The following is a 57671-nucleotide window of genomic DNA, read 5'->3' on the forward strand; positions in this document are numbered from 1 at the left end:
AAGGAGCCGCTGGTCGTCACCAACCGCTCCAACGGCGCCCACACCTTCGCCGGCGAATATTTCGCTGAGGAGGTTCGTCGCGACATCTTCGAGCGCTATGGCGAGAAGAAGCTCTACGAGGGCGGCCTCTCGGTGCGCACGACGCTCGATCCGAAGATCCAGGTCATGGCCCGTAAGACCATGGTCACGGGCCTCGTGAACTATGACGAGCAGCAGGGCTATCGCGGCGCGATCAGCAAGCTCGACATTTCCGGCGACTGGGGCGTCAAGCTTGCTGACATCAAGTCGCTGTCCGACATCTCGCCCTGGCGCATGGCGGTGGTGCTGGAGACCAGCGACCAGTCGGCGCGTCTTGGCTTCCAGCCCGCGCGCGAGCTCGGCGGTGCCGTCAGCAAGCAGCGCGAGACCGGCATCGTCACGCTCGACGGCGTGAGATGGGCGCGAGCGGCCTCGGGCGCCGCAAGGGGCAAGACGCCGACCGCGGTATCCCAGGTGCTCCAGCCGGGCGACGTGATCTATGCCGATCCGCTCTACACCAAGGAGGGGCAACCCGTCGAAGGCCAGTACCGGCTCCGCCAGATCCCCGAAGTGTCGGGCGCGATGGTGGTGATGGACCCCTGGACCGGCCGCGTGCTCGCGATGGTCGGCGGCTTCTCGTTCGACCAGAGCCAGTTCAACCGCGCTACGCAGGCCTATCGGCAGCCGGGCTCGTCCTTCAAACCGATCGTCTATTCGGCAGCGCTGGACAACGGCTATACGCCGTCGACCGTCGTGGTCGACGCGCCGATCGAAATCGATCAGGGGCAGGGCGGCGGCGTCTGGCGGCCGGAAAACTTCTCCAACGGCAAGTACCAGGGACCGGTGACACTGCGTAACGCGTTGCGGCAGTCGCTCAACACGGTGACGGTGCGGCTTGCGCAGGACATCGGCATGCCGCTGATCGGCGAATATGCGCGCCGCTTCGGCGTCTATGACGAACTGCCGAACTATCTCTCCTTTGCGCTCGGTGCCGGCGAGACGACGGCGATGCGCATGGTCACGGCCTATTCGATGATCGCCAATGGCGGCCGCCGCGTGAAACCGACCCTGATTGACCGCATCCAGGACCGCTACGGCCACACCATTTTCAAGCACGACCAGCGTGAATGCCGCGGCTGCGACGCGCCGGGCGGCTGGAAGAACCAGACCGAGCCGCAGCTCGTCGACCGCCGCGAGCAGGTGCTCGACGCCATGACGGCCTACCAGATCACCGAGTTGATGGAAGGCGTCGTCCAGGCCGGTACCGCGACAGTCGTCAAGGAAGTCGGCAAGCCGATCGCCGGCAAGACCGGCACGACCAACGAGGCCAAGGACGCCTGGTTCGTCGGCTACTCGCCGGACATCGCAGTCGGCATCTATATGGGCTACGACAAGCCGCGCCCGCTCGGTAAGGGCAACGCTGCGACAGGCGGCCATTTGGCGGCGCCGATCGCGCGTGATTTTCTCAAGCTCGCGCTGGCCGACAAGCCGGCAGTTCCGTTCAAGGTTCCGGCCGGTATCAAGCTGATCCGCGTCGTCGCCAAGACCGGCATGCGCGCAGGGCCGGGCGAGACCGGCGGCACGATCCTGGAAGCCTTCAAGCCTGGCACGGCGCCGCCGGATAACTACTCCGTTATCGGCGTTGCCGACGCCGACGGCCGCGGCACGCAGCAGGCGCCGCCCGATTCCGGCTTCTTCATGCGGCCGGGCACCGGCGGGTTGTACTAGGGTCCAGAGGGCTCAGGATAAAGCTGGCGATCCAAAGCTCCGGCGGTTGCGCTTTGCGGCCGCCGCCGCTACATCCCCTCCGCGATGAGATTGTCATCGCGCTTCAGGTTTTTGTTTGCGCATGATCTTTTCGGGAAACCGCTGCACACTTTCCCGGATCATACGCTAGACCAGAGAACGACATGCGCGCCGAAATCGAACGGTTGGTAGAAGAGATCAAGCAGTCAGTCGGGCTGCTGAGGAGGCATCTTTGACGTCGAGAAATCGACGGCGCGCCTCGCTGAGCTGAACAAGCTCGCTGAAGATCCCAATCTCTGGAACGATCCGCAGAAGGCCCAGAAGCTGATGCAGGAGCGCACCTCGCTGGAAGATGCGCTGTCCGGTATTGGCAAGGTCGAGCAGCAGCTCGAAGACGACATTGGCATGATCGAGCTCGGCGAGGCCGAGGGCGATGAGGGCGTGGTCGCGGAAGCCGAAGCGGCGCTGAAAGCCCTCAAGAAGGAAGTCGCACGGCGCGAACTCGAGGCGCTGCTCTCGGGCGAGGCCGATCGCTTCGATTCCTATCTCGAAGTCCATGCCGGTGCCGGCGGCACCGAGAGCCAGGACTGGGCGCAGATGTTGCTGCGCATGTACACGCGCTGGGCCGAGACCCACGGTTTCAAGGTCGAGTACCTCGAAGAGTCCGAGGGCGAAGAGGCCGGCATCAAGTCCGCGACCATCCAGATCTCCGGCCACAACGCCTATGGCTGGCTCAAGACCGAAGCCGGCGTGCATCGTCTGGTGCGGATCTCGCCGTTCGATTCCAATGCGCGGCGGCACACCTCGTTCTCGAGCGTGCAGGTATTTCCGGTCATCGACGACAGCATCAAGATCGACATCAAGGAATCCGACGTCCGCACAGACACCATGCGTTCGGGCGGCGCTGGCGGTCAGCACGTCAACAAGACCGAATCCGCGGTGCGGCTGACGCATATCCCGACAGGCGTCGCAGTGGTCTGCCAGGCCGGCCGCTCTCAGCACAAGAACCGCGCCCAGGCCTGGGACATGCTGCGCGCGCGCCTTTATGAGATCGAGCTGAAGAAGCGCGAGGAGAAGGCCGCGGCAGACCAGGCCGCCAAGACCGATATCGGCTGGGGCCACCAGATTCGCTCCTACGTGCTCCAGCCCTACCAGATGGTGAAGGATCTGCGCACGGGCGTGCAGACCTCGGACACGTCGGGCGTGCTCGGCGGCGATCTCGACGAGTTCATGGCCGCAACGCTCGCCCAGCGCGCCTTCGGCACCACGAGCGGCGAGATCGAGGACGTCGACTGATCATGCCCCGCGTCGCCTTCATCGGGATTGGGCGGATGGGCCACGGCATGGCCGGCCGCTACCTCGATGCCGGCTTCACCGTGTCGCTCTGGAATCGCAGCAAGGCCAAGGCGGAAGACCTGATTGCGCGCGGCGCGCGCTGGGCGACCTCGCCCGAAGACGCTGCGATCGATGCGGACGCCGTGGTGACCATGGTCGCCGACGATGAGGCTTCGCGCAGCGTGTGGCTTGGTCCCAACGGTGCCGCGAAGACGGCAAAGGCCGGCACGATCGCGATCGAGTGCTCCACGGTCTCCTATGATCACGCACGCGAGATGGCGCGCGAATTGAACGGGCGCGGGCTCATCTATATCGATTGCCCCGTGACCGGCCTGCCCGACGCGGCAGCGGCTGGAAAGCTGACGCTGCTGGTCGGCGCCGACAGCGCCGATCTCGAACGCGCCCGGCCGTTCCTCGAGCCGATCGGCTCGACCATCCGCCATTTTGGCGCGGTGGGATCGGGCACGGTCTACAAGCTCATCAACAACCTCATGGGTGCGATCCAGATTGCGGGCCTTGCCGAAGGTCTTGCGATCGCCGAACAGGCCGGGCTCGACATGAAGCTCGTGCTGGAGTCGATCCAGGCCGGTGTCGCTGCAAGCCCGCAGGTGCTGCGGCACTCCAAGCGCATGGTCGCGCGCGATTTCAGCGGCGCGACGTTCACATCGGCGCTGCGGCACAAGGATGCGGACTACGCGGTCAAGCTCGCCGAAAGCCTGCTCGCCGACAAGCCGCTGGTTGGCCGCGCGGCTGTGGACGCCTATGCGCGCGCAAAGGCCGTGATGCCCGACGATGACGAGGGCAGGATGATCGAGATCGTGTCGCGGCCGAAATAGGGCGCACGTCCCAATCGGAAATCGGGTGGCAATGGCTGTGGTTTCGCAGTAGGCGGTCCGTTCGATCGCCAAAGCGGGACACCATGATTGCCAAGGACAACCGGATCGACGCGCGAGACTGGTCGCTGCTCTCTGTGCTCTCGATCCTCTGGGGCGGCTCGTTCTTCTTCAATGGCGCGGCGTTGCGGGAACTGCCGCCTTTGACGCTCGTGTTCCTGCGGGTCGCGCTCGGCGCGGCCATTCTGATGCCGTTGCTGCGCGTCCAGAAGATCGGTTTTCCCAAGGGTGTTGCAGGCTGGCGGACGTTCTTCGCGATCGGACTGCTCAACAACGTCGTGCCGTTCTCGCTGATTGTGATCGGCCAGACCTTCATTCCAAGCGGACTGGCGTCGATCCTGAATGCCACCACGCCGCTGTTCACGGTGATCGTGATGGCGGTTGCGGGCGAAGAGATGTTGCAGACGCGGCGCGTGGCCGGCGTTGCCTTGGGGCTCGTCGGCGTCGTCATCCTGAGAGGCTGGAACGTCGAGTCGCAGACGGCGCATGGGGTTGGCATTCTGCTCTGCCTTGGTGGCGCCTTCAGCTATGGCCTTGCGGCGCTTGCAGCGAGACGATTGCTGAAGGATTCGCCGCCGCTCGGGACGGCGACCTTTCAACTGATGGCTTCGACCGTGATGATGGCGATCGTCGCCGGCGTGATCGAACAGCCGTGGCGACTTCCGATGCCGGATGTAGCGACCTGGCTCGCGGTGCTCGGCCTCGCGGCTCTGTCGACGGCTCTTGCCTATATCGTCTTCTTCCAGATCCTGCGACGTTCGGGCGCGACCAATGTCATGCTGGTGACGTTGCTCATTCCCGTGACTGCCATTCTTCTTGGCTGGCTCGCATTGGATGAGCCGGTCTCGATGCGCGAGATCGCGGGTGCGCTTGTCATCGGCAGTGCGCTGCTCGTGATCGACGGACGCGTGTCGGCGGTATGGCGGCGCCGATTCAGCGGCGTTCGTCCCTGAGCGTCATGCCGCCGGTCATCCCAACGCCGAGCACGTAGATCCAGCCTGCGTGAAAATCGAACAAATGCGAGTTCAGGAACGAGCTCGTCATGTTCTGCACGACGACGACGAGCCCGATCCAGGCTGCGAGGCCGCTGCCTGTGAATAGCGAGAGATGCACCAGCCACATCGCATAGAGCAGGACGACCCCGAGCAATCCCCATTGCATGGCGACGTTGAGGATCTGGTTGTGCGGATTGTTGACCACCTCGGCCTCGAGGCCGGTCTGCCCCACGGCGGCGCGCTCGAATTGCCGTTTGATCGAGCCGGTGCCGTGACCGAGGAGGGGCGCCTCTGCAAAGGCGGCGATCGCCTTGCGCCAATAGGTCAGCCGCTGTGCGGTGGAGGCGTGGCTGATGTCCTCGTGTCCGTGCTGGTATTCAACGGCAACATCGGCGATCCGCTGACGCAGATACGGCGACGTCGTCCAGGCGAGGAGGCTCGCCGCGACGGTGGCTGCCAGCAGCAGCATCGCTGCGCGCCGGCCCAGATGCCGCCAGGCGAACAAGGCGAGCAGCACGGGCATACAGAGCAGCGCAGTGCGGGCGGAAGCGACGAACAGCATGTTGGTGACGAACAGCAGGATCAGCGCCAGGCAGCCAGACGCGGCGGCCAGCCGCCGCTCGCGCCAGAACGTCAGCGCCGGCAACGCGAGCGCAAAGGCGCACAGCGTGAACTCCTGACTCTGGTCGATGTAATTCTTGACCGGTACTCCGGCTGATGCCGTCGCGGCGAGCTTCCACGCGGGGTGAAACAGCACGATCCAGGAGAAGACCGCGAGCACGGCGCACGAGGCAAGGAAGGCCATGAAGACCCACGCGCCACGCTCCGAGCGCTGGACGTGATAGAGCAGCGGCGGGATGATGATGAGCTTCGCGACCGGCTTGATCGCGTGCAGCCGGTCTGCCCAGGCAGCGTCCGACCAGAGCAGGCCGAGGAGCGCGAGGCCCAGAAATGCGAAGGGCAAGGCGAAGGCCGGTTGCCTCAGGCACCGCGCATAGTCCCGCCAATCGATGGTCGGCGTGAGGAAGAGCAGCCACAGCCCGACGAAGATCGCCGGCAGCGAGGTCGACCATGGTAGCGAGGCCGCGATCATCGCGGCGAGCAAGTCGGCACTGCACATCAGCCTTGCCGTGCTGCGCGAAGGCGCAAGCACGTCGCGCGCGTCGGTGGCTTCAACGGTCATGACGGTGGCCTACTGCGCGGCCATCAAGCTTTCGGCGGGCCGATACTGGCCGAGGAAATCGCGGGCCTGGGTCTCGTACCCGAAGCGCTCGGCAAGCGCACCGCGGTGGTCCCTGATGTCGCGGCGGCATTCCTCCTGTCGTGCGATGACGCGCGTGACGGAGGCGCGGATCGACTCGGCTGAGAACGGATCGAAATAATCGGCGAGTTCGCCTGCAACCTCACGGAACACCGCGATGTCGGAGCAAAGCACGGGCGTGTTCGCCGCGAGCGCCTCGATGATCGGCACGCCGAACCCTTCGGCGAAGCTCGGCATGATCAGGCCGTGGGCCTCGGCGATCAGGGTCGCCTTCTCATGCTCGTCGACATAGCCGGCGAAGCGGATGTTGGGCGGCAGGTTGCGCATCTGCGAGGCATGGCCGGCATAGCCGATCACGACGAGGTCGGCCTGCGGCATGTCGCGGAAGGCGCGGATCACGGTGGCGACGTTCTTGCGCGGCTCGTTGGAAACGATGACCACGAAGCTCGGCCGCCCCGGACGCCCCGTCGGGGCTGGCAGTTGCAGGACATCCGGGGCGTCGAACTGCGTGCGGGGGTAGACGACCCTCGCAGGCAGATGGGCGAATTGCGGCAACAGCTCCCTGAACCGCATCATGCTGTAGTTGGAGACGAAGGCGAGCTCGTCGGCCTGGCGCAAGCTCGTCAGCAGGCGCGACAGGAACAGGCGCGTTGCCACGTCGCTGAGCTTGAGATCGGTGAGCGGCAAGAGGTCGTGAACGACGCAGATCACCTTGGCGCCGGGCTTTCGCTTGATCGCCACGCGGGTCGGCGTGTCCACGAGGATGACGTCGTAGTCGCGGGCGTCGATCCGCGGCGGTGGCAGCAGGAAGAGCGCCGAGGAGTCCTGATAGCTGTAGAAGCCGGCTTCGAGCTGGAAGTCGCGGAACAGCTCGAGATGACGCAGATCCGGCGGAATATATTCGAGCGCCGCGGTCTTGTTCTCGATCAGCCGCGTGCTCATCCCGCGCAGGCCGATCGCCCGCAGAAAACAGAGGGCATATTCCCACGACGTCGCCATGTCGATCCGGTGCCGGATCCAACCGAGCAGACGACGGAGGCCACCGTGGCTGCGCATCATCGGCTCGCTCATGTTGACGGAGTCGAGGTAGCGGTACAGCGCCAGAAGCTCGATGTTGCGCGATTGCCGCGGAAACAGCCCGGTGCGCCGCTCGCGCCCGCGCAGCTTGCGATAGCGGCGCGTGGTCTCGACGAGGAGGGTCAGCTCGTGGCCATCGGCTTCGAGCGAGCGGATCAATTCGCGGCTGAAGTGGAAGATGCCGCGTTTGTGGTTGGGCTCGCCGAGCGCCTCGGAGACGACCAGAATGCTCTTCTTCATGCGCGTATCTCGCGGAGCTCGAATGGATGTGCGGCGGTCGGCTCGACGGCGATCGTCGAGGCAACGCGTCCGTGATCGAGGTTGATGATGGTGGAGCAGGTGCGACGCAGCAGCGGCTGGTCATGGGAGGCGATGATCACGATCGCGGCCTGGGATACCAGCTTGAGCAGCCGGGCCTGCGCCTTGGCCGAGAAATTCTCGTCGACGACGCTGAGCCATTCGTCGAGCAGCAGGATGTCGGCCGGGAATGCGGTCGCGGTCGCAAACAGCACGCGCATCAGCATGCCCGAGGAGAACATCCGCAGCGGCAGCCGCTGCATCCGCTCCTCGAGCTCGGTGAAGGCCCAGATCTCGTCGATGATGGCGCGGGTCGGCTTGCGGCCGGAGATCCGGAGCAGAAGCGCGATATTGTCCTCCGCCACGAAATCAAGATTGACGCCGGCATTGAGGCCGAGCAGCGGCACGATGTTGCCCTTGATCGCGACGGTGCCGCTGCTGGGTGGATAGACCCCGGCAATGAGGCGGAGCAGCGTCGATTTCCCCGAGCCGTTCGGTCCGGCAAGACCGATGCGCGCGCCAGCCTCGGCCTCGATCGTGATGTTGTCGACGGCGCGGATGATCCGCATCCCGCCTTCCTCGCGGATGAGATGGCCGAGCAGGCGGCGCTTGAGCGAGTGGTCGTAGGCGCCGTACAGGGGATAATCGAGACTGACGCTACGCAAGCTGATCGAGGCCATGACGCTAGATCCAGAAGGCCGCTTTGCGCAGGTGGACGAGGGTCAGCCAGCTCGCGACGGTGAGCCCGGCAAGGCACGCCAGCACATAGACGATGCTCAGAGTGTCGACATGCCCACCCACCAGAGGCTCGCGCCACACCGCGAACAGGTGGGTCAGCGGATTGAGCCGCATGATGGTCGAGCGATGATTGATCATCTCCGACGACCAGATCACGGGTGAGGACAGGAAGCCGAGCATCAGCGAGGATTCGATGATCGGCTTGAGGTCGCGATACCGTGTCGCCATGGCGCCGAGCACCAGGCTCAGTGCGAAGGTGCAGGCGATGAAGAGCAGAAGCCCCGGCAGGGCGGCGAGCGCGTGGGAGAGATCGCGCGGGGTCAGCACCAGCCACAGGATCAGCGGCACGCAGGCATTGTGGAGCGCGAACAGCGCCTGGCGGAAGGTGCATTGCAGGAGGAAGATCACCGGCGGCAATGCGCGGTCGCGGATCAGGCTCGCCGAGCCCTGTAGCGCCGTGGTGGCATCGAGCACGACGCTGTTGAGGAAGGTCCAGGCCGTCATCGACAGCGCGAGCATGGGCAGCCGCGCCAGCACCCCGGCGTTGGACATCTGGCCGATCACCGAGCCCAGCACCGCGACCACGATCGCCATCTGGAGCGACATCCAGAACGGTCCGAGCAGCGAGCGCACGTAGCGATGGCGCATGTCGGACCACGCCAGCGCGCCTGCGATCCGGATCACCTCGAGCCAGGCCGGAGTGGCGGACGAGGCGGCAGCGGAGCGGCTTATGCTCGCGGCCGACGCCTGAGCCAATGCCGTGCTGTACACCGTCTCCATGCCACTATTGAAGGCCATCGCGGAGTAGCGCGTCGCCGCGCGCGTCCGCGCGGCAAGGCCCATGCGGCGGCGGCGTTCGGGATCGCGAATCAGGGTGTCGATGGCTTCGCCAAGCGCTGCGGCGTCGCCGGGCGTCACGGTGATCGCCTCGATGCCGTCACGCGCCACATGCGGCACGGCCGTATCCAGCGCCGTGTTGACGACGGGCCGGCCTGCCGCCATCGCCTCGAGCTGGACGAGACCGAAGGTCTCGGCGTTGGTCACCGACGGCATCACGAACACGTCGGCGATGCACATCAGCTTGACGCGCTCGCAATCGGGCACGGAGCCGAGCAGGCGGACGCGTTCGCGAACGCCGAGCTCGTCGATCAGTTGCTCGAGCCGCGCGCGCTCGGCGCCTTCGCCGATGATCCAGACCTCGAAGTTGTGGTTTGCCGCAGCGCGGATCAGGACGTCGAAGCCCTTGTAGGGAACGAGCCGCCCGCAGCCGAGCACCAGCCGTCCGCGATCGTTGACGTGCTCCGGCTCGAGCCTTGGCCAGTCATATTTCGCGGTGTCGATGCCAAACGGCACGACGTGACACTTGGCAGCGAATTCCCGCAGCAGCGGCGTGGTGTCGACCAGCACGCGGTCGGAGACGATGATGGCGGCGGCCTGACGCAGGGTCCGGCGCATCAACGGTTCGATGAACCAGCGCAGACCGGCATGGGTGACGATGTCGGCATGCCAATGCACGACCAGCGGCCGCTTGCGAGCGAAGCCGAGCGCGAAGACGAGGTCGGCAAGCGGGAAGGGGGCGTGCAGTGCCAGCAGGTCGTGCTGCGCGATCTTGCGCCAGAGGCGCCACGGATAAGTCGGCGCGGCTGGCAGCGAGAGCACGTCGCCGAATGACTGCACGCGCTCCACGGCGACGTCGTTGACGACGATATTGCGGCGTTCTTCGGCGGACTTCGAGCAGACCAGCACGGCGGAGGTGAAGGCATCCTTCAGGCTCGCGCAGATGTCACGGATCACCGTGAGCGTGCCACCGAACAGGTCGGGATAGTAGACCTTGAAGATGTGAAGAACCGACGGGCGGGTGGGTTCGCTGACATGGGTCATGTTGCCGTCGTGCTCCGCTCAGCCGGCCAGGAGGGCGGCGACGAAGGGCACCGCGAGTGTCGAGATGAAGATCACGCCGCGCACGAGCGCAGGCAGCATCGGCTCGACCGCGCCAGGGCGGTGTCGGCCGAAAGGTGCGGAAATCTTGCTGGAATTGCAGACCGGGCGGTCAGGCATTGGGTCAACTTTCCCTTTCGCGTCGTGCCCTCAGTTGCGTCCGGTATATGTGGGAAAATTTACCACGTCAACAAGGCGCGCGAAAAAAGTGGGATTGTGTCCCACGCGGGGCGCCGTTACAATTCAGCCATGAATGCCAAGCCCGGGTCCAAGGCGGCGGATAGACCGGCTGCACCACAGCCGAACGCCGCGGCAAAGCTGCACGCGCCCCTGGCGCGGCTGCTGCGCCCATTGGTGCGCCTGTGCATCCGCAGCGGCATGACCTTTCCGGCGCTGGCGCAATTGCTCCGCGAGCTGTTCGTCAACGTGGCCGAGCACGATTTCGCGCTCGAAGGCAAAGAGCAGACCGACAGTCGCGTCAGCCTGCTCACCGGAATCCATCGCAAGGAGGTCGCGCGGCTGCGCGGCGCCGGCGCGCCCGTGCATGAGGCGCCGGCGGCGGTGTCGCTGACCAGCGCCGTGATCGCGCGCTGGCTGGCGGCGCCCGAATTCACCGATGCGAAGGGCGAGCCGCTGCCGCTGCCGCGCACGGCCGAAGGCGAGGCTCCCTCGTTTGAGCAGCTCGTCGCTTCCGTGACGAAAGACGTGCGGCCGCGCGCGGTGCTCGACGAATGGCTCGATCGCGGGCTCGTTACCATCAACGGCGATGACGCGATCGAGTTGGTCGAGGCTGCCTTCGTTCCCCGCGGTGAGGACGACAGCAAATGGCACTATCTCGGCCGCAACCTGCACGACCATATCGCCGCGGCGGCTGAAAACGTCTCAGGGCCTGCGCCGCGCTTCCTTGAACGCGCGGTGCATTACAACGGCCTATCGCCAAGACTTGCAAAACGGCTCGAGGCGCGCTCGCGCGAACTCGCGATGGAGGCGCTCAAGACCGCCAACCGCGAGGCAAATCGCTCGCTCGCCAAGGACAAGGGCGGCGATGCCCGCTGGAATTTCGGCATCTACATCTATTGCGAGGATGTCGAGGCGGAGAGCGACGGCACCGGCGAGGGCGGTCGCTCATGACCACGCCGCCGCGCATATCCCGCCGCCTGTTGCTGACGGGATTCTGGCTCGCCGGAACGGCTGCCGCCTGGGCACAAACCAAGCGCGGCAGCGACCAGGGAATTGGCGGCACTGGCATCAGGCGCGGTGATGATCAGGGCATCGGCGGCACCGGCATCGTCGGTGTGATCCAGCGCTTCGGCAGCATCTACGTCAATGGCGAGCGCGTCACTTACGCGGCCGACGTGCCGGTGCGGATCGACGGCGAGCCCGCGACGACCAAGAGCTTGCGCATCGGACAGCTCGCGCGCGTGGTTGCCGTCCGGCAGGCCGGTGGCACGCTGGCAACGCGCAGCATCATCATCGCCAGCGAGGTTGCGGGCCCGATTGAAGCAGTGAAGGGCAACGAGATCACCGTGCTCGGCCAGAAAGTGGTGGCGAGCGGCCAGGAGAGCTGGCGCCGCGTCGGCACCCATGTGGCGGTGTTCGGGCTGCGTCGCACCGACGGCACGATCGTCGCGAGCCTCGTCGAGCAGCGTCGCAACGCCACTGCAAGGGTTTCCGGCCTGCTCGAGCGAGGTCCCGACGGGCTGCATATCGGCGGCCTGCGGCTGAACGGTGCTGATGTCGCCCTGGTCGGCCAGCGCGTTCAGGTCGAGGGCAGCGCGAGCCAGGGCATGCTCCAGGTCGCGCACGCCAGGATCGACGATTTCTCGGATCTTGCCGGTGCGAGCCGGCTATCGATCGAGGCCTATGTGCAGCGGGCCGGCGCCAATCTGCAGCTTGGCTCTGGTCTCGTCGCCCACGACGGCTCGCGTTTTGCGCCGAGCGCAGGCGAGGCACGGGTGGTGCTGAACGGCGTGTTCGATCGCGGCCGCGGCTTGCAGGTCGAATCGGTGCAGGCCGTCACGCAGTTCCCGGGATCGTCGCTGCAGGGACCGGGCAGCCCGCCCGGCTCAGGCACCCATTCGCCGGGCGGCTCGATCCTGCATCCGGGAAGCGGCACGCCCGGTTCTCCGAGTGGCCAGCCTGGCGCGCCTGGCGGTGGACCCGCGCCTGGTTCGGGCCCGGGGCCGGCTCCCGGCTCCGGCCCATCGGGCCCGAACGGTCCGTCCGGTCCTGGCGGCCTTGGCTCACCTGGCGGTCCCGTGGGGCCCGGCGGTGGCGGCTTCGGTGGTCCGGGTGGCGGGATGGGTGGCGGCCGGCGCTAAACAAAAAAAGCGACGAGCATGTGCTCGTCGCTGAGAGACCGGTGTGTCTTCGCACCTAGCCCGCGCTGAGGCGCACGCCGGCGCGCAGGAATTTCTGCGGGTCGACCGCTTCGCCGTCGATGCGGGTTTCGTAGTGCAAATGCGGGCCGGTGGAGCGGCCGGTCGATCCGACCAATCCGACGACCTGGCCGATCTTCACGATCTCGCCGACTTTGACGTTGATCTCGGAGAGATGGCCGTAGCGGGTCGAGAGCCCGTTGCCGTGGTCGACCTCGATCATTCGGCCATAGCCACCCGACCATCCCGCCGACACCACCTTGCCGTTGGCGGTAACGCGGACGGGATCGCCGGTCGCGGCGCGGAAGTCGAGGCCGGTGTGCATCGCCGGCCGGCCAAGGAATGGATCGCTGCGCACGCCGAAGCCGGAGGTGAACTCGACCTCGCCGATGACGGGCTTGCGGTAGGGCACCAGCGCCAGCGTGCGGTTGAGCCGATCCACCTCGGCGCGCGTGACGTTGATACGATTAAGTTGCTTCTCGAACGGACCGGCATTCGCGGTCAATTTGACCGGTACAAAAGGGCCACCCATCGCGGTCCGCGGCACGGCGGCTTCGAGATCGGCGAGGTTCAGGCCGAGATCACTGACCACGCCGCGCATCCGGCGTGCGCGCGATTCCATGCCGTCCTCGACGGCGCTGAGCGCGGCGATCTGGCGTCTCTCGACCTGATCAAGCGATGTCTGCAAGCGCACCAGGACATTGTCAAAACCCTGAACCTTGGCGAACTGGCTCGGCTGTGGGTTGGCGATCACGGGTGTTCGCGATTCAAGCCGCGCCTCGCGATCCGGTGGCGCCACGAAAATCACGGTGTCGCTGATCGGCGAGGGCTTTGGCGTGCCCTGTGACGGGCTGGCCTCGCCGCGTTGCGGTGTCGCGCGCGGGATCGATCCGGTCACGTCGGGCATGGCGCCGAGCGCCGTTGCGCGGGACTCGAGCGCGGTCTGCCGCTTCATGATCTGGTCGAGCTTCTGGTCGAACTGCTCCTGGTCGAGCAGCTGCCGGCTCGTGGTGCGATCTACCTTGGCCCTGAGCTCGGCGATGCGGTCCTCATAGGCATATTGCATCTCGGCCTGGCGGGCGATCAGCCGCGTCAGCACGTCGTCGCGGAAGGCGAAATAGGTGGCGGTCGCCGCCGACCACAGCCCGAGCAGCACGATGGTCCCGACCACGATCCAGAACACCACGGGCCCGAGGCGGACCTGCTTGCCGTGATGCACGATGGTGTAGGCGTCGTCGGCGGCGGGAAGGGGGATCGCGGCCGCGGTGCTCACAGGACGGCGGTTGAAGGGCCGCCCGCGGTCGTGAGGGTGATGCTGGGAGTAGTGCGAGTATTGGGCAGAACTGTTCGACATCGGCACTCCCGCGCCGGTCGGAGAGGTTCCGGACGGCTCAATTGCCGCAGCAATCTGGGCCGTTCATGGTTAATTTTCCGGAAACGGGAATGCTCGAATTCGCGCAACTGGTTAAAGGGATGTTGCGGCCGCCAGCACATCCTCGGCGTGGCCGTCGACCCGGACGTTGCGCCAGATTCGCGCCACCTTGCCGTCGGCGCCGACCAGCACCGTGGTGCGAAGAATCCCCAGGAAGGTCCTGCCGTACATCGATTTTTCGCCCCAGGCGCCGTAGGCCTCCAGCATCTCATGCTGCTCATCCGAGATCAGGGGGACGGCTAGCTTGTGCTTGTCGCGGAACTTCTCCTGGGCCTTCGGTGGGTCGGCCGAGATGCCGAGCACGCTCGTGCCGGTCGCAGCGAAGGCATCCTTGAGCCGGGTGAAATCGATCGCCTCCCGGGTGCAACCCGGCGTGTCGGCGCGAGGATAGAAGAACAGGACCAGCTTGTTGCCGGCATAGTCGGCCAGCCTCACCGTGCCGCCGCCGTCGCGCGGCAGGCTGAAGGCAGGTGCCTTCTGGCCTTCGGACAGGGCACCCTTGGTGGGGGCGGCTGCCGATTCGGAAGATTTTAACCGTTTCGACGTGGCCTTGTGCGATGCTGCCACGATAGAGGTTTTGGTTGATTTGCGTGTTGCGGCCCGCTGCGTCGTCGCGGGCTTTGTTGTCGCCGTAGTCCGCGTTTGAGTCCGTTTTTTCCTTGGGGTTGGGCTGTCGGAGGCCGTCTTGGACGATTTCTTTCGCGTTTTCTTGGACATACGCCTTCCTTTCGACGCTTTCGGCGGGTCAACCAAAGCGGTATTGCAGATCTCGTCCGGCGCGCCGGAATCGCGCCCTCGGCTGGGCAAGTCTGTCGACGCCGGAGGATGGTTACAAGGAATTCCAAACACCACCCCACTGCTCGTTGAACGCGCGTTCGGGGCGACATGACGAACAGCAGGAACATCAAGGGAATGGCGGCAATGCCGGCGCAGGGACGTTTGGTCCCCGTGGACGGCTGCGGCCCCGGCGGCGGTCAACCTAGGGATGGCCGCCTGTATCGAGAGGCAATGGCAAGAAATTCGTCGCCCCAGGACCACAGCGGGGAGCTCTATCAGCGCGCCGGAGAGCAAGACCCTCTTGCATGGGACGAGGTCGATTGGGATCCGGACCAGGAAGCGGCGGCAGGCCACCGGGCGCGCCGGCTGTTGTCCCGTTCCAACTCCCGCTTTCATCGCGTAGGTGACGGCTTCGGCACGTTCGGGCGCTGGCTTGCGGCTGACCGCTGGGTCAAACGGCTTGCCCTCGTCACGGGCACTCTCGTCATCATTTTCGTCTGTTGCTTCGCCACGCTGTGGTGGCGGCTCGGCGCGGGGCCCATCAATCTCGACATGGCGACGCCATGGCTTGCGGCTGCGATCGAGGACAATATCGGTCACGGCAACACCGTCGAGGTCGGCGGCACCCAGATCGAACGCGCAGGGCGGATCCGCATCGCGGTGCGCATTCGCGACATCATCGTCCGGGACCGCGATCACGCCATCGTCGCAAGCGCGCCGAAGGCCGAAGTGCGGCTGTCGGGCATGGCGCTGCTGATGGGCCGGCTGCGCGCCGAGAGCCTCAATCTCGTCGATGCCGAGCTCGCGATCCGGATCGCACCCGACGGGACCGTCACGGTGTCGGCCGGCGACACCGCAAAGCCGCTCGCCACCGGCGTCGCGTCGAAAAAGGAGGCGGGCCTGCCGCCGACCTTCCCGCGTCCGGGATCTGCACCGCCTGCCGCGACGACCTCTCCCGTCGCGCCCTCCGGTCCGGATGCGGCCGCAGCGTCATCGGCCGGCGGCAGCACGCAGAGCGGATTGCTTGCCGGGCTCGACTGGCTCGACAGCCTGAGCATGACCGGACTTGACGGCCAGAACCTCAACGAGATCGGCCTGAAGAACGGCAATCTGATCGTCGACGACCAGCAGCGCGGCAGCAAGTGGAGTTTCGAGAACATCAGTCTCAGCCTGCGTCGACCGCACGGTGGCGGCGTTGCGCTCAGCTTCGGCGAAGAGGGCGCGCGGCCATGGTCGCTCCGCGCCACGATCGGCCCTGCCGAGAACGGCGTGCGCTCGGTCGATGTCCGGGCCGACAAGGTCTCGACCTCGAACATCCTGCTGGCGCTGCGGCTAAAGGACCTGACCTACAACGCTGACCTGCCGCTGACCGGCGAGCTCAAGGGCGAGCTCGGCCGCGACGGCCTGCCGACCTATTTCCGCGGCAAGGTTGTCGTCGGCGCGGGCAACATCATCGACACCGATACGCCGGATTATCCGATGGCGATCGATTCGGCCGAGCTCAACCTAGAATGGGACGCCGGACGCCGGGTGCTGGTGGCGCCGTTCAAGATCATCTCCGGCGCCAACCGGATTACGCTGCTCGCGCATCTCGAGCCGCCGAATGGCACCACCAATGACTGGCAGCTCGGGTTCAGCGGCGGATCGATCCTGCTGGGCGGCATCGACAACGAACCGCCGTTGGTCTTCAACCGCATTGCCATCGGCTTCCGTTTCGACACCGACCACAAGCGCGTCGTGCTGGCGCAGGCCGACATCAGCAATGGCGAGATCGGCGTCGCCGGAACCGGCGCGATCGACTATTCCGGCGAGCCGCGTTTGATGCTCGGCTTTGCGGGCACGCCGATGTCGGCGACCGCCCTCAAGCGGATGTGGCCGACGCTCATTGTTCCGGAGCTACGTGAGTGGGTGATCGAGCGGATCGAGCGCGGCACGCTCCAGCGCATCGAGGTCGGTGTCAATTCGCCGACGCGCAATCTCCCGCGCAAGGGCCCGCCGATCCCCGAGGACGGCCTGTCGGTCAACATCGTTGCCAACGGCGTCGCGGTTCACCCCGTGGACGGCATGCCTTCAGTACACGACGCCGACCTCAAGGCGCACATCACCGGACGCACCGCGACGGTGACGATCGGGCAGGGCGTTGCCGATACACCCGCGGGACGCAAGATCACCTTTTCGGACTTCACCTTCGAGGTGCCGGACATGGCGATAAAGCCGTCGCCTTCGCGCAGCAGATTCCGCGTCGACGGACCGGTGCCCGCGGCTGCCGAAATTCTCGCCAATGATCGTCTGAGCGATCTGTCAGCAACCTTCGTCGATCCCAACACCAGCAAGGGTAATTTCTCGGCCAACATCACGCTCGCCTTGCCGGTGAAGGGCGAGCTGACCAAGGCGGATACGAGCTTCACCGTCGCCGCCGACCTCAACGGCTTCGCCGCCGACAAGCTGGTGATGAATCAGAAGCTCGAGGCGAACAGCCTCAAGATCGTCGCGAGCAATCAGGGCTACCAGGTCAAGGGCGACGTCAAGATCAACGGCCAGGCGGCCTCGCTCGATTACCGCAAGCCGGCCGAGGGCGATGCCGACGTCAAATTGCAGACCACGCTCGACGATGCGAGCCGCGCCCGTCTCGGGTTCGACTTGAGCCCCGCCGTCAGTGGTTCGCTGCCGATCAAGGTCTCCGGCAAGATTGCCAGCGGTCCCGAGCAGACCACGCGCCTTGGCATCGAGGCCGATCTGACCTCGCTCAAGCTCGACAACATCCTGCCGGGCTGGGTGAAGCTGCCAGGCAAGTCGGGCAAGGCCAGCTTCAAGGTGGTGCCGACCGCGCAATCGACGCGGCTCGAGGATATCGTCGTCGAAGGTGCGGGAGTGTCGATCAAGGGCTCGCTCGAGGTCGACCAGAACGGCGACCTCATGAATGCGAACTTCCCGACCTATTCGCCGTCCGACGGCGACAAGGCCTCGCTCAAGGTGGAGCGCGGTCCCGACGGCGTGGTGAGAGGCACCATGCGCGGCGACGTCTTCGACGGTCGCGGCTTCCTGAAGTCGGCGATCTCAGGCAATTCCGGCAAGGACGACAAGAACAAGCTGAAGAACGTCGACTTCGACATCGACGTCAAGCTCGGCGCGGTCGCTGGCTTCAACGGCGAGGCGATGCGCAGCGTCGATGCCAAGATGTCGCGGCGGAGCGGTGCCGTCAAAGCCTTCACACTGAACGGCAAGGTCGGCAAGGACACGCCGGTGACGGCAGACTTGCGCGGCGGGCGCGCGCAGGGCGGTCGCGAGGTGATCTACCTCCAGACCAACGACGCCGGCGCTTTCCTGCGCTTCTCCGACACCACCAACAAGGTGTTCGGCGGCCAGATGGTGGTTGCGATGGAGCCGCCGACATCGGAGCCGACGGCACGGGAAGGCCTCATCAACGTGCGTGACTTCACGGTCAAGGGGATGGAGCAGCTCGATCGCATTGCGGCGGGCGGTTCCAACGGCGCGCAGAGCGGCGTATCCTTCACGGCGTTGCGCGCGGAATTCACTCGGCAGAACGGTGCGCTCACGATCCGCGACGGTGTCGTCAAGGGACCGATGATCGGCGCCACCATCGAGGGCGCGATCGATTATGCCGGCAATCAGGTCTGCATGAGCGGCACCTTCGTGCCGGTGTATGGGGTGAACAATATCTTTGGCCAGTTGCCCGTTATCGGCCTTCTCCTGGGCAACGGCAACAATGAGGGACTGATCGGCGTGACCTATGAGGTCGTCGGGGCGCCCGATAAGCCGGTCATGCGAGTCAATCCGATCTCGGCGATGATGCCCGGCGTGTTCCGCAAGATCTTCGAGTTCAACACCGGCAAGCAGAACATGTTCGACGAGCTGCCGACGCAATCGGGCGAGAGCTCGGCGGGATCATCGCGGCCGCTGGGCTGCACTCTGGCGCGACGATAGCATGAGGCGGCGAGGCGCTAGGCACCTTGCTTGCGTCCGTTCAGATTAGGGATGATTGGCCCTAAGGCTATCGGCGTCGGAGTCCGCCTGGGCAAGCCCGCAATGAACCGCTTCGTTCACCGCATCATCATGGCCGTGCTGCTGGCCGCGGCACTGGCCGTCATCTGGAACGTGCTCGGCGGGCGATGAACCGGCACCGGCGAGTTCGCCGGTGCTATTCGCGTTCAGGAGATCTCAGCGCCGCGCGAAGGCGCCGCTCGGCTCATCGCCTTCCTTGCGCAGCAGCGCGTCGACGCTGATCGGGCCGCCGCCGGCCGCGGAGATGTACAGACAGGCGAAGCAGAACAGGATCGCTGCGGTGCCGCCGTTGAGCAGCGGCAGGAACACCGGCGAGCCGCTCTTGAACATGTGGCCGAGGAAATAGGCGAAGGCCATTTCACCCGACAAGACGAACGCCGAGATCCGCGTGAACAGGCCGATCATCAGGGCCGCACCGAGCACGAGCTCAAGCGCACCGGCTGCGTAGATCAGCGGCGGGATGTCGGCGAAGTAGGGGACCGCGGGAAACTTGAAGATCTTGGCGATGCCGTACTGAAACAGCAGCAGGCCGGTGATGAAGCGAAACAGGCTCAGCAGAGCCGGTTGAAAGCGAGACAGTGAATTCATGATTTGCGCCCTTCCATCCAAATTCCATGCGACTTGAATCGCATCCGGTTCCACCCTGCAAGAAGGGACCATCAATTTGCGCTGACATTTTCGTCATGACAGACAAAACACCGCAAGCGTGGCTTTGAGCCTGAGGATTTGCACATTTTGTTGCCGGAACACATGCATTCGCCGTCCGTAGTTCTCCGGTGACAACGGGGAGTGCAGGTTACCTCCGGTACACCTAGCGCCGCAAGGCGGGTACAACCAGAAAGGGAATCATCCCGAGCATCACGCTCGCAAGTGCGAAGGCGAGCAGCGGATTGTAACTCTGGGTCGCGTCGTGGATCAGACCGCCGCTCCAGGAGCCGAATGCCGAGCCAAGCCCGCTGCCGATCGAAATGCTGCCGTAGATCGTGCCGACGCGCTTGCCTCGGAAGATCTTCATCGCGGTGGCGGAGATCAGCGGTCCCCGCGAGCCCATCATGCTGCCGAAGCAGACGACGAAGCCGGTGAGCAGGAGGGTGCTCGGATTGTACTGCAACAGCCACAAGAGGATGATGCCGAGGATCGAGATCGCGTAGCTCAGCAGCACCGAAGGCCTGCGACCGATCAGGCCATCGAGCGCGGACACGCCGAGCATGCCGAACACCAGCACGACGCCGGAAAATCCCCAGGCGGTTGCGGCCTGCAAAGGCGGGAAGCCCGCATCGATCAGATAGGCGACGATCTGGGCCGCGATGGAGTACATGCCAACCGCGGTGAAGAAGAAGGTCGAGAACAGCGCCCAGAACGCGTGATGACGCATCGCGCGCAGAAGCGTCCAGCCTTCGTCGACGAAATCGGGATCGGTCCTCTTCACGACATGCGGCGACCCCGTGGCAAACATCCGCCACGGCAACAGCAGCAGTGGAAGCAAGAGGCCGAGCGCTGCGAAGCCGAACATCTCGTAGGTGCCGCGCCAGCCGACATGGTCGATCAGGATCTGCGAGATCGGCAGGAGCACGAGCACGCCCCCGCCCATCGCCGAGTAGACCACCGACATCGCGGTCGGCAGGCGCGGGCCGAACCAGCGGCCGAGCAGGATCGAGTTCGGCACGATGCCGATGAACGCGATGCCGACGCCGACGCAGAGACCGATCGAGAGCTGGAACTGCCAGAGATAGTTTGCGTGCGCCGCGATCAGGAAGGCGGCGCCAAGCAACAGCAGCCCAAGCGCATAGACGCTGCGCGGCCCGGAATGGTCGAACAGGCGTCCGACGAACGGCGCGGTGAGGCCGCTTGCGAGCCAGGTCAGCGAATAGACCGAGACGATCTGAGCGCGATCCCAGCCAAAGCTCTCCGAGATCGGCTTCAGGAACACCGTGAAGCTGTCGCCGAGCCCGCGTCCGAGCACAGACAGTGTGAAGCATAGCGCGAGCACGACGAGGGCAGTGCGCCCATGCGCACCCGACTGTGCTGCGGCATTTCCTCTGCCGTCCGCCTTGGGCGTGTTCTGATCCATTGCCCGTCAGGGAGCGCGTTTCCACGCGCCCTGGCAAGCAGTGAAAAGCTCATACGCCTATGCGGGCTTGACGAGGACGTGCTTCTTCTTGCCGAGCGAGAGCTTGATCACGCCCTCCGGCGTGAAATGGGCCGGCGTCAGCGTCATCTTCTCGTCGGTGACGGATTCGTCGTTCACCCTGAGACCGCCACCCTTGATCTGACGCCGCGCTTCGCCGTTGGAGACGACGAGGCCCGCCTTGACGAAGGCGTTGAGCACGCCGAGTCCGGCCTCCAGCTCGCCACGCGGAATTTCGACAGTGGGGAGCGTCTGCGCCAGCGCGCCTTCCTCGAACGTTCGTCGCGCGGTCTCGGCCGCTTCATTTGCCGCGTCGCGGCCGTGCAGCAGCGCAGTCGCTTCCGTCGCGAGCACCTTCTTCGCCTCGTTGATCTCCGAGCCCTGGAGCGCCTCAAGCTTCCTGACCTCGCTCATCGGCAACGTCGTGAACAGTTTTAAGAACTTGCCGACGTCGGCGTCCTCGGTGTTGCGCCAGTACTGCCAGAAATCGTAAGGGCTGAACTGGTCGGCGTTGAGCCACACTGCGCCTTGCGCGGTCTTGCCCATCTTGGCTCCGGAGGCGGTCGTGAGCAGCGGCGTCGTCAGTGCGAAGAGTTGCGGCGATCCCATGCGGCGGCCGAGATCGACGCCCATGATGATGTTGCCCCACTGGTCGGAGCCGCCCATCTGCAATCGGCAGCCGGCGCGCTGCGAGAGCTGCACGAAGTCGTAGGCCTGGCAGACCATGTAGTTGAACTCGATGAAGCTCATCTCCTGCTCGCGCTCGAGGCGCAGCCGCACGGAGTCCATGGTCAGCATGCGGTTGACCGAAAAATGCTTGCCGACATCGCGCAGCATCTCGATCCAGTTGAGCTTGGTCAGCCACTCCGCATTGTCGAGCATGACGGCGTCGCTGGCGCCGTCACCGTAGCGCAGCACCTTGGCGAACACGCCGCGGATCGAGGCCTTGTTGGCCTCGATCTCGGCAATCGTCCGCATCGCGCGCGTCTCGTCCTTGCCGGAGGGATCGCCGACCATGGTGGTGCCGCCGCCCATCAGCGTGATCGGCTTGTTGCCGGACTGCTGGAGCCAGTGCAGCATCATCATGGTCAGGAAGTTGCCGATATGCAGCGATGGAGCGGTGCAATCGTAGCCGACATAGGCCGTCGCCTCGCCCTTGGCGGCGAGCGCGTCCAGCCCCTCGAAATCGGAGCACTGGTGGACGAAGCCCCGTTCCTGCAAAATATTGAGGAAATCCGATTTAAATGCACTCATCTGTCGACGGCTCTGATCATTCTTATTTTACGGTAATTGCGGCCAGTGGCGGAACCCGGAAGGAACGGACTGCCGCGTCGCAGCGCGCTGTGGCATTATAAGATGTGCTTGTTTGATACAAGCCAGGCGTCGGGGTAGGAAGACGTCGAGGCTTACGGGATGATGTTAACCGCACTCGGTCTGATGAGCGGGACCTCGCTTGACGGGGTGGACGTTGCATTGATCGAAACGGATGGAAAGCAGATCAAGGCGTTCGGGCCGTCCGGCTACCGGCCTTACAGCAATGCCGAGCGCAGCCTCTTGCGCCGGGCGCTCACCGAGGCTGTCCATTTGCCGCGGCGCGATGCCCGGCCGGGGGTTCTGGCCGAGGCTGAGCGTGTGGTGACGCTGGCCCATGCCGAGGCGGTCGCCGCCTTCACTGCTCAGAACCGGATGAAGCCGGAGGAGATCGACATCGTCGGCTTCCATGGCCAGACCGTGCTGCACCGGCCCGAGCGGCGCTTGACGGTGCAGATCGGCGACGCGTTGGCGCTGGCAAAGGCCATCCACATCCCGGTGATGCATGATTTCCGCGCCGCCGACGTCGAGGCCGGTGGGCAGGGCGCACCCTTCGTGCCGGTCTACCACCGGGCGCTGGCGCAATCGTTGGAGCGCGAGGGACCGATCGTCGTCGTCAATATCGGCGGCGTCTCCAACATCACCTATATCGACGGCAACGATACGCTGATCGCCTGCGATACCGGTCCCGGCAACGCGCTGCTCGACGACTTCATGTACCGGACCATGAACCAGACCTTCGACGCGGAAGGAAAGTTCGCCGCGCTCGGGAAGGCGGATGAAGCCTGGATCGCGCGGGCACTTGAGCTGCCGTTCTTTGCACTACCGCCGCCGAAGTCGCTCGACCGCAACGATTTTGCCGCCCTGAAGCTCGGCGACGCGCAACCGGCCGATGGGGCGGCGACGCTCACCGCATTCACGGCCGCCGCGATCGCCCGCGTCATTCCGCTGCTGCCGCGGCGGCCGAGGAGCTGGATCATCTGCGGCGGCGGCGCGCGCAACCTCACGATGCTGCGCATGCTGCGGGAGCGGGTGGGATCGGCGACGGTGCAGGCCGCCGAGACGCTCGGCTGGGCCTCCGATGCCATCGAGGCGCAGGCTTTCGGCTTCCTGGCCGCGCGTGGCATGAAGGGACTGCCGCTATCCTACCCGGCCACCACGGGCGTGCCGATGCCGATGACGGGCGGGGTGATCGCAAGGCCTTAGGTCACGGGCGGTTGATGCAAATGCATCGATCTTGACTCGTTCATGCAGATGCATATATGTTGATGCAGTTGCATCGAACCCGGGATCTCCGTCATGGCCGCGGCCCTCAAACTGATCAGCCACAAGCTTTGCCCTTATGTGCAGCGCGCCGTGATCGCGCTGACCGAAAAGGGCGTGCCGTTCGAGCGGATCGACATCGATCTCGGCAACAAGCCGGACTGGTTCCTGAAGATCTCGCCGCTCGGCAAGGTACCGGTGCTGGTGGTCACGACCGCGCAAGGCGAGGTCGCGCTGTTCGAGAGCAACGTGATCTGCGAGTACATCGAGGAAACGCAAGGAGGCCGCAAGCTGCATCCGGCCGACGCGCTGAGGCGCGCCGAACATCGCGCCTGGATGGAGTTCGGCTCCGCGATCCTCGGCGATCTCTGGGGCCTGGAGACCACGACTGATCCGGCGGTCTTTGACAGCAAGCGTCAGGCGTTGTCGGTCAAGTTTGTCCGCGTCGAGGCCGCGCTGGGCGCGGGCCCGTTCTTCGCCGGCGCATCATTCAGCCTGGTCGACGCCGTGTTCGCGCCGATCTTCCGCTATTTCGACGTGTTCGATGAGCTCGCCGAGCTCGGCATCTTCAAGGATTTGCCGAAGGTTGGCGCATGGCGAGCGGAGCTTGCCATGCGTCCGAGCGTTCGCAGCGCGGTGGGGGCCGATTATCCGCAATTGCTGCGCGCGTTCCTGGTGCGCCATGACGCGCATCTGTTGAAGCTTGCCGCGTAAAGCGCGCCTGAGCCTTCACAGCTCCGCGGCCATTTTCGCCAGCGTCGCAATCGTGTTCATGTTGCGCGCAGTGCCAGCCTTGGCGGCGGGGATGACGAGCTTCGACGTGCCCATGCCGTCGCCATAATGCACGTAGATCTCGCGGCGACCGAGCCGGACTTCCTCATCCTTCTGGCCGCGGATGCCCGTAAGCGTGTCTGCGGGCGGCGCCTTGTCGAGGAAGATCGCCATGGTGCGGTTCGGCGCAGCTTTCGGAAAGGGATTGTCGGCCGCAACCTGCGCCATCTCTTTTGCGCTGCGCACGAGCACGCCGACCATCGCGCCGGCGTAGCCGTGCAAGCGCTTCTCCAGCGCGGCCTTGATCGCGCTTTCGGACTTGCGGCTGGTGAACACCACATTGCCGCTGGCGATGTAGGTGCGCACGGCTGCAAAGCCGAGCTCCTCGCACATCGCCTTGAGCTCGCTCATCGGCAGCTTGCCGGTGCCGCCGACATTCACGGCACGCAGCAAGGCGACGAAGGAGCCCATTTTGGCAGGCCTCTAGCGCACGTTGGCGAGCCGCATGTCGAGATAGGCGGTGATGGTCTCCATCAACGGCTCGAGCTTGCCGTCGAAGAAATGGTTGGCGCCGGGGATGACCTGCTGGTCGATCACGATGCCCTTCTGCGTCTTCAGCTTCTCCACCAGCGTGTTGACGTCCTTGGGCGGCACCACCGCATCCTTTTCACCGTGGACGATAAGCCCCGAGGACGGGCAGGGCGCGAGGAAGGAGAAGTCGTAGAGATTGGCGGGCGGGGCGATCGAAATAAAGCCCTCAACCTCGGGGCGGCGCATCAAAAGCTGCATGCCGATCCAGGCGCCGAAGGAGAAGCCGGCGACCCAGCAAGCGCGCGCTTCGGGATTGATGGTCTGAGCCCAGTCAAGCGCTGCTGCTGCATCGGACAATTCGCCGGTGCCATGGTCGAACGAGCCCTGGCTGCGGCCGACGCCACGGAAGTTGAAGCGCAGCACGGAGAAGCCGCGATGTGCGAAGGCGTAGTAGCACTGGTACACGATCTGATGGTTCATCGTGCCGTGAAACTGCGGATGCGGATGCAGGATCATCGCGATTGGCGCGTTCTTCTGCTTGGCCGGATGGTAGCGGCCTTCGAGACGGCCTGCAGGGCCGGCGAAAATGACTTCAGGCATGATGGTCTCTTGATTGATTCCCTCGAGATGATCCTCAGCAATCAACCGATTGTGGCGGCTTCACCGGCTGCAAAGCCGACGAAAGTGCGCATGGGAGTGGAAGGGGCGCCCTCGGATGATGCGCGAGTGGCGCGCGGGTGAACTGACGCGCGCGTTCTAACACGAGGCAAGGGTCAAAAAGCAAGCTTCTTCAACATCTCGCAATGCGCTCAAGAGCTTAGCTGGTCATCGCGGTGTCGCGAGCGCCTCGCCGCACGCAGCGGTGTGGCCGCCCGGGATCGCTCAAATCGACGACGAAAATCGGCGTTGAGGCCGGGCGCCCCAGTTAAACGATTGGAATCACGCCGATTTATCGGCCGTTGGATGGTCCTGGGGCGATTCACACAGGAGCCGTGCGGTTTCCGAGCGAGGCAACCGCTGGCCGGTAGCGCCGGCTGCCCTGGAGGGTTTGCCCGTTGTCGAAGGTGAGTTCGAAATCCCCAGACGGTTTCAGGTCCACGCCTCTCACCCGATCGAGATTGGCAAGTTTCGTCCGATGGACGCGAACGATGGCGAAGCGCGAAAGCTCGCTTTCGGCCGTGGCGAGCGTGCCCCGGATCAGGTGTTGGCGGCCGTCGATCAGGCTGTATTCAATGTAGTTGCCGGCGGAGGCGACCCAGAGAATGTCGCGCGGCGCGAGGCGAATGCGACTTGCACCGTCCCGCAGCCAGATCAGATCGGCGACAGGCGGCTGTCGCGCGTCGGCGGCCCTGGCAGCCAATGCGGCCCGTTTCAGCTCGCGCCGACTCTCGAATAGCCAGATCGTTCCCCCGATCAGGAGGGCGGCCACGGCATCCTTGCGAAACTCGTATGAGATCGTCGCAAACGAGAAATGGAAATCGTAGGTGCTCCCCGCGAGCCAGAGCACGAGCTTCCTGATCCAGACCATGCCGGTGATGTGGAGGGTCGAGAAGCCGACCACGGCAAGCGCTCCGATAGCCACCCGGACGACGAGCCCCGGGCTACGGTGCATGCGCCGGATGGCCAGCACCAGGAGCGGGACGGTCAGCAGGACGACGGCGATGCTCGACATCTCCCAGAACAGCCGCCGGCCGACATCATAGCTGTCGCCGCGCCAGGCGGCATCCTGCGCGCCGGAGAGTGCATTCACGATTCCGACTGCGAGCGCGACGGCTGTGATCGCGCCGAACATCGTCCAGTCGCTGCCGCTGATCCCAAAAAGCCCACCGCTCGTCCCAGGGCGCGACGCCTCATCCCGCGTGTTGCGGTCCTGATCCCAAACCGGCTCGACGCGCTCGGCTTGTGGGGCATTTTCGGTGTCAGCCATGGCCCCAAAACCGCGTTTGGCGTCCCCTCAAGGAGCAGAAAACCATGTCAACACCACAGCAAATCTCGACCTCGGAGCGGCGCATCGATCTGGACTGGGTGCGGATTGGCGCCTTCGGGCTCCTGATCTTCTACCACGTCGGCATGCTCTACGTGTCCTGGGGATTTCACATCAAGAGCACGCACAGGCTGACCTGGCTCGAGCCGTTGATGCTGGTCCTCAATCCCTGGCGGCTCTCGCTTCTGTTCCTGGTTTCCGGGGTTGCGACGAGGTTCATGCTCGACAAGTTCCGCCTTGGCTCGTTCGTTGGCGCGCGGTCGGCTCGGCTCCTGATCCCCCTGATCTTCGGCATGCTGGTGATCGTGCCGCCGCAATCCTACCTCCAGATAGTCGAAAGCCTCGGCTATCCCGCGGGCTTCGTCGATTTCTATGCCCATCATTATCTCGCTTTCGGGGCGCAGTTCTGTCCGAACCCTTGCATCGTCCAGCCGACCTGGAACCATCTCTGGTTCGTGGTTTACCTGTGGGTCTACACGATGGCGCTGGCCGGCGTGCTCTGGCTATGGCCGGCCCTGACGGACCGGCTCAGTGCGAGGCTTGCTATTCTGCTCACAGGGCCCGGGCTCCTGATCCTGCCGTGTCTGCTCTTCGCGGCTTGGCGCCTGTTTCTGTTCCCGGCTTTTCCCTCCACGCATGCACTGTTTGGCGACTGGTACAACCACGCGGACTATGCAGCGGCATTCCTGATCGGCTTCCTGCTGGCGAAGCAGATTAGCGTCTGGTGCGAGATCGAACGCCTGCGCTGGGCGGCGCTGCCACTCGCAGCCGCTTGCTTCCTCATCTTGATCCTGCTGTTCGCCGGCCTGCTCGCGCCGTCGCCGCTGCTGAAGAAGTGCGCCAGCATCGCCTATGGCTGCTATCAGTGGTTCGCAATGGCTGCGGTGCTCGGTTTCGCACGGCGGCACTTCACGGCCGACGGACCTGTGCGCCGCTATCTCACGGACGCGATCTTCCCGTACTACATCGTGCATCAGACCGCGATCATCATGATCGCGCACGCACTGCGCGGGAGCGGCTTCTCGGCCGGGATCGAGGCCTCCATCGTCGTCGCCGGTACCGCGCTCACATGTGTGGTCACCTATGAGATAGTGCGGCGCATTGCGTGGTTGCGGCCGCTGTTCGGATTGCGGACGGGGTTCCGCCGCCTGCCCGGGATCGCGCAGCAACAACCGGCCTGATGCGGGCGGGTCCCGATTGGCGCAATGGCAAAAGGTGCTAAGAGGGCGGCATGCCAACCCGCGTCTATCTCGACTGGAATGCGACCACGCCGCTGCGCCCTGAGGCGCGGACGGCGATGGTTGCGGCCTATGATCTCGTCGGCAATCCGTCCTCGGTCCACGCCGAGGGGCGGGAGGCGCGGCGGCTGGTCGAGGCGGCTCGTGCGGCGCTCGCGGGTGCGGTTGGCGGCCTGCCGCGAAACGTCATCTTCACCTCGGCGGGAACCGAGGCCAATGCGCTGGCGCTGTCGCCGGGTCTAAAGGGGCCCTCTGGCCGCCCGGCGGAACGGCTTCTCGTGTCGGCCGTCGAGCACGCCTCCGTGCTGGCAGGCGGCAGGTTTCCGGCCGATGCCATCAGCCAGATCCGGGTGACGTGGTCAGGCGTCGTCGATCTCGACCACCTCAAGGCGCTGCTGGGTTCCGGTCCGCCGGCGCTGGTCTCGATCATGGCCGCCAACAACGAGACCGGCACATTGCAGCCCGTGGCGGAAGTCGCGCGGATCGTCCATGAGGCGGGCGGGCTTCTGCATGTCGATGCAATCCAGGTGCTTGGCAAGATGCCATTTGATATCAAGGAGGTAGGCGCCGATCTTGCCACCTTCTCTGCCCACAAGATCGGCGGTCCCAAGGGGATCGGCGCATTGGTGGTGGCCGAGGGCGTGACAGGGCTCGAACCGGTGCTGCGTGGTGGCGGGCAGGAACTCGGCCGTCGGGCGGGAACCGAGAACGTAGCGGGCATTGCCGGCTTCGGCGCGGCCGTGAGGGCGGCCGTTCAGGCTCTGGCGGAGGATGCGGAACGGCTGCGAAACCTCCGGAATCGCTTGGAAAATGGCTTGCGCTCGGTTCCCGGTGTGGTGATCTTCTCGGAGGAGGTCGAGCGGTTACCCAATACCACTCTGTTTACCGCGCCGGGGCTGAAGGCCGAGACCGCCGTGATTGGCTTCGACCTTGAAGGTATCGCTGTATCTTCGGGCTCAGCCTGTTCATCGGGAAAAGTGCAGCCGTCGCACGTGCTTTCCGCGATGGGATTCGACCCGAAAACGGCGCAGGGAGCGGTGCGCCTAAGTCTGGGCTGGTCCACGCAGGGGGCGGACATCAATCGGGCCCTTGAGGCTTGGCGAAAGCTCGGTAATAACCTACTTAGAGAGTAAGCGACGAAACACGGCTTGAACGGTTCTAAGCGCGTGCTTTCCGCATAGAAACATCGTAATAGTCGTTCGAGTTTGATCCACCGCGGTCCTTGAAACCGCGAGCGGAGGATGGAATGCCAGCCGTACAAGAGACGGTCGAGCGCGTGAAGCGCATCGACGTCGACCAGTATCGTTATGGGTTTGAAACCCTGATCGACTCCGAGAAGGCCCCGAAGGGTCTGTCGGAAGACATCGTAAAATTCATTTCCGGGAAGAAGAACGAGCCCGCCTGGATGCTCCAGTGGCGGCTCGAGGCCTATCGGCGCTGGCTGACCATGACCGAGCCGACCTGGGCGCGCGTCGACTATCCCAAGATCGACTTCCAGGACATCTACTACTACGCGGCGCCCAAGCCGAAGAAGACGGTCTCATCGCTCGATGAGATCGATCCGGAGATTCTGAAGACCTACGAGAAGCTCGGCATCCCCTTGCGGGAAGTGGCGATGCTCGAAGGCATCGAGCCGAAGCCTGGCGAGGAAGATCCTGCCCGACGCAAGATCGCCGTCGATGCGGTATTCGACTCCGTCTCGGTTGCGACCACCTTCAAGGCCGAGCTGAAGAAGGCCGGCGTCATCTTCATGCCGATCTCGGAGGCAATCCGCGAGCATCCCGAGCTGGTGCAGAAGTATCTCGGCTCAGTGGTGCCGACTTCTGACAATTTCTACGCGACGCTGAACTCGGCGGTGTTCTCGGACGGCTCGTTCGTCTACGTGCCGCCGGGCGTACGCTGCCCGATGGAGCTGTCGACCTATTTCCGCATCAACGAGCGCAACACCGGCCAGTTCGAGCGCACGCTGATCATCGCGGATAAGGGCTCTTACGTCTCCTATCTCGAAGGCTGCACCGCGCCGCAGCGCGACGAGAACCAGTTGCACGCCGCCGTGGTCGAGCTCGTCGCGCTCGACGACGCCGAGATCAAATATTCGACGGTGCAGAACTGGTACCCCGGCAACTCGGAAGGCAAGGGCGGCATCTACAACTTCGTCACCAAGCGTGGCGACTGCCGCGGCAACAATTCCAAGATATCCTGGACCCAGGTCGAGACCGGCTCGGCCATTACCTGGAAGTACCCGAGCTGCATCCTGCGCGGCGACAATTCGAGCGGCGAGTTCTACTCGATCGCGATCTCGAACGGCTTCCAGCAGGTCGACTCGGGCACCAAGATGATCCACCTCGGCAAGAACACCTCGAGCCGGATCATCTCCAAGGGCATCGCGGCCGGCAAGTCCCAGAACACCTATCGCGGTCTCGTCACCGCGCACCGCAAGGCGACCGGCGCGCGCAACTTCACCGCCTGCGACTCGCTGCTCATCGGCGACAAATGCGGCGCGCACACCGTGCCGTACATCGAGGCGAAGAACTCCTCGGCCACCTTCGAGCACGAGGCGACGACCTCAAAAATCTCCGAGGACGTGCTGTTCTACTGTATCCAGCGCGGCCTGAGCCAGGAAGAAGCCGTCGGCCTCGTCGTCAACGGCTTTGTGAAGGATGTGCTGCAGCAGCTCCCGATGGAGTTCGCCGTGGAAGCGCAGAAGCTGATCTCGATTAGCCTCGAAGGCAGCGTGGGCTAGTTCTGGCCTCATCCTGAGGAGGCCGCGCAAGCGGCTGTCTCGACGGATGGTAATCGGAAAGATTGTTGGCCTCATCCTTCGAGACGCGCCTTCGGCGCTCCTCAGGACGAGGGGATAGATGGAAAAAACAATGGCTTTGCTTGAAGTGAAAGACCTGAAAGTTCGTGTCGAGGAGCGTGAGATCCTTCACGGGCTGACGCTGACCGTGAACGAGGGTGAGGTGCACGCGATCATGGGGCCGAACGGCTCCGGCAAGTCGACGCTCTCCCATGTCATCGCTGGCAAGCCCGGCTATGAGGTCACCGACGGCCAGATCCTTTTCAAGGGCGAGAACCTCCTGGAGATGGACCCGGAAGAGCGCGCCGCCAAGGGCGTGTTCCTGGCGTTCCAGTATCCGGTCGAGATCCCCGGCGTTGCCACCATGAACTTCCTGCGCACCGCGCTGAATGCACAGCGCAAGGCGCGCGGCGAGGACGAATATTCGACGCCGGACTTCCTGAAGAAGGTCCGCGAGGTCTCGAAGTCGCTGAACATCCCGCAGGACATGCTCAAGCGCGGCGTCAATGTCGGCTTCTCCGGCGGCGAGAAGAAGCGCAACGAGGTGCTTCAGATGGCGCTGTTCGAGCCGAGCCTGTGCATCCTCGACGAGATGGACTCCGGCCTCGACATCGACGCGCTGCGCATTGCGGCTGATGGCGTCAACGCGCTGCGCTCGCCCAAGCGCGCGATGGTGGTGATCACCCACTATCAGCGCCTCCTGAACTACATCGTGCCTGACTTCGTGCACGTGATGTCGAAGGGCCGCGTCGTGAAGAGCGGCGACAAGCAACTGGCGCTGGAGCTGGAGGAGTCCGGCTACGCCCAGTTCGAGGACGCTGCGTAAGGGATTTTGCGATGAACGTTGCTTTGGTCAAGACCGGGAACGGCCGCGCGGTGAGCGATCTCTTCACCAGCGCCGAAGGCCGGCTGCCTGGTTCCCCTGCGGTCGCAGCAGTGCGCCGCCAGGCCTTCGAGACCTATGAGCGTCTCGGCCTGCCGCACCGTCGGCTCGAGGAATGGAAATACACCGATCTGCGTGCACTCGTCGGCGAGGTGCTGCCACTTGCGGCCGTCCCGGATGCGGCGGCGCTGTCGCGCGCGGCCGAAGCCGTAAAGACGCATGCGTTTGCCGGTGCCCGCAAGCTGGTGCTGGTCGACGGCGTGTTCGCGGCCGATCTTTCCGACGTTAAGGCGCTCGCATCCGAGGTCAGCGTCAAGACGTTGCGCGAAACGCTGGAGAAGGAGTCAGGCGATCTGCTCGCGACGGCCTCGACGGACGCGATGATCTCGCTGAACGCGGCGATGGCGACCGATGGCGTTGTGGTGTCGATCGCGGACGGCGTGCAGCTTTCCGCGCCGGTCCAGATCATCCACGTCGCGACCGCCGCGTCTGCGTCCGCATTCACCCGATCGCAACTGCGAATCGGCAATCGCGTCCGAGCCACCATTATCGAGAGCTTTGTCGCGGCCGGCGCTGCGGCCTACCAGGTCAACGATGCCGTGCTGGTGACGATCGGCGACAACGCCGATGTCGCGCATATCCGCCTGATGGACGACGCGCCGGACGCGGTGAACATCACCTCCGAGATCGTCACGGTCGGCGCGAACACAAAACTCAACTTCTTCAACATGACGACCGGCGGCGCCGTCAGCCGTCTGCAAGGCTTCATTACGCTCGCAGGCGAGGGCAGTGAGCTCGCGGTCAATGGCGTGAACCTGCTGAAGAAGACCGAGCATGGCGATACGACGCTGGTCGTCGACCACGCCGTTCCCCATTGCACCAGCCGCGAGATCTTCCGCGCCGTGATCGATGATCGCGCCCATTCGGTGTTCCAGGGCCGCATCATCGTCCGTCCCGACGCGCAGAAGACCGACGGCAAGATGATGACGCGGGCGCTGCTGCTCTCGGACGAAGCCGAGGCCGACAACAAGCCCGAGCTCGAGATCTTTGCCGATGACGTCTCTTGCGGCCATGGCGCCACCGCCGGTGCGCTCGACGACAGCCTTCTGTTCTACCTGCGTGCCCGCGGGCTGCCTGAGAAAGACGCCCAGGCGCTGCTGATCCAGGCTTTCGTCGGCGAGGCGATCGAGCAGATCGCCGATGATGACCTGCGCGAGCACGTGATCGGCATTGCCGAGCGCTGGCTGGAGGGCCGGTCATGAGCACGCATCCGGCAGTCCTGAACGGTTCTTATGACGTAGCAAAGGTGCGCCAGGATTTCCCGGCGTTGGCGATGCAGGTCTACGGCAAGCCGCTGGTCTATCTCGACAACGCGGCCTCGGCGCAGAAGCCGCAATCCGTGCTCGACCGCATGACGCAGGCTTACACAAGCGAATACGCCAATGTACACCGCGGCCTGCATTACCTCGCCAATGCGGCGACGGAAGCCTATGAGGGCGGCCGCGCCAAGGTCGCACAGTTCATCAACGCGCCCCGTACCGAGGAAGTCATCTTCACCCGCAACGCGACGGAGGCGATCAACCTCGTCGCGTCGTCCTGGGGCGAGCCCAACATCAAAGAGGGCGACGAGATCGTCCTCTCGATCATGGAGCACCACTCCAATATCGTGCCCTGGCATTTCCTGAGGGAACGCCATGGCGCGGTGATCAAGTGGGCGCCGGTCGACGATGAGGGCAATTTCCTGATCGACGAGTTCGAGAAGCTGCTGACGGCGAAGACCAAGCTGGTCGCAATCACGCAGATGTCGAACGCGCTTGGCACCATCGTGCCGGTCAAGGACGTCGTGAAAATCGCGCACGCTCGCGGCATTCCCGTGCTGGTCGACGGCAGCCAGGGCGCCGTGCATCTGCCGGTCGACGTCCAGGACATCGGCTGCGACTTCTACGTCTTCACCGGCCACAAGGTCTACGGGCCGACCGGCATCGGCGTGCTCTGGGCCAAGTACGACCACCTCGTCGCGATGCGCCCCTACAACGGCGGCGGCGAGATGATCCGCGAGGTCTCCCGCGACATCGTCACCTATGGCGATCCCCCGCACAAGTTCGAGGCCGGCACGCCCGCGATCGTCGAGGCGGTCGGGATTGGCGCGGCCATCGACTACGTCAATTCGATCGGCAAGGAGCGTATCGCTGCGCACGAGCACGATCTCCTGACCTATGCCCAGGACCGCCTGCGCGAGATCAACTCGCTGCGGCTGATCGGCACGGCGCGCGGCAAGGGCCCGGTGATATCCTTCGAGCTGAAGGGTGCGCATGCCCATGACGTCGCCACCGTGATCGACCGCCAGGGCATCGCGGTGCGCGCCGGCACCCACTGCGTCATGCCGCTTTTAGAGCGGTTCAACGTGACCGCGACGTGCCGGGCATCGTTCGGCATGTATAATACGAGGGACGAAGTCGACCATCTGGCACAGGCGCTTTTGAAGGCGCGGGATTTGTTCGCATGAGTGACACGGCCGAAATCAAAGCCAATCCGATGGAAACGCATTCGGCGCTGCCGCCGGAGGAGACCGAGCGTCTGACGCGCGAGATCATCGCCGGGCTCAAGACCGTATTCGATCCGGAAATTCCCGCCGACATTTACGAACTCGGCCTGATCTACAAGGTCGAGATCAGGGACGACCGCTCCGTCGACGTCCTGATGACGCTGACGACGCCGAATTGTCCGGCCGCCGGCGAGTTGCCGACGATGGTCGAGAACGCGGTCGCTAGTGTCCCCGGCGTCGGCGTTGTCGACGTCAAGGTCGTCTGGGAACCGGCTTGGTCACCGGAACGCATGAGCGACGAGGCGCGCCTCGTGCTCAACATGTGGTGACACCAATCTGGCTCTTGCATATACGGCATTGAACTTGCTCCGCAACGGACCACATGAGTGACATGACCCAGGCATCACCAGCTACTCCCTCCAAGCCGCGGCGTCCGCGCCCGCAGGTGATGCGGCTGACGGATGCCGCCGCGCAGCGCATCACCGAGCTGACGCAGCGCGCGGACTCCGAAATCGTCGGACTGCGCGTCGGCGTGAAGAACGGCGGCTGCGCGGGGCAGTCCTACACCGTCGAGTACGCCCATGAGATCCGGCCGACCGACGAGGTCGTCGAGGACAAGGGCGTCAAGATCCTGGTCGATCCCAAGGCCGTGCTGTTCCTGCTCGGCACCGAGATGGACTACAGGGCCGACAAGATGCAGGCCCAGTTCGTCTTCAACAATCCCAACCAGATCTCAGCCTGCGGCTGCGGCGAGTCGGTGGAGTTGCGACCGGCCAAGGTCGAGGGGTAACTCCGCTCTCGCCAATCACTCCGCTGTCGTCCTGGCGAAAGCCAGGACCCATACCGCGTGATCTCTCGTGGGTGATAGGTCTCAGTACCGGCGCTGGTACGACTAACGGTCTTCGCTAAACTGCTCCCTGGGGTAATGGGTCCTGGCTTTCGCCAGGACGACCATTCGGAGAGAGCGTGCACATGGACCGCGAATTCCTGATCGACCTGTTCGCTGATTTCGGCCCCGTTACCATCCGGAAGATGTTTTCCGGCTACGGCATCTCCGCCGACGGCACCAATTTCGCGCTGGCCTTGCGCGCCGGGCTGTTTTTCCGCGCCGATGAAGTGACGATCCCGAGCTTTGAGCTCGAAGGCTCAGGGCCCTTTCAGTACCAGACCCGCGCCAAGACAGTGACGGTGAATTCCTACTGGCAGTTGCCCGCGCGCCTGTTCGACGATTCCGAGGAGCTTGCCGAGTGGGCGAGAGCCGCGCTCGCCGCCGCCCAGCGCGCCAAGGTGAAGAAGCGGCCGAAGGCGGCAAAGAAGGCGGCAGCCAAGCCTGCGAAGAAGGCCGCCGTGAAGAAGCCGCTGAAGAAGAAACAAGCAGCCAAGAAGGCGGTTCGTAGGGTGGGCAAAGCGAAGCGTGCCCACCACTCAAGATAACGATTGGAGAGATGGTGGGCACGGCGCTGCGCGCCTTTACCCACCCGCGGCAGCTAGCGATGCCTGACGACCTCATCCTGAGGAGACCGCAGAGCGGTCGTCTCGAAGGATGGCCACGGGTGAAAGCATGGCCTACATGGTTCGAGACGCCGCTTCGCGCCTCCTCACCATGAGAGTCATACACTCCGCGCGCAGCAAGCGGCTTCAGGCCACCTGGCCGCGCCTCTCGATGCGATACTCCGGATCGGCCTCGCAGATCACGCGGTTGCGGCCGTTGCGCTTGGCGGCGTAGAGGCAGGCATCGGCGCGCTCGATGAGGGAGTCCGTGTCGTCGGTCGGCTTCAGCATGGAGACGCCGACCGAGATCGTGACGCGGCCGAGGATCTCGCCGGTCGATTTCTTCTTCAATTCCTTCGCCATGACGGCGCGGCGGATGTGGTCGGCGACGGTGAGCGCCTGGCGCAGCGCGGTGCTGGGCAGTACGACCGCGAACTCCTCGCCACCATAGCGCGCTGTGATGTCCTGGCCCTTGATGGTCTGCTTCAGCGACAGGCCGACGAGCCGCAGCACCTGGTCGCCGGTGAGGTGTCCGTAGGAATCGTTGAACGACTTGAAGTGGTCGATGTCGAACAACAGCAGCGACAGCGGCTCGCCGCTCGCGAGCGCGTTCTGCACGGCCATGCCTATCATGCGATCGAAATATTTGCGGTTGCCGAGGCCGGTGAGGGGATCGGTGAGGCTCTCGGCGCGGATCGCCTCGAGGCTTTGCTGGAGATTGCTGATCTCGTTCGCGGACAAGGTCAGCCGGTCCTCCAGTGCCTTGTTGGTCTCGCGCATGTCGCGCGTCGCATGGAGCAGCGTGTCAACGATCGCCTTGATCTGATCGCTGTCCTTGGCCGTGGACAGCTTTGCGGCGGCGCCCGACAGGCTCGCGTCGTAGGAGGCAGACATGCCGAGCGCTTCGCTGAGCACCTTCATGACGTCGTCGATCTCGCCGATGACGCGCGCGCCAACCTTGTCGATGCGGTCGGTGGTCTTGATGTGGGAGAGATAGGTCTCGTAGATCTGCTCGAGATCGGCTTCCGTCAGCTTGCCGTTGCGCGCCAGCGTCTCGTTGATGATCTTGTTCAGCGGGGCGTTGTAGCCGGTGGCGTAGACGTACCAGATCTCGTAGTTGCGGGGAATTGCGGTCTGCTTGAGCGATCGGATCTGGCCGAGCGCCACCTCGGCGAACGCCATGGTGCGTTCGTGTTCGTCGAGCAACTTGACCACAGAAACATCCCCACAGCAGCCGATGCGCCTCCGACTGCAGCAATGCTTAAATTATGGGGCTGAGGCTAAAGGACGATTCTGAACGGCCGGTAAACGGCTGTTTTCTGAAGCCTGATCCGGGACCCGAAGGGCCGCGCTAGCGCGAAGTGTGCCGCGGCTTTTTCTCGCGACAAACGCGAAACGCGTTTGCGCGGAAATCATGCTCAGACAAACAACCTAAAGCGCAGCGCGCTTTAGGCGCCGGCGGGGGAGCGGACTGGTCGCAGCAGGAACGCCGGAAGATGCGAATGATCGCCGGGCTCGCTGTCGGCCTCGCGTTGCGGACGGCGCGGCTCGGGCCGGCCGATCGAGGGCACATGCGACGTATTGGCCTGCTGGCGCGAGCTGTGCCGCGACTCGCCGGTGTGCCTTGCTTCGCGCGCTGGCTTTGGCTCGCGTGAAGGCTTTGGTTCGCGTGAAGGCTTTGGCTCGCGTGCAGGCCTCGCTTCCGCTGCTGGCCTTGCGTCCGCGGCGTGACGCGCGTCACCGGGCTGCTCATGGCCGCGACGCGACTTGCCGCGACCGCCGCGCGAACGCTCTCGGCCACGCGGCTCGCGCGAACGCTCGGTTGGCTCGGCGGATTCGCTGTGGACCTCGAACTCGCCTTCGGCGCGCGGAATGTTCTGGCCGATCAGCTTTTCGATCGCGGCCATCGACTTCTGGTCGAGCGGGGTCACGATCGATATCGCGGTGCCGGTGCGGCCGGCGCGCCCCGTACGACCGATGCGGTGAACGTAATCGTCTGGATGATGGGGGACGTCGAAATTGAAGACGTGGCTGACCTCGGGGATATCGAGGCCGCGGGCGGCGACGTCGGAGGCGACCAGCAGCGGCAGCTCGCCTTTGCGGAACTGATCCAGCGCTGCCATGCGGGCCGGCTGGTCCATGTCGCCGTGCAGAGCGCCGACGCTGAAGCCGTGCTTCTGGAGCGATTTGTGAACGATCGCGACCTCGCGCTTGCGATTGCAGAAGATGATCGCGTTCTTGAGATCCTTGGCCTCGCGCAGCAGGCGGCGAAGCAGTTCGCGCTTCTCGTGCGCCTCGCGTCCGGCGGGAACCTGGGATTGCGTGACGGTGACGGCCGTGGTGGCGGGCTTGGAAACCTCGACCTTCTGCGGATTGTGCAGGAAGGCCTCGGTGATGCGCCGGATCTCCGGCGGCATGGTCGCGGTGAAGAACAACGTCTGCCGCGTGAAGGGGACGAGCTTGCAGATGCGCTCGATGTCGGGAATGAAGCCCATGTCCAGCATGCGGTCGGCTTCGTCGATGACGAGCAGCTCGACGCCGGTGAGCAGGAGACCGCCGCGCTCGGTATGGTCGAGCAAGCGACCGGGGGTCGCGATCAGCACGTCGACGCCGCGCATCAGCTTGGCATCCTGGTCGCCGAAGGAGACGCCGCCGATGAGGAGGGCGACGTTGAGCTTCTGGCCGGCGCCGTAGCGGTCGAAGTTTTCCTTGACCTGGGCGGCCAGCTCGCGGGTCGGCTCGAGGATCAGGGTGCGCGGCATGCGCGCCCGGGCACGACCCTTTTCGAGGATGGTGAGCATCGGCAGCACGAAGGCAGCGGTCTTGCCGGTGCCAGTCTGGGCGATGCCGAGCACGTCCTTGCGTGCGAGGACGTGGGGGATCGCCTGTTCCTGAATGGGGGTGGGGTTGGTGTAACCGGTGGCCGCCACTGCGGCGAGGACTTTTTCGGATAGTCCGAGATTTGAAAAGGACATTGAGCCTCTAGTCGAAACCGCCGTTCGGAATCGAGGGTAATAAGGCTGTCGCGCTCCACCCCAAAACGGCGCGCTCTCAAAGAAGCTGGGGGTGCTGACTTACGCGAGCAAGGATTTGCGCGAACAACGCGCCAAACTCAGGAATCGCGTTTCGATACCGAGCCGCGTTGCCCGGAACATAGGGGGGAATCGGCCAAAGTCAATGGAGCAGGCGCGGGAAGGCTCTAAAAAGCCTAGCGTTTTTATTCAAATTGCAGGCGAAGTTGGGTTTTTCGCCCGGTCACCGGCCGGGCGACCGGGGTGAGGCCAAGGAGCGTGGTTAACCCTTCTCGGCCGCCTGGGCCCGGAAATCGCCCGGTGCCAGCCCATAGGCCGCGTTGAACACCCGGTAATAGGTGGCAAGGCTTTCGAACCCGCAGGCGGAGGCGACGTCGGCAATCAGCCGCTCCGGCGTTTCGCGCAGGAGGCGGCGGCTTTGCGCCAGACGTTGCTCGGTCACGGTCTGGGAGAAGCTCTTCTCCGCCATTTCAAAGAGCATGTGGAGGTGGCGCAGGGACACGCCGAGCCAGTCGGCGACCATCGCCGGAGACAATCGGGGATCGTTCAGGTGTCTGTCGATCAGGCGGCGCGCCAGTGACAGGCGCCCGACACGCAGCGCGTATTGTCCGCGGCGGCCCGCCGACCTGACGATGCCGCGCTCGATCAGGGCGAGGGTGGCCAGTGCCTCCACCAGCGGCTTGGTGCGCGAAGCTTCTTCCTCATCGGCGAGTTCACCGAGCTCGGCAAAGGCGGCATCGAGCAGGGAGGCCAGCGCAGGGTCGCCGAACGGCTTCGGCGTGAGGTCGCGAACGCGCCTGTCCTGCGCGGGGATGCCGACCACCGGGATCTTCAGGATCCTCAGGTGAAAGCCGGCAGTGCCGAGCGGCAGGGTGCGATAGGGCAGGTCGGTATGGCTGGTGGCAAACCTGCCGCTTTCGATGGCAAAATCGCTGCTGCGCATGCCGCCGAACCAGCCGCCGCTGCCGAGCTGCTGGTAAACGCAGATGCTGTCGCTGGCCGCGTCCGCAATGTCGGCCTTGCTACGCTCCACCCGGTAGGGCGAGGCCTTGAGCTCGACGAGGCCCGCCCCGCCGACCTGCCGCAGCGTGAACTCGCCGGAGAAATCCGCGCGCTGCTCCCGCGCAAGTTCCGCGGTGACGCCGAACAGGCCCTTGGCGCGCACCTCCCGCCAATAGTCGAAACGGTCCTGCGGCTCGACTTCGTCGGTGCACCAGCGATACACGAAAGACCCTCGGGTAGACAGGCAATACCATTCAAGCAAAAGCAGATTCCGCTCGAACCGGCCATAGGACAGATCGCGCAGGGGTATCCACTGTACGCTTGCCTCGCCCTCTTGAACCCCTGCCAGGGCTTGGCCGACTATGACATCAGCGGCCGCAGGAACGCATAGAGCATGATCCGGAAAAGTGTGAAGCGGTTTTCCGAAAAGATCATGCTCAAACAACGACCTAAAGCGCGATGACGATGCATCCCAATCTCATCGCGCTTTAGGGCAATCTTCCTGCAAACGGGGATCTTTCGATGACGCGCAGGCTTCTTTCGATTTTGGCGGCCCTTGGCATCACCGCCAGTCTGACGGCGTTCGCCGGCCCCGTGCACGCCGAAAAACGCGTTGCGCTCGTCGTCGGCAACAACGACTACAAGAACGTTCCAAAGCTGCTCAAGGCCGTCAACGACGCCCGCACCATGGGCGATACGCTGAAGCAGCTCGGCTTCTCCGTGATGGTGGCCGAGAATCAGAGCCGCCAGCAGTTCACCGAGACGCTGCTTGCTTTCGACCGGGCGATCGACCCCGGCGACACCGCGTTCTTCTTCTATGCAGGCCACGGTTTCGAGATCGCGGGCCAGAACTATCTCTTGCCGACCGACGTGCCGGCGGCGACCGAAGGCCAGGAAGAGCTGGTGCGCGACTCCTCAATCCTCGCCGACCGCATCGTCGAGCGCCTCCAGAACAAGAAGGTGCGCACCTCGATCCTGGTGTTCGACGCTTGCCGCAACAACCCGTTCGAGCGGACCGGCACGCGCGCAGTCGCCGGCGGCGGCGGGCTTGCGCCGATGACGCAGTTGCCTGAAGGCGTGTTCTCGGTGTTCTCCGCCGGTCCGCGCCAGACCGCGCTCGATCGTCTGTCGAACGATGATGCCAATCCCAATTCGGTGTTCACGCGCACCTTCGCCAAGGAGCTGTTGCAGCCCGGCGAGAACCTCGTGCAGGTGGCACAGCACACGCGACGGCTGGTCAGCGAGATGGCCGACACCGTCAAGCACAAGCAGGTGCCGGTCTATTTCGACCAGATGGTCGACGACGTCTTCCTGAGCGGCACCGCCAAGGCCGATGCCGCGCCACGGCCGGCCGATCCGGCGCCGCAGAAGGTCGCGGCGTTGCCGCCGGTCTCGGTGCCGCGCGTGCCGAAAGAGGAAGCTACCAACGCACCGATCGCGAGCTTCTCGCGCCACAATGGTGGCTGGTCGGTGGTCTTCTCCTTCGCCGATCCCACGCTCGGCATTTCCTGGCGGATGGCAGGCCAGGGCGATTTCCGCGAGACCGGCTTCATCGATACGCTCGATCCGCGCACCCGCAAGCGGCTGCCCAATCCGTCGATCGAGCTGCCGCCGGACGCGCAGGCCGGCACCATCGAGGTCCGCTATGTCGACGCGTCCGGCGACATGCAGGGCCCGTTCCCGATCAAGTTCGATCCCGAGGCCGCGCTGCTCCGCGACCAGCGCAAAATCCTCGACATGACCGCGACGAGCTGGCTGTCGTTCCGCGAGTTCAACGGGCTGCTCGTCTACTACACGCACCTCGTGTCCTACCGCTGCGCAATCCGCGAGGTCCGCATTGGCATCGACACCGCGGTTCCCAATCAGGTGCTGAAGATGCCTCCTTGTGACATGCGCGACCCCACCGCGATCTCCGCCGGCATGCCGCTCTACATGAAGCTCGCGCCCTCAACGCAGGTCGTGTCGGTGGAACTGACTTATCGCGACGGCAGCGTGTCGGAGATCAAGAGCTTTCGCACCGCGAACCGCAGTAACAATTGAGGGGCTCGATTGAGCGATCATGCCGGCTTCTGGCAACCCATGCTCTGCCCCACCGTTGAGCCAAGGGGTGAGTTTTCAGATGGGCGCCGTCAAGTATCGCGAGTAGATATCCGCGCGCCTGTCTGTCGCGAGCCCGACATAGCTTCGATAGCGGGCAACGTCATCAATGTCGATTTCCGCGCGTACGACGTCCTCGTCCTCCGTGGTGGATTGCGCGAGAATCTTGCCATCCGGCGCAACAATGATGCTTCGGCCCATGAATGCGCAATTGCCTTGCCTGCCGGCGCGGTTGCAGCTCAGGAAGAAGACGCCATTCTCGGTTGCGCGCGTGTAGGCGCGGTGCGCGAAGATCTGCTCGTCTTCCAGGGGCTTGTCTCTCGGGCGGAACGACGCCCAGATATTCGTGACGATCTGAGCGCCTTGCATCATGAGTGCCCGCGTCAACTCCGGAAACCGAATGTCATAGCAAATCTGCATGCCAATCGGCCCCAACTTCGTCTGCTGCACCGAGATGCTCTCGCCGGCGACGAAATATAGCTTTTCCAGATGCCAGCGATGAATCTTGTAGTAGGTGCCGAGCACGCCGTGAGGGCCAATCAGCATTGACGCATTGTGCATCACGCCCTGCTGCATCGGGTGACGAAGAGCCAGCCCGACGACAACATGGAGGCTGTGCTCACGGGCGAGATCGCACAGCGACGTGATGAATGGCCCATTCTCGGGTTCGGCGGCCTGGAATAATCGGAAGGCATATTGGTCGGCTCCGCCGGATTCCGGGCTGAAAGGGGCGCCGGGCGTCAGCGGCTCCACATATCCCGTGTTCGACAACTCCGGGAATACGATCAACTGCGCGCCTGTCTTTGCCTCCGATCGCATGGCTGCCTGCATTCGCTCGAGATTTGACGCCGGCTCCAGCACTTGGACGTCAAACTGGATCAAGCTCACGTTTACCTTGCTGGTCATCGCTTGTCCGTTCTCCTGTCGCGGCCCCGACGATCCGCGCGTAGCGCCCACTGCTCGTGTTCGGTCGACATCAATGGGCGCTTTCAGGAGCCAGCGGAAATACGCGATGCGTATCCAGCCGCTCATAGGGCAGGAGCCGCAGGTCGGCGACGCCGTGGTCCGGCGTATCCACGATCATGATTTCCTCCGCCAGTCCCTCGTAGAAGGCACGGAAATGGGTCTTTGAACGAAGCACGATGATGTCGAAGTCTTCCGGACGCAAGCCGAACACCTCGAACGCATCACCGTCGACCGCGAATGCAAAAGCGCTGACGACACTCACCGACACGCCATCGACGTCGAGCAACGCCGTCATTCCCAGGTCGACAGGCATGCCATGCATGTAGGAGCCCGTCACGCGGTACGATTTCGGGCCTGCCCACTGCACGCGCGCGGTGATGTCCAGCGTCGGCCCCGCCTTCTCGGAGCTGTGGCCGCCGAGCTTCAGCTTCACCAAAGCACCAACGCCGGCTTCGAACGCTTTCCGCGCTGCGGCCGCATCCCAGAGAAATGGCACGGCAGCCCGCGTGACACCGCGCCTCAGCAGCTCCGCCAACAGGTACGTGGAGTCGTTCATTCGGTCTGCGTGCTCGACCAGGACGTAGGGGCGCCGCCGCGTCTTGCGCGTCGTCAGGCCTGAGCACGCCCGGGAAACCGCTGCCTCGGCGGTGTAGACCTCGAAGGGCCTGGAGAGTGCATGCCGCTCGCTCCAGATCCGTTCCGAAAGATGGTCTGCGATCGTCTGGGCGCGCGCGCGGTCGCCGTCGGTGACGCACAGCACCGAAAAGCCCGCATTGTGTGCGTCTGCATAGGAAAAGCCGGCCATCAGCGAAATGTCGGTGTAGCCCTCGCCGTCACGCTCGATGCGCCGGCCTTCCTCGATGAGATCCGCCAAGGGGCGCAGCGCAGTCGCGCTGAAGATCGACGGGACGAGCACGCCCGGCTTGGCGATCGCCCATGTTGGCGAAATCTCTCCACGCAGCGTGCGGAGCATGCAGATGGCGGCACGCCGTCCCGTGTCTCCCGTATCCGTATGCGGCGATTTTCGATAGGCGAACGCCGCGGTCGCGTTTTGCAGCGTATTTGCATCGATGTTGCCATGATAGTCCAGCGCGACGATCAAGGGCTTGTCTTGCCCCAGGGCAGCGCGCACAGCGTCGATGATGAAGCGCTCGGGGTCCGGATAGGAAGCTGTCCAGCACGCCCCGTGGAGGAAGAGCAGCACGCCATCGAGGTCCGACAAGGCGCGGACGCCTTCTGCCATCTCGTCCGCATAGCGTCTGACGGCTTCATCGGTGGCCGGCCCCACCGCGCCGAGCGCCGTGTGGACGAGCGGAGCCAACGCCACGCCTGCCTGTTCGCAGATCTCGATGAAGCCGCCCATCACGGTGTTTGTGCCTCGGAGCTCCTCGACGATGCGATCGCCGCGCAGGGCCACCTGCTCGAAATCGTTCCAGGTCGAGACCGCTGGCAGAAAACTCACGGACTCAATATGAAAGCCGGCGATAGCGATCCGAAATGGCCTGTGCATGTCGTGTCTGGGCCCGGAAGGGATTAAAGGCTCATGGACCATGACGTTTCCCTAGACCGAGACGACATGCCGGGCCATCAGGTGCCGCGGAATCGCAAAGATCAGGGCGGCCGCGGCGAACAGCGCGATCGCCAGCAGCGAGACGCCGGCTGTCATGCTGCCCGTCAGTTGGCTCAGGACGCCCAGGACGGCTGGACCAGCAAAGCCCGCGCTGGCCGCGCCGATATTGACCAGTCCGGCCCCACTGGCCGCTGCCGTTCCAGCAAGCACGCGTGAAGGCAAGCTCCAGAACATGGCCAGCGTGCACTGGATGCCGGAGATGCCGATGGTCAGGCACAAGAGAGAGAGCGCCGGCGCGTCTCGCGTCGTCACACTCGCCACCAAGGCGGCGCCGCCAGCGATCAGGGGCGCTGCGGTATGCCAGAGCCTCTCGCCGGTTTTCACCGAGTGGATCGAATTGATCTGCATGGCGCAGGCGGCGATCAGGTAGGGCAGTGCGGTCACGACGCCGATCTGGAAGTTCGTCAACCCGCCGATCGACTTGATCATGCTCGGCATCCAGAAAACGAGGCCGTAATTGCCGAGGTTGTAGAGAAACGACGTCGCGAACAAAATCCACAGAGTGGGCTCACGCAACGCCGGCCACAAGCTCGTTTGCTTGTCCCTTGATTCCTGAGCGAGTTCTCGCTGCACCAGGGCCTTCTCGTCCGGGGTCAACCATGCTGCGTCATCCGGCCGCTCGACGATCGTCCTGATCGAGATCAGCCCAAGCAGGATCGCCGGGAGTCCTTCGAGCAGGAACATCCATTGCCAGCCCTTCAGACCGTAGCCGCCGTGGGTGACGTCCATAATCCATCCGGACAAGGGACCGCCCAGGATCACGCCGAGGGGCAGGGCGAGGAAGAGCAAGGACATCACCCTGCTGAGCCTGAATGAGGGAAACCAGACACTGAAGAAGGCGATCACGGCGGGGAAGAAGGCTGCCTCCGTGATCCCGAGCAAGAACCGAAGTACGTAAAAGCTGGTTTCGTCCCGCGTCAGCAAGGTAGCCATGGAGACGAGCCCCCATGAGATCATTGACGCTGCGATGCACTTCCTCGGGCCATAGAGTTGAACCAGGTAGCCGGCGGGCACCTGCAGCAGGAGATAGCCGATAAAGAACAGGCCTGCACCGAGGCCATAGGCGGCCTCGCTCAGACGCAAATCGTTGACCATGCCGAGCTTGGCGAAGCCGACGTTCACCCGATCCAGGTAGCCAAAGAAGTAGCAGACGAGGATGAGCGGCATGATGCGAAGCACGATCTTCCGGTACGTCGCGTCCGCCTCGGCGACGTGGGGTGATGCAGTGGTGGCGATCGTAACGGGCGACACGAGTTGCTGCTGGATGGGCATCGATGCTACCTGTTCCCTTCGGTCTGGCTAAACCCCAGGATCGTAGAAACCGCCGACTTCGAGGTCCAATGCGGGTTCGCTTGCGACTGATGAGACTTGCGCATGAAAGTCGAGAACGCTGAACTCGAAGCCTTCGTGATCGCGGCAGAGCTGCTGAATTTCCAACGTGCAGCCGAGAAGCTCCATCTGACCCAGCCCGGCTTGTCGCGCCGAATTCAGAAGCTGGAGCAGACGCTGGGCGTCGAACTGTTCAGCCGCACCACCAGGTCGGTGGTCCTCACCGGAGCCGGACGCCACTTCCTTCCGATGGCTCGCCAGCAAATCAACAACCTGAACGGGATGCTTGATTCGATCCGCGAGGTCGCCGAAAGGCGTTACGGCAAGATTCGGGTGGCCAGCATTCCGACCGTGGTCTGCCAGGCCTTTCCGCTCCTGCTGAAGACGTTCACCGAGCGGCATCCGAACGTCGGCGTGCAGGTCTTCGACGGTAACCAGGACTTTGTCGTTCGCCAGGTCCTATCCGGGTTGGCCGAATTCGGGGTCGGCGTGGACCCCGGGCCTGACCCGGATCTGACATTCGTACCGTTGCTGGCGGACCGCTTCGTCCTGGCCGTGCATAAGGACGACGCGCTGGTCGCTCGCCAGGAGATCGCGTTGCAGGAGCTACAGGCGATGCCAAAGGTTCGGCTCATGATTGGGGGGCGCGACAGCGGCAACAGGCTCCTGCTCGAGGTTCTGCTCGGAAATGCGGGCCTGAAGCTGCGGTGGTTCTACGAAGTCGAACACGTCTCCTGCATTCTCGAGCTCCTAGAAGCGGGCGTCGGCTGCGCCATCTTGCCGGCAATGGCCCTGCCGACAAATCTCGGCTCCAATATCCGGGCAGTCCCTATCTCTGCTCCCGAGATCAAGCGGACTGTCGGCGTCATTCGCCACCGGTCCTTGAACATCTCGCCGCTGGCCAGTGAATTTCTCGATCTCGTGACTCGGCAACTTGGTGCCGAGCACGCGCTATAATCATTGTTGCGGACCGAACCACCGCCGAGGACCGGATCATGAACGCTAACGCGCCGGAACCGCCCGTCGCATCTCGTTCCCTGAAAGCCCGCTGCTGCATCGTCGGGGGTGGGCCGGCCGGGATGATGCTCGGCTATCTCCTGGGGCGTGCCGGCATCGATGTCGTGGTGCTGGAGAAGCACGCGGATTTCTTCCGCGATTTTCGTGGCGACACCGTGCATCCCTCGACGCTCCAGGTGATGGACGAGCTCGGCCTGATCGACGGCTTCTTGAAACTGCCGCATCAGCGCCTGCAGACGCTCGACGGCATGTTCGGCGGCACGTCGGTGCGCATCGCCGATCTCCGCCGGCTCGACACCAAATACCCATTCATCGCCTTCATGCCGCAATGGGACTTCTTGAATTTCTTGCGCGAGAGCGGTCAGCGCTTTCCCTCGCTCAAGGTGATGATGAGCACGGAGGCAACCGAATTGATCCGGCGCGGTGAAACGATCGCCGGCGTGCGCGCGACGACGCCGGAGGGCCCGATCGACATCGAGGCAGATTTGACCATTGCCTGCGACGGCCGACATTCGACGGTGCGCCAGCGTGCGGGCCTCGCGGTCGAGGAGATTGGCGCGCCGATGGACGTACTGTGGTTTCGCGCCGGACGGCGGCAGAACGAGACCGAGAACGTGTTCGCACGGGTCGAACCGGGCAAGATGATGGTCACCTTCGATCGCGGCGAGTACTGGCAATGCGCCTATGTCATCGCCAAGGGGCAGTACGAGGCGGTGAAGGCGAGGGGGCTGCAAGCCCTGCTGGATGACGTCGTCCGCATGGCGCCGATCCTTTCATCCGGGATCTCAGACGTGAAGAGCTGGGACGACGTCAAGCTCCTCACCGTTGCGATCAACCGTCTGACGCACTGGACGCGTCCGGGTCTGCTCTGCATCGGTGATGCCGCGCATGCGATGTCGCCGGTTGGCGGTGTCGGCGTCAATCTCGCTGTGCAGGACGCGGTTGCGACCGCAAATCTGCTTGCAGAGAAACTGCGGGCCGGGTGCCCGTCCGAGGATGAGCTCGATGCCGTGCGCCGCCGCCGCACGTTCCCAGTGAAAATGACGCAGGCGATGCAGGTGATCGTACAGAACAACATCATCAGCGGTGCGCTCAGGCCCGGCAATCAGCCGTTCAAGATTCCGCTGGTCGTCCGTCTCGTCACGGCATGGCCATGGCTACAGCAATTTCCTGCGCGCTTCGTCGCGCTCGGTGTACGGCCGGAGCATGTGCATTCGCCGGTCATGCGCGCGTCGTGATCGAGCATCGCGCCCAATGATTCAGTAGGGATAACATCGCGTTAAATCGGGTTTTGTGAGTTGCGTAGCTGCAACAGCGCAACGAGATTCGAGGTGCGCGCGGTTGAATCTCGCGCGCCCATTCCGTTGATTCCAATTTTAGTAAGAACTGTCTGTGAGCGTGCGCCCCATCCGAGGACAAGGGGTTGTACCATGCGTTCCAAGTTGATTGCCGTCTTCACCTGCACCAGCGCGCTCGTCGCAGCCGGTAGCGTTTCAGCCGCCGATCTCGCTGCGCGGCCCTACACGAAGGCGCCGGCCTATATCGAGCCGCTCTTCAACTGGACGGGGTTCTATGTCGGCGGCCACATCGGTGGCGCCTGGACCAACGAGCAGTTCATCAACAGCGCGAACACCACGGCATTCGGCGATCTTTCGCCGGGCGAGGGTTTTCGCCAGCGTGGCTCCGGCCTCATCGGCGGTGCGCAGATTGGCTATAACTGGCAGGCCAGCAATTACGTGTTCGGCCTCGAGGGCACGATCTCCGGGCTCGACAACCACGGCACGGTCAATAACACGGTGTTCGGCGTCGGTCTGGACGATCAGTTCAGCTGGCGCACCAACGTGCTGGCGACGATCGTCGGTCGTGCTGGCTTCGCCGTGCAGAACAACCTGTTCTACATCAAGGGCGGCTACGCCGGCGCAAACAACCGTCTCTCTGTCTCCGACACTGTTGGCGTGGCGACCGGCGCGGGTGGCCAGACTCACTGGGCCAGCGGCTGGACCGTCGGCGCCGGCTGGGAATACGGTATCACCCGCAACTGGATCGTCGGTGTCGAATACAACTACGCCGCCTTCACGAGCCAGACCTATCAGCTCGCCGGCACGGCCGCGGGAACTTACACCTTCGACGCCAAGCCGCGCGACATCCAGTGGGCGGTGGTGCGTGCGAGCTACAAGTTCGACGCGCCCGTCATCGCGCGCTACTGAGACTCAGTCGCTTCGGCAATGGAGCGGAAAGCCCCGGCATCGGCCGGGGCTTTTTGTTTTTTGCACAACAGTTAGGTGCGAGCTATTGACCTATCGCAGCTTATTTTACCGCTGAAGTGTTGCTGAATGTTGCCAGCGCGCCACGTCAGCTGAAAAAGCGAAGCGAGGCGGAGCGGCGCCCAGGGTTCCAACTCGTTTGATCGGGTCAAGAAAGCTATCCTTTCTCCTGGAATTAAATTCGCTTTTTCATGAATTTTTTGCAGGGGGAATAAATGAAGTATCGCTTGGGCTGGGCGCTCGCAGCGTCACTCTTCTCCGCAGGAATTGTCGGAACCGCATCGGCGGCAGATATGGCCGTCAAGGCAACACCCGTTCCGCTTCCGGAAGTCTGGACATGGACCGGCTTCTATATCGGAGGCAATTTCGGTGGGGCGTGGTCGGACAACAGACTCGGCTATGACATGCCGTTCACGACGCCGGGCAACATCTTCACGTTCTGTGGTTCACCCGCAGGTGTAGCGGCCCCTGTCCTCGTGGGCGCCAATCCCTTCGACCTCTCGACCAACTGTTCGCGTCCGAGCAGTTTTATTGGCGGTGCGCAGATTGGCTACAACTGGCAGATCGGAACTTGGGTCGTCGGTATCGAGGGTGACGGTGCCTGGCAACAACTCATCCAGCACAGCTTCGTCCAGTTCGGGAACAACCCTGCGGCCGGAGCACCCATGGGCACTGTCGCAACGGACACCGCCTATTTCCGCTCTGAGCAGGGTGCTCTCGGCACAGTTCGTGGCCGTATCGGCTATACCGGCGGCAACTGGTTGGTCTACGCAACCGGCGGTCTCGCCGTTGGCGCTGTGAAGCACTCGATGACGGAAGTCCTTGCCCCGGGCGTCGCCTGTCCGGTTGCTCCCTCGGGAACGTGTCGTACGGTCAGCGACGACACGACGCGCGTCGGTTGGACTGTGGGCGCAGGCGCCGAATGGCTGTTCGCGAGGAATTGGTCGGTCGGGGCCGAATACCTCTATGTCGACCTTGGCAGGACGACGCTCACGCTGGCGCCGGCAGGTGGCTTTTTCTTCAATACGAGTACCGCGCGATTTGACGACCGCGAGCACGTGGCACGGGTCAAGATCAACTATCATTTTGGCGGACCGGTGGTCGCCAGATACTGATGTCGGCTTGACGATCGTCTGATGCAAAGCCCCGGCCTTGGCCGGGGCTTTTTTCATGCGTGTCTGGATCTCAAGCCATCACCGAGAAGCCGCCATCGACGGGAATCGCCGCGCCGGTGACGAAGTCGGACGCGGATGATGCCAGGAACACCGCGATGCCGGCGAAGTCGTCGATATGGCCCCAGCGTCCTGCGGGCGTGCGCGCAAGCACGCGCTCGTGCAGCCCGTTGACCTGCTCACGTGCGCCGCGCGTGAGATCGGTGTCGATCCAGCCTGGCAGGATCGCGTTGACCTGGATGTTGTCGCCCGCCCAGGCGTTGGCGCAGGCGCGCGTGAACTGCACGATGCCGCCTTTGCTCGCCGCATAGGCCGGCGCAAAGCTCGCACCGAAGATCGACATCATCGAGCCGATATTGATCACCTTGCCGCGGCCGGACGCCTTCAGCGCCGGATAGGCCGCCTTCGAGCACACGAAGGCGCTGGTGAGATTCGTGTCGATCACCTTGCTCCATTCCTCGAGCTCGAGGTCTTGCGGCGGCTTGCGTATGCTCATGCCGGCATTGTTGACGAGGATGTCGATGCGGCCGAACTCCTTTGCGACATGCGCGACCATCGCCTCGACCGCGGCCTTGTCGGTGACGTCGGTCGCGACTACGATTGCCTTGATGCCGCGCTGGCGGAGATCCTCGACCGCCGCTTTCGACTTCGCTTCGTTGCGTCCAACGACGGCGATGTCGGCGCCGGCATCGGCAAGCCCGCGGGCCATGCCGAGCCCGATGCCGCCATTGCCTCCCGTGACGATCGCGACCTTGCCGTGAAGATCGAACCGGCTGGCTGTCATGCTGTGTCCTTTTCTTGTTTGGTTTCTTCTACTGGCTGCTTTCCCAGATCAGGACCAGTCCGAAACCGGCCATGGCCGCGCCATAGCCGGCCCATTGCAGCTGGTTGACCATGAAGCTCGATCGCGGCCAGGGAAACGTCCCCGTGCCCTGTCCGATCCAGATCAGACCCAGGGCGGTCGCAAACAGGCCTGCGGTCAGCAGAAATCTGCGCATACGGTCCCCTCCGGTTGGTCTGCTTCTGTCGCGCCGCGGCATCGACGATGTCGGCGGTCGCGAGACCGTTGGACCAGACTAGCCGTAGCTTTGGTGTGGAGACAATGGCCGCCGGGCTGACGGAGCAGCGAGGAAGAGGGAGGACACCGTCGCGACGCGCGCAGCGAGGCGATCACGGAGGCTGATTGGGCAGAGATCGAGAAGCCGCTTCGAGATACCCCCAATCGCTGAAAGCAAGCCTGCGGAATTGAGGGCCGCAAAGAAAAAGCCCCGGACGATGCCGGGGCTCTTGAGGTCTCGCATCGAGCTCGGATCAGTACTTGATCGGCTCAGTACTTGGCGACCACCGGGCCGGCCCAGTTGAAGCGATAGACCAGCTCGCTGCGCACGCTGTGCTCGCGGAACTTCTGGGACTCGCCGAAGCCGGTGGCGGGGCCGCCGAACCCGGTATAGTCGATGGTGACATTGGCGCGATCGAACTCGGAGTAGCGGTATTCGGTCTTCCAGAACAGTCCGGGCAGGAAGCTCGTCAGAGCATATTCGTCGCCCGTACCGATGAACCAGCCCCCCTTCGTCGCTCCGCCCAGGCTTGCCGTTCCACCCGGGAAGAAGGCGGACGTTAGGGCCGTGCTTTTCCAGTGCGCCTGCGTGTAGCCGCCTGACACGTAGGTCAGCAATTGCGGGAGGACCAGATAACCCACGCGGAGGCCGACAGCCCACTGCTGATCCTGCTTCTGGCTTCCAGTGGAGGGAGGCACGAAGAAACCATCGATCCCGACGTCGCCCTTCACATCCATGAAGTCGTAGTCCGCGAAGCCACCGACCAGCCAGTTGGTTCCCGCGAACTGGTAGTCGCAGCCACCTTGGACGGTACCGAACCAGCCGCGCGCACCGTTCGTGACATTAGGAGTGCTGGTGACCGGCACGAAGGTCGTCGCGTCGTAGGTATTGCTGCGATCGTTGTTGGTCATCGCGCCGCCACCGCCGGCACCGACGTAGCACCCGGTCCAGTTGACAGCCGGAGCAACAGCCACCGGAGCCTTAGTGTAGGGCCGCGCCGCGAGGTCAGCCGCCGAGGCTGCGCCCGTCATTGCCGCGATCGCCGCGAAAGCAAACACAAACTTCTTCATTTCGAATTCCACCCCAGCAAGGGAGCGCGAGTGCCCCGGAAACGATTCAACCGATAGGTCGCTTATAGCCAGTTCCCCGAAGAATGCTGTTGCTGTTCCGACACAACAGCAACGCGTTTCCACGGACTGACATGACGGTTTAGGCTTCGGGCGTCAGGGCGGGGGTGTCCTGACGAGGGTGTGTCACAACGAAAAAGCCCCGGACGATGCCGGGGCTTTTGAAACTCTCGTATCGAGATCAGATCAGTACTTGGCGACCACCGGGCCACCCCAGTTGAAGCGGTAGACCAGCTCGCTGCGCACGCTGTGCTCGCGGAGCTTCTGGGTCGTGTTGACGCCAGTGAAGGTACCGGTCGTGAAATCGTTGATGGGGCTGTTCTGCCTGTCAAACTCGGAGTAGCGATACTCGGTCTTCCAGAACAGGCCGGGCAGGAAGGTGGTCAGCGCGTATTCGTCGCCAGTGCCGATGAACCAGCCGCCCTTGGTGAAGCCGGGCGAGGTGAATGACGGCGTGCCAAACCCGAACGCGGTCAGGTCGGTCGACTTCCAATGCGCCTGAGTGTAACCGCCCGAAACGTAGGTGAGCAATTGCGGCAGAACCAGATAGCCGACGCGAGCGCCCACGGCCCATTGCCAATCCTGCTTCTGTCGGCCGGTGAAGAAGCCCGTGCCCAGAGTGGTGTCACCGTGGATGTCCATGAAATCGTAGTCAGCGAAACCACCAACCACCCAGTTCTGGAACTGGTAGTCGCAACCACCCTGAACCGTGCCAAACCAACCACGCGCACCGTTCGTCTGGTTCGCATTCAAGGCAGCGCCGGTCACGGGATCGACGAGGTTGTTGTCGTTGTTGGTCATCGCGCCGCCGCCGCCGCCGCCGAGATAGCAGCCGGTCCAGCTGGTGACCGGAGCCGCAACCACCGGGGCCTTGGTGTAGGGCCGCGCAGCCAGGTCAGCCGCGGAAGCCGCACCTGTCATCGCAACGACCGCCGTCAGAGCGAGTACAATCTTATTCATATCCAAATCCCCAACTTTGGTCTGCGTGCCAAGGCGCGAGCGCCGTTCCAAGTCAAATCTGATGTCCGGACTATAGCCGGTTCATGTCGAAAAGCTGTTGCGGCGCAGACACAACCGCCGGAAAACCCTCCGCAGTTGTACGGAGGACACACTTCGTTCGGGGTCTCCGGTCGCAGCGGATTTTGTCGCTGGATCAGTAGCTTAGGAAGGGAGGCGGCCTCGCGCTTCCGGCATCTCCTTCCCGGCGACGTCGGCTTCGTTCGAAAGCAGCGCAAACCGTGCCTCCGCCTTGGCGTCCAATGAGTCGCTCGACCGAATCGGGCCGCCGATCCCGTCGTTTCGCGAGGGCTAATACCTTGCCGCGACCGGCGGCCCATGCTCTGAGCGTGGAACCAAGGTTGCATCATCCAGAGAAGTTGTGATATTTCATAGACATAGCCGGAATTAAGTCCGGCTATGGACGTCGACGGGCCGCTCTAGACTAGACGTCGAGCAGGTCCTCGCTGGCGAATTCGGCTTTGTCCGAAATGAAGGCAAACCGCGCCTCCGCCTTGGTGCCCATGAGTCGCTCAACCGAATCGGCTGTGGTGTCGCGATCGTCGGCAAGCAGGACCACCTTGAGGAGCGTCCGCCGGGCCGGGTCCATTGTGGTTTCCTTGAGCTGCGCCGGCATCATCTCGCCGAGACCTTTGAAGCGGTTCACCTCGACCTTGGCGTTGGCATTGAACTCGCTCTTGAGCAGCACTTCCTTGTGGGCATCGTCGCGGGCGTAGACCGACTTGGAACCGTGCGTCAGCTTGTAGAGCGGCGGCACTGCAAGGAAGAGGTGGCCCTCGTCGATCAGTCGCGGCATCTGCCGGTAGAAAAAGGTGATCAGCAGCGAGGCGATATGGGCGCCGTCGACGTCGGCGTCGGTCATGATGATGATGCGCTGATAGCGCAGATCCTCTTCGCGATATTGCGCGAGCGTACCGGAGCCGATCGCCTGTACGAGGTCGGCGAGCTGGGCATTTGCCGTCAGCTTGTCCTTGCCGGCAGAGGCGACGTTGAGGATCTTGCCGCGCAGCGGCAGCACGGCCTGGGTCTTGCGGTCGCGCGCCTGCTTGGCGCTGCCGCCGGCCGAGTCGCCCTCGACGATGAAGAGCTCGGAGCCTTCCGTGCCCGCATCGGTGCAGTCGGCGAGCTTGCCGGGCAGGCGCAGCTTCTTGCCGGCGGTTTTGCGCGCGGTTTCCTTTTCCTGGCGACGGCGCAGTCTCTCCTCGGCGCGATCGATCACGAAGTCGAGCAGCCTGTTGGCCTGGTTCGGATTGCCGGAGAGCCAGTGGTCGAACGGATCCTTCATCGCCTGCTCGACGATGCGCTGCGCTTCGGCGGTGGCGAGACGATCCTTGGTCTGGCCCTGGAATTCCGGCTCGCGCACGAACACCGAGAGCATCACGGCCGCGCCTACCATCACGTCTTCCGAGGTGACGGAGGCCGCGCGCTTGCCTTGGCCGACGCGCTCAGCGTGGTCCTTCAGGCCACGCAGCAGCGCGCTGCGCAAGCCGGATTCGTGCGTGCCGCCATCGGGCGTTGGCACGGTGTTGGTGTAGGAGGACAGGAAGCCGTCGGCGTCAGCAGTCCATGCCACAGCCCATTCGCAGGCGCCGTGCGCGCCGTTGCGGCCCGACTTGCCGGAGAAGATGTCGGGATGCACCAGCGTGTCGGCATGGATCGCGGCGGCGAGATAGTCCTTCAACCCACCGGGGAAGTGGAACGTCGCTTCCGCCGGCACGTCCTCGACACCCTTCAGGAGCTCGGGCGCGCAATTCCAGCGGATCTCGACGCCGCCGAACAGATAGGCTTTCGAACGCGTCATCTTGAACAGGCGCTGCGGCTTGAACGCCGCCTTGGCGCCAAAGATGTCGGTGTCGGGCTTGAAACGCACGCGCGTGCCGCGGCGGTTGCTGACCTTTCCGAGATCCTCGAGCTTGCCCTTCGGGTGCCCACGCTCGAACGTCATGCGATGGAGTTTTTGGCTGCGCGCCACCTCGACCTCGAGGCGCGAGGAGAGGGCATTGACGACGGAGATACCGACGCCATGCAGACCGCCCGAGGTCTCGTAGACCTTGGAGTCGAACTTGCCGCCCGAATGCAGCGTGCACATGATGACTTCGAGCGCCGACTTCTTCGGGAATTTTGGATGCGGATCGATCGGGATGCCGCGGCCGTTATCGGTGACCGTGAGAAAACCGTCCGCGCTCAGGTCGACCTCGATGAAGGTCGCGTGCCCGGCAAGCGCCTCGTCCATCGAGTTGTCGATGACCTCGGCAAAGAGGTGGTGCAACGCCTTCTCGTCGGTGCCGCCGATATACATGCCGGGCCGGCGCCGGACCGGTTCCAGGCCTTCGAGGACCTCGATGTCGGCTGCGGTGTAATCGGCTTCCCCGCCGCTCGCGCGCGAGGCCGCCTTGGCGGGGGCGCGGGGCTTTGGCTCAGAGCCGCCGAACAGGTCATCTTTTGCTTTGGTTTTCAATTGCTTGGACATATGTCTTGATGCGTTTTGAGGGCCGCGGAGGCGGCGAATCGGTTAGGCCGACTATGCCACGGCTGGCCTGAAAAAGTGACCGTTGCACCGGTCGCAGGTGTCGTTGCGGGCCAATCCCGGCGATTTTACGCCACCCGGGCCCTTTGTTCCCGGCAATTTGACATCGTGGCTCCTCCCGAGCCGGTCTTTGTGACTTGATGTCACGCAAGGCGTTGGCTTACCAGTCCTTTTCACGATCCAGGACGCGCGGTGGGGCGGGGAAGGCATTTTTGGCAATGGAGCAGTATGCGCACGCACTGGCCGACTTCGTGCGTGTTCACCAGGTCTGGGCGGCACCGATCGTGTTCCTTCTGGCATTCGGTGAATCGCTCGCCTTCATCTCGCTACTGATCCCGGCCTGGGGCGCGCTGGTTGCGATCGGCGCCCTGATCGGAGTGAGCGGCATCAGCTTCTATCCGGTGTGGATTGCGGGTGCGATCGGGGCAGCCCTCGGCGACTGGGTCTCATACTGGTTCGGCTTCCGCTACAAGGAGCAGGTCGCGCAGATGTGGCCGTTGTCGCGCTATCCGGAAATCCTGCCGCGCGGGGAGGCCTTCGTGCGGAGCTGGGGCGTGCCGAGCATCTTCATCGGCCGCTTCTTCGGCCCCTTGCGCGCCTCCGTGCCGCTCGCCGCCGGCATTTTCGAAATGCCGTATTGGAGCTTTCAGGCTGCCAACTTTGTCTCGGCCCTGATCTGGGCGGCGGCGCTGCTGTTGTTCGGTGATGTGATGGCCAAGATCATGGAGTGGATCTTGCGGCTGGTGTGAACGAGGCGGCTGGTGTGAACGAGCTGGCTCGTGAGCAAATCGGACCATCGGGACCGGAGAAACTTAAAAAACGTTCTTTCTGGGAGTGCCGCCGGTAATCTTCGCTTGCTAGTTGAGCTGCGGAATTGATCGGCCGAGCGCTCAACAGATGATCGTACGAATTTATTCAGCATTCCTGGCGGTATTGCTCCTCCTGTCGCCAAACATGAAATCGTATGCCGCGGAAGCATCAAGCTCGGACGCGAGGCCCGGCTGGATCGATCCGGGTTGGCGGCGAACGTTGGCCCGTCATACCATTACATTCGACGAGACCGGGCTGAGCAACGAGGTCTTCGAATTCGAGATCAAGGCGCTGGACGAGAAGGGCGCCGAGGCGATCGCGCAGCAGAGCTTTCAGTACAACAGCTATTTTGACGAATTGTCGTCAACGGAGCTTGCCACCCACAAGGCAGATGGCAGCGTGGCCGCGGTCGACGAGCGGGCCATTCGCGATCAACCGGCCTCGACAGATTCCTCTTCGCCCTATTTCGACGAGGTCCGCAACAGGATCATCGCCTTTCCGCACGTTGCGCCCGGCGACAGCATCCGCGGGCGTCTGGTTTACAAGACAAAGCAGGCGAGATTTCCAGGCGAGTTCGCGCGCGTCTGGAGCGAGCCGGCAGGCCAACCGCCGGAAGTGCTCGAAGTGATCGTGGACGGTCCGTCATCCAGGCCGCTGCGGATCGCGCTGCGCAATGTCGAGCACTCGGAAGAGAGGATCAACGATCGCATCGTTCATCGCGGGCGCTTTCGGCAAGACACGCCGAGGCCCGGCCAGATCGACGATGAGAC

Annotated in this window: 51 protein-coding genes (1 of these 51 running past the window's edge); 27 read left to right on the plus strand and 24 right to left on the minus strand. The window is 64.0% G+C overall.

Translation table 11 applies throughout. The annotated features are described in order from the left end of the window. The 4 genes from SO180_RS21190 to SO180_RS21205 all read left to right on the plus strand — a co-directional run. Positions 1-1746 (plus strand): penicillin-binding protein 1A (locus tag SO180_RS21190; RefSeq protein ID WP_449380775.1); only part of this gene is annotated, 1746 nt, incomplete at its 5' end. 182 nt (positions 1747-1928) lie between these two features. After that, positions 1929-3060, plus strand: a protein-coding gene (prfB, locus tag SO180_RS21195; RefSeq protein ID WP_449380776.1) for a peptide chain release factor 2 whose coding sequence is annotated in 2 segments (ribosomal slippage) — positions 1929-1997 and positions 1999-3060 — 1131 coding nt in all. Because the reading frame shifts where the segments join, the coding sequence is not laid out codon by codon here. Positions 3061-3062: 2 nt separating this feature from the next. Next, a complete protein-coding gene (locus tag SO180_RS21200) occupies positions 3063-3935 on the plus strand; it encodes an NAD(P)-dependent oxidoreductase (RefSeq protein ID WP_449380777.1) in 873 nt (290 codons plus the stop codon). Between the two features lie 83 nt (positions 3936-4018). Continuing rightward, the gene (locus SO180_RS21205; protein ID WP_449380778.1) at positions 4019-4945 is read left to right on the plus strand and encodes a DMT family transporter; all 927 of its coding nucleotides are present in this window, start codon (positions 4019-4021) and stop codon (positions 4943-4945) included. Here the strand turns inward: SO180_RS21205 and SO180_RS21210 are convergent. Genes SO180_RS21210 through SO180_RS21230 form a run of 5 tightly spaced genes read right to left on the minus strand, consistent with a single transcriptional unit; the run spans position 4926 to position 10418 of the window. Continuing rightward, complete coding sequence (locus tag SO180_RS21210; RefSeq protein WP_449380779.1) at positions 4926-6170, minus strand: O-antigen ligase family protein; 1245 nt, start codon at positions 6168-6170, stop codon at positions 4926-4928. The two genes, SO180_RS21205 and SO180_RS21210, sit on opposite strands and share 20 nt — an antisense overlap. 9 nt (positions 6171-6179) lie before the next feature. Continuing rightward, complete coding sequence (locus SO180_RS21215; RefSeq protein WP_449380780.1) at positions 6180-7565, minus strand: glycosyltransferase family 4 protein; 1386 nt, start codon at positions 7563-7565, stop codon at positions 6180-6182. Further along, a complete protein-coding gene (locus tag SO180_RS21220) occupies positions 7562-8302 on the minus strand; it encodes an ABC transporter ATP-binding protein (RefSeq protein WP_449380781.1) in 741 nt (246 codons plus the stop codon). The genes SO180_RS21215 and SO180_RS21220 overlap by 4 nt, the downstream gene beginning before the upstream one ends. A 4-nt stretch (positions 8303-8306) precedes the next feature. After that, positions 8307-10241: a glycosyltransferase gene (locus SO180_RS21225; RefSeq protein ID WP_449380782.1), complete on the minus strand. Its 1935-nt coding sequence runs from the start codon at positions 10239-10241 to the stop codon at positions 8307-8309. Between the two features lie 18 nt (positions 10242-10259). After that, the gene (locus tag SO180_RS21230; protein ID WP_449380783.1) at positions 10260-10418 is read right to left on the minus strand and encodes a hypothetical protein; all 159 of its coding nucleotides are present in this window, start codon (positions 10416-10418) and stop codon (positions 10260-10262) included. A gap of 129 nt (positions 10419-10547) precedes the next feature. Between SO180_RS21230 and SO180_RS21235 the strand changes: the two genes are divergently transcribed. Next, positions 10548-11429, plus strand: a complete 882-nt coding sequence (locus SO180_RS21235; protein WP_449380784.1) for a DUF6502 family protein — start codon at positions 10548-10550, stop codon at positions 11427-11429. Then, on the plus strand, positions 11426-12619 hold the full coding sequence (locus tag SO180_RS21240) for a DUF5666 domain-containing protein (RefSeq protein WP_449380785.1): 1194 nt from the start codon (positions 11426-11428) through the stop codon (positions 12617-12619). The genes SO180_RS21235 and SO180_RS21240 overlap by 4 nt, the downstream gene beginning before the upstream one ends. A gap of 55 nt (positions 12620-12674) precedes the next feature. On the opposite strand, the gene SO180_RS21245 is transcribed toward SO180_RS21240, so the two are convergent. Then, the gene (locus SO180_RS21245; protein WP_449380786.1) at positions 12675-14030 is read right to left on the minus strand and encodes a M23 family metallopeptidase; all 1356 of its coding nucleotides are present in this window, start codon (positions 14028-14030) and stop codon (positions 12675-12677) included. 111 nt (positions 14031-14141) lie between these two features. Further along, positions 14142-14825, minus strand: coding sequence for a peroxiredoxin (locus tag SO180_RS21250; protein ID WP_449380840.1), 684 nt, complete (start codon positions 14823-14825; stop codon positions 14142-14144). Between SO180_RS21250 and SO180_RS21255 the strand changes: the two genes are divergently transcribed. From SO180_RS21255 to SO180_RS21265, 3 genes are read left to right on the plus strand one after another with little or no spacing between them, the layout of a single operon-like run. After that, positions 14794-14997: a hypothetical protein gene (locus SO180_RS21255; RefSeq protein ID WP_449380843.1), complete on the plus strand. Its 204-nt coding sequence runs from the start codon at positions 14794-14796 to the stop codon at positions 14995-14997. The genes SO180_RS21250 and SO180_RS21255 overlap by 32 nt on opposite strands. Positions 14998-15020: 23 nt before the next feature. Next, the gene (locus tag SO180_RS21260; RefSeq protein ID WP_449380841.1) at positions 15021-18830 is read left to right on the plus strand and encodes a hypothetical protein; all 3810 of its coding nucleotides are present in this window, start codon (positions 15021-15023) and stop codon (positions 18828-18830) included. A 51-nt stretch (positions 18831-18881) separates the two neighbouring features. Then, on the plus strand, positions 18882-19019 hold the full coding sequence (locus tag SO180_RS21265; RefSeq protein ID WP_449380787.1) for a hypothetical protein: 138 nt from the start codon (positions 18882-18884) through the stop codon (positions 19017-19019). Between the two features lie 45 nt (positions 19020-19064). Here the strand turns inward: SO180_RS21265 and SO180_RS21270 are convergent, their stop codons facing one another. The 3 genes from SO180_RS21270 to tyrS form a co-directional block, all read right to left on the minus strand. Continuing rightward, complete coding sequence (locus SO180_RS21270; protein WP_449380788.1) at positions 19065-19496, minus strand: DoxX family protein; 432 nt, start codon at positions 19494-19496, stop codon at positions 19065-19067. 223 nt (positions 19497-19719) lie between these two features. Next, the gene (locus SO180_RS21275; RefSeq protein ID WP_449380789.1) at positions 19720-20979 is read right to left on the minus strand and encodes an MFS transporter; all 1260 of its coding nucleotides are present in this window, start codon (positions 20977-20979) and stop codon (positions 19720-19722) included. Between the two features lie 57 nt (positions 20980-21036). After that, a complete protein-coding gene (gene tyrS / locus SO180_RS21280; RefSeq protein ID WP_449380790.1) occupies positions 21037-22290 on the minus strand; it encodes a tyrosine--tRNA ligase in 1254 nt (417 codons plus the stop codon). 159 nt (positions 22291-22449) lie between these two features. Here tyrS and SO180_RS21285 point away from each other — a divergent pair, with 159 nt between their 5' ends. Further along, positions 22450-23553 (plus strand): anhydro-N-acetylmuramic acid kinase, encoded by a 1104-nt coding sequence (locus SO180_RS21285; protein WP_449380791.1) that lies wholly within the window; start codon positions 22450-22452, stop codon positions 23551-23553. A gap of 93 nt (positions 23554-23646) precedes the next feature. Next, entirely contained in the window at positions 23647-24324 is a 678-nt protein-coding gene (locus SO180_RS21290; protein WP_449380792.1) for a glutathione S-transferase family protein, read from the plus strand. A 15-nt stretch (positions 24325-24339) separates the two neighbouring features. Here the strand turns inward: SO180_RS21290 and SO180_RS21295 are convergent, their stop codons facing one another. From SO180_RS21295 to SO180_RS21305, 3 genes are all read right to left on the minus strand, one after another. Further along, positions 24340-24852 (minus strand): DUF1697 domain-containing protein, encoded by a 513-nt coding sequence (locus SO180_RS21295; RefSeq protein ID WP_449380793.1) that lies wholly within the window; start codon positions 24850-24852, stop codon positions 24340-24342. 12 nt (positions 24853-24864) lie between these two features. Then, positions 24865-25512, minus strand: a complete 648-nt coding sequence (locus tag SO180_RS21300; RefSeq protein ID WP_027524593.1) for an alpha/beta hydrolase — start codon at positions 25510-25512, stop codon at positions 24865-24867. A 379-nt stretch (positions 25513-25891) separates the two neighbouring features. After that, the gene (locus tag SO180_RS21305; protein WP_449380794.1) at positions 25892-26839 is read right to left on the minus strand and encodes a LytTR family DNA-binding domain-containing protein; all 948 of its coding nucleotides are present in this window, start codon (positions 26837-26839) and stop codon (positions 25892-25894) included. Positions 26840-26883: 44 nt separating this feature from the next. Here SO180_RS21305 and SO180_RS21310 point away from each other — a divergent pair, with 44 nt between their 5' ends. The 9 genes from SO180_RS21310 (at position 26884) to SO180_RS21350 (ending at position 35796) form a co-directional block, all read left to right on the plus strand. Next, positions 26884-28077: an acyltransferase family protein gene (locus SO180_RS21310; RefSeq protein WP_449380795.1), complete on the plus strand. Its 1194-nt coding sequence runs from the start codon at positions 26884-26886 to the stop codon at positions 28075-28077. 50 nt (positions 28078-28127) lie between these two features. Beyond that, on the plus strand, positions 28128-29267 hold the full coding sequence (locus tag SO180_RS21315; protein WP_449380796.1) for a cysteine desulfurase family protein: 1140 nt from the start codon (positions 28128-28130) through the stop codon (positions 29265-29267). A 113-nt stretch (positions 29268-29380) separates the two neighbouring features. Continuing rightward, entirely contained in the window at positions 29381-30877 is a 1497-nt protein-coding gene (gene sufB / locus SO180_RS21320; RefSeq protein ID WP_449380797.1) for a Fe-S cluster assembly protein SufB, read from the plus strand. 130 nt (positions 30878-31007) lie between these two features. Further along, the gene (sufC, locus tag SO180_RS21325; RefSeq protein WP_449380798.1) at positions 31008-31760 is read left to right on the plus strand and encodes a Fe-S cluster assembly ATPase SufC; all 753 of its coding nucleotides are present in this window, start codon (positions 31008-31010) and stop codon (positions 31758-31760) included. Positions 31761-31771: 11 nt separating this feature from the next. Beyond that, positions 31772-33079 carry a Fe-S cluster assembly protein SufD gene (gene sufD / locus SO180_RS21330; protein ID WP_449380799.1) on the plus strand — a complete coding sequence of 436 codons (1308 nt, stop codon included), beginning with the start codon at positions 31772-31774 and terminating at the stop codon, positions 33077-33079. After that, the gene (locus tag SO180_RS21335) at positions 33076-34323 is read left to right on the plus strand and encodes a cysteine desulfurase (RefSeq protein ID WP_449380800.1); all 1248 of its coding nucleotides are present in this window, start codon (positions 33076-33078) and stop codon (positions 34321-34323) included. Before sufD ends, SO180_RS21335 begins: the two co-directional genes overlap by 4 nt. Beyond that, the gene (locus SO180_RS21340) at positions 34320-34691 is read left to right on the plus strand and encodes an SUF system Fe-S cluster assembly protein (protein ID WP_449380801.1); all 372 of its coding nucleotides are present in this window, start codon (positions 34320-34322) and stop codon (positions 34689-34691) included. Before SO180_RS21335 ends, SO180_RS21340 begins: the two co-directional genes overlap by 4 nt. A gap of 62 nt (positions 34692-34753) precedes the next feature. Beyond that, positions 34754-35152, plus strand: coding sequence for a HesB/IscA family protein (locus SO180_RS21345; RefSeq protein ID WP_449380802.1), 399 nt, complete (start codon positions 34754-34756; stop codon positions 35150-35152). A gap of 182 nt (positions 35153-35334) precedes the next feature. Then, the gene (locus SO180_RS21350) at positions 35335-35796 is read left to right on the plus strand and encodes a TfoX/Sxy family protein (RefSeq protein WP_449380803.1); all 462 of its coding nucleotides are present in this window, start codon (positions 35335-35337) and stop codon (positions 35794-35796) included. A 204-nt stretch (positions 35797-36000) separates the two neighbouring features. On the opposite strand, the gene SO180_RS21355 is transcribed toward SO180_RS21350, so the two are convergent. The 3 genes from SO180_RS21355 to SO180_RS21365 all read right to left on the minus strand — a co-directional run bounded on the left by SO180_RS21355 (position 36001) and on the right by SO180_RS21365 (position 40110). Then, positions 36001-37068 (minus strand): GGDEF domain-containing protein, encoded by a 1068-nt coding sequence (locus tag SO180_RS21355; protein WP_449380804.1) that lies wholly within the window; start codon positions 37066-37068, stop codon positions 36001-36003. A gap of 233 nt (positions 37069-37301) precedes the next feature. Next, positions 37302-38828 (minus strand): DEAD/DEAH box helicase, encoded by a 1527-nt coding sequence (locus tag SO180_RS21360; protein ID WP_449380805.1) that lies wholly within the window; start codon positions 38826-38828, stop codon positions 37302-37304. Between the two features lie 319 nt (positions 38829-39147). Next, positions 39148-40110, minus strand: a complete 963-nt coding sequence (locus SO180_RS21365; RefSeq protein ID WP_449380806.1) for an AraC family transcriptional regulator — start codon at positions 40108-40110, stop codon at positions 39148-39150. A 299-nt stretch (positions 40111-40409) separates the two neighbouring features. On the opposite strand from SO180_RS21365, the gene SO180_RS21370 reads away from it, so the two are divergent. Beyond that, positions 40410-41927: a caspase family protein gene (locus SO180_RS21370; RefSeq protein WP_449380807.1), complete on the plus strand. Its 1518-nt coding sequence runs from the start codon at positions 40410-40412 to the stop codon at positions 41925-41927. Positions 41928-42002: 75 nt separating this feature from the next. Here the strand turns inward: SO180_RS21370 and SO180_RS21375 are convergent, their stop codons facing one another. From SO180_RS21375 to SO180_RS21385, 3 genes are read right to left on the minus strand one after another with little or no spacing between them, the layout of a single operon-like run. Then, positions 42003-43016 (minus strand): carbon-nitrogen hydrolase family protein, encoded by a 1014-nt coding sequence (locus SO180_RS21375; protein WP_449380808.1) that lies wholly within the window; start codon positions 43014-43016, stop codon positions 42003-42005. After that, positions 42961-44502 carry a M81 family metallopeptidase gene (locus tag SO180_RS21380; RefSeq protein WP_449380809.1) on the minus strand — a complete coding sequence of 514 codons (1542 nt, stop codon included), beginning with the start codon at positions 44500-44502 and terminating at the stop codon, positions 42961-42963. The genes SO180_RS21375 and SO180_RS21380 overlap by 56 nt, the downstream gene beginning before the upstream one ends. A 9-nt stretch (positions 44503-44511) precedes the next feature. Then, complete coding sequence (locus tag SO180_RS21385) at positions 44512-45852, minus strand: MFS transporter (protein WP_449380810.1); 1341 nt, start codon at positions 45850-45852, stop codon at positions 44512-44514. A 102-nt stretch (positions 45853-45954) separates the two neighbouring features. On the opposite strand from SO180_RS21385, the gene SO180_RS21390 reads away from it, so the two are divergent. From SO180_RS21390 to SO180_RS21405, 4 genes are all read left to right on the plus strand, one after another. Continuing rightward, a complete protein-coding gene (locus SO180_RS21390; protein ID WP_449380811.1) occupies positions 45955-46866 on the plus strand; it encodes a LysR family transcriptional regulator in 912 nt (303 codons plus the stop codon). A gap of 38 nt (positions 46867-46904) precedes the next feature. Next, positions 46905-48164 carry an FAD-dependent oxidoreductase gene (locus SO180_RS21395; protein WP_449380812.1) on the plus strand — a complete coding sequence of 420 codons (1260 nt, stop codon included), beginning with the start codon at positions 46905-46907 and terminating at the stop codon, positions 48162-48164. Positions 48165-48356: 192 nt separating this feature from the next. Next, positions 48357-49133, plus strand: a complete 777-nt coding sequence (locus SO180_RS21400) for an outer membrane protein (RefSeq protein WP_449380813.1) — start codon at positions 48357-48359, stop codon at positions 49131-49133. Between the two features lie 272 nt (positions 49134-49405). Continuing rightward, positions 49406-50305 (plus strand): outer membrane protein, encoded by a 900-nt coding sequence (locus SO180_RS21405; protein WP_449380814.1) that lies wholly within the window; start codon positions 49406-49408, stop codon positions 50303-50305. A 70-nt stretch (positions 50306-50375) separates the two neighbouring features. Here the strand turns inward: SO180_RS21405 and SO180_RS21410 are convergent, their stop codons facing one another. The 5 genes from SO180_RS21410 to parE all read right to left on the minus strand — a co-directional run bounded on the left by SO180_RS21410 (position 50376) and on the right by parE (position 56034). Then, positions 50376-51146, minus strand: coding sequence for an SDR family NAD(P)-dependent oxidoreductase (locus tag SO180_RS21410; protein ID WP_449380815.1), 771 nt, complete (start codon positions 51144-51146; stop codon positions 50376-50378). Between the two features lie 28 nt (positions 51147-51174). Next, on the minus strand, positions 51175-51360 hold the full coding sequence (locus SO180_RS21415) for a hypothetical protein (RefSeq protein ID WP_449380816.1): 186 nt from the start codon (positions 51358-51360) through the stop codon (positions 51175-51177). Between the two features lie 329 nt (positions 51361-51689). Continuing rightward, entirely contained in the window at positions 51690-52490 is an 801-nt protein-coding gene (locus SO180_RS21420; RefSeq protein WP_449380817.1) for an outer membrane protein, read from the minus strand. Positions 52491-52733: 243 nt separating this feature from the next. After that, positions 52734-53507: an outer membrane protein gene (locus SO180_RS21425; RefSeq protein ID WP_449380818.1), complete on the minus strand. Its 774-nt coding sequence runs from the start codon at positions 53505-53507 to the stop codon at positions 52734-52736. 481 nt (positions 53508-53988) lie between these two features. Beyond that, entirely contained in the window at positions 53989-56034 is a 2046-nt protein-coding gene (gene parE, locus SO180_RS21430; protein WP_449380819.1) for a DNA topoisomerase IV subunit B, read from the minus strand. Between the two features lie 275 nt (positions 56035-56309). On the opposite strand from parE, the gene SO180_RS21435 reads away from it, so the two are divergent. Continuing rightward, complete coding sequence (locus SO180_RS21435; protein WP_449380842.1) at positions 56310-56840, plus strand: DedA family protein; 531 nt, start codon at positions 56310-56312, stop codon at positions 56838-56840. A 280-nt stretch (positions 56841-57120) separates the two neighbouring features. Further along, on the plus strand, positions 57121-57671 hold the start of the coding sequence (locus tag SO180_RS21440; protein ID WP_449380820.1) for a DUF3857 domain-containing protein. Its footprint extends 1975 nt past the window's final position; the window shows 551 of its 2526 coding nt (coding positions 1-551); its start codon is at positions 57121-57123; its stop codon lies beyond the right edge, outside the window.

Source organism: Bradyrhizobium sp. UFLA05-112 (assembly GCF_053572325.1).

Excerpts from the sequence above, each read along its gene's own strand:
- SO180_RS21200 (WP_449380777.1), top strand. The coding sequence starts at position 3,063 with ATGCCCCGCGTCGCCTTCATCGGGATTGGGCGGATGGGCCACGGCATG.
- SO180_RS21205 (WP_449380778.1), top strand. The coding sequence starts at position 4,019 with ATGATTGCCAAGGACAACCGGATCGACGCGCGAGACTGGTCGCTGCTC.
- SO180_RS21210 (WP_449380779.1), bottom strand. The coding sequence starts at position 6,170 with ATGACCGTTGAAGCCACCGACGCGCGCGACGTGCTTGCGCCTTCGCGC.
- SO180_RS21215 (WP_449380780.1), bottom strand. The coding sequence starts at position 7,565 with ATGAAGAAGAGCATTCTGGTCGTCTCCGAGGCGCTCGGCGAGCCCAAC.
- SO180_RS21220 (WP_449380781.1), bottom strand. The coding sequence starts at position 8,302 with ATGGCCTCGATCAGCTTGCGTAGCGTCAGTCTCGATTATCCCCTGTAC.
- SO180_RS21225 (WP_449380782.1), bottom strand. The coding sequence starts at position 10,241 with ATGACCCATGTCAGCGAACCCACCCGCCCGTCGGTTCTTCACATCTTC.
- SO180_RS21230 (WP_449380783.1), bottom strand. The coding sequence starts at position 10,418 with ATGCCTGACCGCCCGGTCTGCAATTCCAGCAAGATTTCCGCACCTTTC.
- SO180_RS21235 (WP_449380784.1), top strand. The coding sequence starts at position 10,548 with ATGAATGCCAAGCCCGGGTCCAAGGCGGCGGATAGACCGGCTGCACCA.
- SO180_RS21240 (WP_449380785.1), top strand. The coding sequence starts at position 11,426 with ATGACCACGCCGCCGCGCATATCCCGCCGCCTGTTGCTGACGGGATTC.
- SO180_RS21245 (WP_449380786.1), bottom strand. The coding sequence starts at position 14,030 with ATGTCGAACAGTTCTGCCCAATACTCGCACTACTCCCAGCATCACCCT.
- SO180_RS21250 (WP_449380840.1), bottom strand. The coding sequence starts at position 14,825 with ATGTCCAAGAAAACGCGAAAGAAATCGTCCAAGACGGCCTCCGACAGC.
- SO180_RS21260 (WP_449380841.1), top strand. The coding sequence starts at position 15,021 with ATGGCGGCAATGCCGGCGCAGGGACGTTTGGTCCCCGTGGACGGCTGC.
- SO180_RS21265 (WP_449380787.1), top strand. The coding sequence starts at position 18,882 with ATGATTGGCCCTAAGGCTATCGGCGTCGGAGTCCGCCTGGGCAAGCCC.
- SO180_RS21270 (WP_449380788.1), bottom strand. The coding sequence starts at position 19,496 with ATGAATTCACTGTCTCGCTTTCAACCGGCTCTGCTGAGCCTGTTTCGC.
- SO180_RS21275 (WP_449380789.1), bottom strand. The coding sequence starts at position 20,979 with ATGGATCAGAACACGCCCAAGGCGGACGGCAGAGGAAATGCCGCAGCA.
- tyrS (WP_449380790.1), bottom strand. The coding sequence starts at position 22,290 with ATGAGTGCATTTAAATCGGATTTCCTCAATATTTTGCAGGAACGGGGC.
- SO180_RS21285 (WP_449380791.1), top strand. The coding sequence starts at position 22,450 with ATGATGTTAACCGCACTCGGTCTGATGAGCGGGACCTCGCTTGACGGG.
- SO180_RS21290 (WP_449380792.1), top strand. The coding sequence starts at position 23,647 with ATGGCCGCGGCCCTCAAACTGATCAGCCACAAGCTTTGCCCTTATGTG.
- SO180_RS21295 (WP_449380793.1), bottom strand. The coding sequence starts at position 24,852 with ATGGGCTCCTTCGTCGCCTTGCTGCGTGCCGTGAATGTCGGCGGCACC.
- SO180_RS21300 (WP_027524593.1), bottom strand. The coding sequence starts at position 25,512 with ATGCCTGAAGTCATTTTCGCCGGCCCTGCAGGCCGTCTCGAAGGCCGC.
- SO180_RS21305 (WP_449380794.1), bottom strand. The coding sequence starts at position 26,839 with ATGGCTGACACCGAAAATGCCCCACAAGCCGAGCGCGTCGAGCCGGTT.
- SO180_RS21310 (WP_449380795.1), top strand. The coding sequence starts at position 26,884 with ATGTCAACACCACAGCAAATCTCGACCTCGGAGCGGCGCATCGATCTG.
- SO180_RS21315 (WP_449380796.1), top strand. The coding sequence starts at position 28,128 with ATGCCAACCCGCGTCTATCTCGACTGGAATGCGACCACGCCGCTGCGC.
- sufB (WP_449380797.1), top strand. The coding sequence starts at position 29,381 with ATGCCAGCCGTACAAGAGACGGTCGAGCGCGTGAAGCGCATCGACGTC.
- sufC (WP_449380798.1), top strand. The coding sequence starts at position 31,008 with ATGGCTTTGCTTGAAGTGAAAGACCTGAAAGTTCGTGTCGAGGAGCGT.
- sufD (WP_449380799.1), top strand. The coding sequence starts at position 31,772 with ATGAACGTTGCTTTGGTCAAGACCGGGAACGGCCGCGCGGTGAGCGAT.
- SO180_RS21335 (WP_449380800.1), top strand. The coding sequence starts at position 33,076 with ATGAGCACGCATCCGGCAGTCCTGAACGGTTCTTATGACGTAGCAAAG.
- SO180_RS21340 (WP_449380801.1), top strand. The coding sequence starts at position 34,320 with ATGAGTGACACGGCCGAAATCAAAGCCAATCCGATGGAAACGCATTCG.
- SO180_RS21345 (WP_449380802.1), top strand. The coding sequence starts at position 34,754 with ATGACCCAGGCATCACCAGCTACTCCCTCCAAGCCGCGGCGTCCGCGC.
- SO180_RS21350 (WP_449380803.1), top strand. The coding sequence starts at position 35,335 with ATGGACCGCGAATTCCTGATCGACCTGTTCGCTGATTTCGGCCCCGTT.
- SO180_RS21360 (WP_449380805.1), bottom strand. The coding sequence starts at position 38,828 with ATGTCCTTTTCAAATCTCGGACTATCCGAAAAAGTCCTCGCCGCAGTG.
- SO180_RS21370 (WP_449380807.1), top strand. The coding sequence starts at position 40,410 with ATGACGCGCAGGCTTCTTTCGATTTTGGCGGCCCTTGGCATCACCGCC.
- SO180_RS21375 (WP_449380808.1), bottom strand. The coding sequence starts at position 43,016 with ATGAGCGGCTGGATACGCATCGCGTATTTCCGCTGGCTCCTGAAAGCG.
- SO180_RS21380 (WP_449380809.1), bottom strand. The coding sequence starts at position 44,502 with ATGGTCCATGAGCCTTTAATCCCTTCCGGGCCCAGACACGACATGCAC.
- SO180_RS21385 (WP_449380810.1), bottom strand. The coding sequence starts at position 45,852 with ATGCCCATCCAGCAGCAACTCGTGTCGCCCGTTACGATCGCCACCACT.
- SO180_RS21390 (WP_449380811.1), top strand. The coding sequence starts at position 45,955 with ATGAAAGTCGAGAACGCTGAACTCGAAGCCTTCGTGATCGCGGCAGAG.
- SO180_RS21395 (WP_449380812.1), top strand. The coding sequence starts at position 46,905 with ATGAACGCTAACGCGCCGGAACCGCCCGTCGCATCTCGTTCCCTGAAA.
- SO180_RS21400 (WP_449380813.1), top strand. The coding sequence starts at position 48,357 with ATGCGTTCCAAGTTGATTGCCGTCTTCACCTGCACCAGCGCGCTCGTC.
- SO180_RS21405 (WP_449380814.1), top strand. The coding sequence starts at position 49,406 with ATGAAGTATCGCTTGGGCTGGGCGCTCGCAGCGTCACTCTTCTCCGCA.
- SO180_RS21410 (WP_449380815.1), bottom strand. The coding sequence starts at position 51,146 with ATGACAGCCAGCCGGTTCGATCTTCACGGCAAGGTCGCGATCGTCACG.
- SO180_RS21415 (WP_449380816.1), bottom strand. The coding sequence starts at position 51,360 with ATGCGCAGATTTCTGCTGACCGCAGGCCTGTTTGCGACCGCCCTGGGT.
- SO180_RS21420 (WP_449380817.1), bottom strand. The coding sequence starts at position 52,490 with ATGAAGAAGTTTGTGTTTGCTTTCGCGGCGATCGCGGCAATGACGGGC.
- SO180_RS21425 (WP_449380818.1), bottom strand. The coding sequence starts at position 53,507 with ATGAATAAGATTGTACTCGCTCTGACGGCGGTCGTTGCGATGACAGGT.
- parE (WP_449380819.1), bottom strand. The coding sequence starts at position 56,034 with ATGTCCAAGCAATTGAAAACCAAAGCAAAAGATGACCTGTTCGGCGGC.
- SO180_RS21435 (WP_449380842.1), top strand. The coding sequence starts at position 56,310 with ATGGAGCAGTATGCGCACGCACTGGCCGACTTCGTGCGTGTTCACCAG.